This window comes from Enterobacter cloacae complex sp. IR5418 (genome assembly GCF_049238105.1).
Taxonomy (GTDB): Bacteria; Pseudomonadota; Gammaproteobacteria; order Enterobacterales; family Enterobacteriaceae; genus Enterobacter; species Enterobacter hormaechei.
In genome coordinates, this window is the sequence record NZ_JBMKHS010000027.1 from 1 (window position 1) to 56,361 (window position 56,361).

Annotated in this window: 59 protein-coding genes (1 of these 59 only partly in view); 20 read left to right on the top strand and 39 right to left on the bottom strand. The window is 55.0% G+C overall.

What is annotated here, in order from left to right; genetic code table 11:
* Positions 1-171 precede the first annotated feature (171 nt).
* Complete coding sequence (locus ACOTX7_RS18055; RefSeq protein WP_006808923.1) at positions 172-399, bottom strand: hypothetical protein; 228 nt, start codon at positions 397-399, stop codon at positions 172-174.
* Positions 400-550: 151 nt separating this feature from the next.
* Here ACOTX7_RS18055 and ACOTX7_RS18060 point away from each other — a divergent pair, with 151 nt between their 5' ends.
* Positions 551-715: a YnfU family zinc-binding protein gene (locus ACOTX7_RS18060; RefSeq protein ID WP_213078275.1), complete on the top strand. Its 165-nt coding sequence runs from the start codon at positions 551-553 to the stop codon at positions 713-715.
* Between the two features lie 116 nt (positions 716-831).
* Here the strand turns inward: ACOTX7_RS18060 and ACOTX7_RS18065 are convergent, their stop codons facing one another.
* From ACOTX7_RS18065 to rstA, 3 genes are all read right to left on the bottom strand, one after another.
* The gene (locus ACOTX7_RS18065) at positions 832-1,050 is read right to left on the bottom strand and encodes a cold shock domain-containing protein (protein ID WP_006808922.1); all 219 of its coding nucleotides are present in this window, start codon (positions 1,048-1,050) and stop codon (positions 832-834) included.
* 388 nt (positions 1,051-1,438) lie between these two features.
* Positions 1,439-1,858 (bottom strand): anti-adapter protein IraM, encoded by a 420-nt coding sequence (gene iraM / locus ACOTX7_RS18070; RefSeq protein ID WP_052954021.1) that lies wholly within the window; start codon positions 1,856-1,858, stop codon positions 1,439-1,441.
* Between the two features lie 388 nt (positions 1,859-2,246).
* Entirely contained in the window at positions 2,247-2,963 is a 717-nt protein-coding gene (gene rstA / locus ACOTX7_RS18075; protein ID WP_148386578.1) for a two-component system response regulator RstA, read from the bottom strand.
* 127 nt (positions 2,964-3,090) lie between these two features.
* Here rstA and ACOTX7_RS18080 point away from each other — a divergent pair, with 127 nt between their 5' ends.
* The gene (locus ACOTX7_RS18080; RefSeq protein WP_006808919.1) at positions 3,091-3,426 is read left to right on the top strand and encodes a GlpM family protein; all 336 of its coding nucleotides are present in this window, start codon (positions 3,091-3,093) and stop codon (positions 3,424-3,426) included.
* Here ACOTX7_RS18080 and folM read toward each other — a convergent pair.
* The 3 genes from folM to ydgH all read right to left on the bottom strand — a co-directional run bounded on the left by folM (position 3,423) and on the right by ydgH (position 6,697).
* Positions 3,423-4,145 carry a dihydromonapterin reductase gene (gene folM, locus ACOTX7_RS18085; RefSeq protein WP_047353967.1) on the bottom strand — a complete coding sequence of 241 codons (723 nt, stop codon included), beginning with the start codon at positions 4,143-4,145 and terminating at the stop codon, positions 3,423-3,425. The genes ACOTX7_RS18080 and folM overlap by 4 nt on opposite strands.
* A gap of 39 nt (positions 4,146-4,184) precedes the next feature.
* A complete protein-coding gene (locus ACOTX7_RS18090; RefSeq protein WP_205923980.1) occupies positions 4,185-5,567 on the bottom strand; it encodes an amino acid permease in 1,383 nt (460 codons plus the stop codon).
* 185 nt (positions 5,568-5,752) lie between these two features.
* On the bottom strand, positions 5,753-6,697 hold the full coding sequence (ydgH, locus tag ACOTX7_RS18095) for a DUF1471 family protein YdgH (protein WP_000769339.1): 945 nt from the start codon (positions 6,695-6,697) through the stop codon (positions 5,753-5,755).
* 535 nt (positions 6,698-7,232) lie between these two features.
* Here ydgH and pntA point away from each other — a divergent pair.
* From pntA to ACOTX7_RS18110, 3 genes are all read left to right on the top strand, one after another.
* On the top strand, positions 7,233-8,762 hold the full coding sequence (gene pntA, locus ACOTX7_RS18100) for a Re/Si-specific NAD(P)(+) transhydrogenase subunit alpha (RefSeq protein WP_032673495.1): 1,530 nt from the start codon (positions 7,233-7,235) through the stop codon (positions 8,760-8,762).
* A gap of 10 nt (positions 8,763-8,772) precedes the next feature.
* Positions 8,773-10,161, top strand: coding sequence for a Re/Si-specific NAD(P)(+) transhydrogenase subunit beta (pntB, locus tag ACOTX7_RS18105; RefSeq protein ID WP_221255895.1), 1,389 nt, complete (start codon positions 8,773-8,775; stop codon positions 10,159-10,161).
* A gap of 107 nt (positions 10,162-10,268) precedes the next feature.
* Positions 10,269-11,381: a mechanosensitive ion channel family protein gene (locus tag ACOTX7_RS18110; RefSeq protein WP_001211781.1), complete on the top strand. Its 1,113-nt coding sequence runs from the start codon at positions 10,269-10,271 to the stop codon at positions 11,379-11,381.
* Positions 11,382-11,420: 39 nt separating this feature from the next.
* Here the strand turns inward: ACOTX7_RS18110 and uspE are convergent, their stop codons facing one another.
* From uspE to ACOTX7_RS18140, 6 genes are all read right to left on the bottom strand, one after another.
* On the bottom strand, positions 11,421-12,371 hold the full coding sequence (gene uspE, locus ACOTX7_RS18115; RefSeq protein WP_006808916.1) for a universal stress protein UspE: 951 nt from the start codon (positions 12,369-12,371) through the stop codon (positions 11,421-11,423).
* A gap of 136 nt (positions 12,372-12,507) precedes the next feature.
* Positions 12,508-13,260 carry a fumarate/nitrate reduction transcriptional regulator Fnr gene (gene fnr, locus ACOTX7_RS18120; RefSeq protein ID WP_000611906.1) on the bottom strand — a complete coding sequence of 251 codons (753 nt, stop codon included), beginning with the start codon at positions 13,258-13,260 and terminating at the stop codon, positions 12,508-12,510.
* A gap of 183 nt (positions 13,261-13,443) precedes the next feature.
* Complete coding sequence (gene ogt / locus ACOTX7_RS18125) at positions 13,444-13,959, bottom strand: methylated-DNA--[protein]-cysteine S-methyltransferase (protein ID WP_006808915.1); 516 nt, start codon at positions 13,957-13,959, stop codon at positions 13,444-13,446.
* A gap of 9 nt (positions 13,960-13,968) precedes the next feature.
* Complete coding sequence (abgT, locus tag ACOTX7_RS18130) at positions 13,969-15,495, bottom strand: p-aminobenzoyl-glutamate transporter (RefSeq protein ID WP_047353965.1); 1,527 nt, start codon at positions 15,493-15,495, stop codon at positions 13,969-13,971.
* Between the two features lie 44 nt (positions 15,496-15,539).
* Positions 15,540-16,985, bottom strand: coding sequence for a M20 family metallopeptidase (locus tag ACOTX7_RS18135; protein ID WP_221255896.1), 1,446 nt, complete (start codon positions 16,983-16,985; stop codon positions 15,540-15,542).
* Complete coding sequence (locus tag ACOTX7_RS18140; RefSeq protein WP_047353963.1) at positions 16,985-18,295, bottom strand: M20 family metallo-hydrolase; 1,311 nt, start codon at positions 18,293-18,295, stop codon at positions 16,985-16,987. The genes ACOTX7_RS18135 and ACOTX7_RS18140 overlap by 1 nt, the downstream gene beginning before the upstream one ends.
* A 175-nt stretch (positions 18,296-18,470) precedes the next feature.
* Between ACOTX7_RS18140 and ACOTX7_RS18145 the strand changes: the two genes are divergently transcribed.
* Positions 18,471-19,376, top strand: a complete 906-nt coding sequence (locus tag ACOTX7_RS18145) for a LysR family transcriptional regulator (RefSeq protein ID WP_006808911.1) — start codon at positions 18,471-18,473, stop codon at positions 19,374-19,376.
* Between the two features lie 351 nt (positions 19,377-19,727).
* Positions 19,728-20,291: a DNA endonuclease SmrA gene (smrA, locus tag ACOTX7_RS18150; protein WP_205923977.1), complete on the top strand. Its 564-nt coding sequence runs from the start codon at positions 19,728-19,730 to the stop codon at positions 20,289-20,291.
* A 36-nt stretch (positions 20,292-20,327) separates the two neighbouring features.
* Here the strand turns inward: smrA and tcp are convergent, their stop codons facing one another.
* Entirely contained in the window at positions 20,328-21,989 is a 1,662-nt protein-coding gene (gene tcp, locus ACOTX7_RS18155) for a methyl-accepting chemotaxis citrate transducer (protein ID WP_221255897.1), read from the bottom strand.
* A gap of 145 nt (positions 21,990-22,134) precedes the next feature.
* Between tcp and ACOTX7_RS18160 the strand changes: the two genes are divergently transcribed.
* Entirely contained in the window at positions 22,135-23,001 is an 867-nt protein-coding gene (locus ACOTX7_RS18160) for an aldo/keto reductase family oxidoreductase (protein ID WP_221255898.1), read from the top strand.
* Positions 23,002-23,047: 46 nt separating this feature from the next.
* On the opposite strand, the gene ACOTX7_RS18165 is transcribed toward ACOTX7_RS18160, so the two are convergent.
* The gene (locus tag ACOTX7_RS18165; RefSeq protein ID WP_006808907.1) at positions 23,048-23,248 is read right to left on the bottom strand and encodes a hypothetical protein; all 201 of its coding nucleotides are present in this window, start codon (positions 23,246-23,248) and stop codon (positions 23,048-23,050) included.
* Between the two features lie 325 nt (positions 23,249-23,573).
* Here ACOTX7_RS18165 and ACOTX7_RS18170 point away from each other — a divergent pair, with 325 nt between their 5' ends.
* Positions 23,574-23,993: a translesion error-prone DNA polymerase V autoproteolytic subunit gene (locus ACOTX7_RS18170; protein ID WP_032673491.1), complete on the top strand. Its 420-nt coding sequence runs from the start codon at positions 23,574-23,576 to the stop codon at positions 23,991-23,993.
* A gap of 163 nt (positions 23,994-24,156) precedes the next feature.
* Entirely contained in the window at positions 24,157-26,586 is a 2,430-nt protein-coding gene (locus ACOTX7_RS18175) for a glucose/quinate/shikimate family membrane-bound PQQ-dependent dehydrogenase (protein WP_221255899.1), read from the top strand.
* A gap of 85 nt (positions 26,587-26,671) precedes the next feature.
* On the opposite strand, the gene pqqF is transcribed toward ACOTX7_RS18175, so the two are convergent.
* The 9 genes from pqqF to yajD all read right to left on the bottom strand — a co-directional run bounded on the left by pqqF (position 26,672) and on the right by yajD (position 35,288).
* Positions 26,672-28,948: a pyrroloquinoline quinone biosynthesis protein PqqF gene (pqqF, locus tag ACOTX7_RS18180; RefSeq protein ID WP_221813620.1), complete on the bottom strand. Its 2,277-nt coding sequence runs from the start codon at positions 28,946-28,948 to the stop codon at positions 26,672-26,674.
* Positions 28,949-28,953: 5 nt separating this feature from the next.
* Positions 28,954-30,096, bottom strand: a complete 1,143-nt coding sequence (gene pqqE, locus ACOTX7_RS18185) for a pyrroloquinoline quinone biosynthesis protein PqqE (protein ID WP_221255901.1) — start codon at positions 30,094-30,096, stop codon at positions 28,954-28,956.
* Positions 30,083-30,361: a pyrroloquinoline quinone biosynthesis peptide chaperone PqqD gene (pqqD, locus tag ACOTX7_RS18190; protein WP_006808902.1), complete on the bottom strand. Its 279-nt coding sequence runs from the start codon at positions 30,359-30,361 to the stop codon at positions 30,083-30,085. The genes pqqE and pqqD overlap by 14 nt, the downstream gene beginning before the upstream one ends.
* Before the next feature lie 2 nt (positions 30,362-30,363).
* Positions 30,364-31,119, bottom strand: a complete 756-nt coding sequence (pqqC, locus tag ACOTX7_RS18195) for a pyrroloquinoline-quinone synthase PqqC (RefSeq protein WP_221255902.1) — start codon at positions 31,117-31,119, stop codon at positions 30,364-30,366.
* 2 nt (positions 31,120-31,121) lie between these two features.
* Complete coding sequence (gene pqqB / locus ACOTX7_RS18200; protein ID WP_221255903.1) at positions 31,122-32,039, bottom strand: pyrroloquinoline quinone biosynthesis protein PqqB; 918 nt, start codon at positions 32,037-32,039, stop codon at positions 31,122-31,124.
* Between the two features lie 55 nt (positions 32,040-32,094).
* Complete coding sequence (gene pqqA / locus ACOTX7_RS18205; protein WP_002905689.1) at positions 32,095-32,166, bottom strand: pyrroloquinoline quinone precursor peptide PqqA; 72 nt, start codon at positions 32,164-32,166, stop codon at positions 32,095-32,097.
* A gap of 138 nt (positions 32,167-32,304) precedes the next feature.
* A complete protein-coding gene (locus ACOTX7_RS18210; protein ID WP_221255904.1) occupies positions 32,305-33,324 on the bottom strand; it encodes a dipeptidase in 1,020 nt (339 codons plus the stop codon).
* Between the two features lie 103 nt (positions 33,325-33,427).
* Positions 33,428-34,693, bottom strand: coding sequence for a Y-family DNA polymerase (locus ACOTX7_RS18215; protein ID WP_047353955.1), 1,266 nt, complete (start codon positions 34,691-34,693; stop codon positions 33,428-33,430).
* Positions 34,694-34,940: 247 nt separating this feature from the next.
* Positions 34,941-35,288, bottom strand: coding sequence for an HNH nuclease YajD (gene yajD / locus ACOTX7_RS18220; RefSeq protein ID WP_006808895.1), 348 nt, complete (start codon positions 35,286-35,288; stop codon positions 34,941-34,943).
* 206 nt (positions 35,289-35,494) lie between these two features.
* Between yajD and ACOTX7_RS18225 the strand changes: the two genes are divergently transcribed.
* Both ACOTX7_RS18225 and ACOTX7_RS18230 read left to right on the top strand, forming a co-directional pair.
* Positions 35,495-36,529 (top strand): LLM class flavin-dependent oxidoreductase, encoded by a 1,035-nt coding sequence (locus ACOTX7_RS18225; protein WP_221255905.1) that lies wholly within the window; start codon positions 35,495-35,497, stop codon positions 36,527-36,529.
* Entirely contained in the window at positions 36,522-37,469 is a 948-nt protein-coding gene (locus tag ACOTX7_RS18230; RefSeq protein WP_221255906.1) for a zinc-dependent alcohol dehydrogenase family protein, read from the top strand. The genes ACOTX7_RS18225 and ACOTX7_RS18230 overlap by 8 nt, the downstream gene beginning before the upstream one ends.
* Here ACOTX7_RS18230 and ACOTX7_RS18235 read toward each other — a convergent pair.
* Positions 37,466-38,506: an AI-2E family transporter gene (locus ACOTX7_RS18235; protein ID WP_006808892.1), complete on the bottom strand. Its 1,041-nt coding sequence runs from the start codon at positions 38,504-38,506 to the stop codon at positions 37,466-37,468. The genes ACOTX7_RS18230 and ACOTX7_RS18235 overlap by 4 nt on opposite strands.
* A 131-nt stretch (positions 38,507-38,637) precedes the next feature.
* On the opposite strand from ACOTX7_RS18235, the gene ACOTX7_RS18240 reads away from it, so the two are divergent.
* The 3 genes from ACOTX7_RS18240 to mdtI all read left to right on the top strand — a co-directional run bounded on the left by ACOTX7_RS18240 (position 38,638) and on the right by mdtI (position 39,605).
* Entirely contained in the window at positions 38,638-38,808 is a 171-nt protein-coding gene (locus ACOTX7_RS18240) for a hypothetical protein (protein WP_006808891.1), read from the top strand.
* Between the two features lie 118 nt (positions 38,809-38,926).
* Positions 38,927-39,289 (top strand): multidrug/spermidine efflux SMR transporter subunit MdtJ, encoded by a 363-nt coding sequence (gene mdtJ / locus ACOTX7_RS18245; RefSeq protein ID WP_015570633.1) that lies wholly within the window; start codon positions 38,927-38,929, stop codon positions 39,287-39,289.
* Entirely contained in the window at positions 39,276-39,605 is a 330-nt protein-coding gene (mdtI, locus tag ACOTX7_RS18250; RefSeq protein ID WP_205920972.1) for a multidrug/spermidine efflux SMR transporter subunit MdtI, read from the top strand. The genes mdtJ and mdtI overlap by 14 nt, the downstream gene beginning before the upstream one ends.
* Before the next feature lie 5 nt (positions 39,606-39,610).
* On the opposite strand, the gene ACOTX7_RS18255 is transcribed toward mdtI, so the two are convergent.
* From ACOTX7_RS18255 to ACOTX7_RS18290, 8 genes are all read right to left on the bottom strand, one after another.
* Positions 39,611-40,432 carry a trypsin-like serine peptidase gene (locus ACOTX7_RS18255; RefSeq protein WP_006808888.1) on the bottom strand — a complete coding sequence of 274 codons (822 nt, stop codon included), beginning with the start codon at positions 40,430-40,432 and terminating at the stop codon, positions 39,611-39,613.
* A 102-nt stretch (positions 40,433-40,534) separates the two neighbouring features.
* A complete protein-coding gene (locus ACOTX7_RS18260) occupies positions 40,535-40,618 on the bottom strand; it encodes a hypothetical protein (protein WP_057979992.1) in 84 nt (27 codons plus the stop codon).
* A 92-nt stretch (positions 40,619-40,710) separates the two neighbouring features.
* Positions 40,711-41,016, bottom strand: coding sequence for an acid resistance repetitive basic protein Asr (gene asr / locus ACOTX7_RS18265; protein ID WP_003857459.1), 306 nt, complete (start codon positions 41,014-41,016; stop codon positions 40,711-40,713).
* A gap of 149 nt (positions 41,017-41,165) precedes the next feature.
* Complete coding sequence (locus tag ACOTX7_RS18270; RefSeq protein WP_221813619.1) at positions 41,166-42,653, bottom strand: carboxypeptidase M32; 1,488 nt, start codon at positions 42,651-42,653, stop codon at positions 41,166-41,168.
* A 100-nt stretch (positions 42,654-42,753) separates the two neighbouring features.
* On the bottom strand, positions 42,754-43,098 hold the full coding sequence (locus ACOTX7_RS18275) for a DUF1493 family protein (protein WP_205922901.1): 345 nt from the start codon (positions 43,096-43,098) through the stop codon (positions 42,754-42,756).
* On the bottom strand, positions 43,083-43,532 hold the full coding sequence (locus ACOTX7_RS18280) for an STM2901 family protein (protein ID WP_047353949.1): 450 nt from the start codon (positions 43,530-43,532) through the stop codon (positions 43,083-43,085). Before ACOTX7_RS18280 ends, ACOTX7_RS18275 begins: the two co-directional genes overlap by 16 nt.
* A 13-nt stretch (positions 43,533-43,545) precedes the next feature.
* Positions 43,546-44,028: an Hcp family type VI secretion system effector gene (locus tag ACOTX7_RS18285; protein WP_221813618.1), complete on the bottom strand. Its 483-nt coding sequence runs from the start codon at positions 44,026-44,028 to the stop codon at positions 43,546-43,548.
* Positions 44,029-44,199: 171 nt separating this feature from the next.
* Entirely contained in the window at positions 44,200-45,453 is a 1,254-nt protein-coding gene (locus ACOTX7_RS18290) for an MFS transporter (RefSeq protein ID WP_047353947.1), read from the bottom strand.
* Between the two features lie 121 nt (positions 45,454-45,574).
* On the opposite strand from ACOTX7_RS18290, the gene ACOTX7_RS18295 reads away from it, so the two are divergent.
* From ACOTX7_RS18295 to bioD, 3 genes are all read left to right on the top strand, one after another.
* Positions 45,575-46,480: a LysR family transcriptional regulator gene (locus ACOTX7_RS18295; RefSeq protein WP_221255909.1), complete on the top strand. Its 906-nt coding sequence runs from the start codon at positions 45,575-45,577 to the stop codon at positions 46,478-46,480.
* A 121-nt stretch (positions 46,481-46,601) separates the two neighbouring features.
* On the top strand, positions 46,602-47,822 hold the full coding sequence (mlc, locus tag ACOTX7_RS18300; RefSeq protein ID WP_032673489.1) for a sugar metabolism global transcriptional regulator Mlc: 1,221 nt from the start codon (positions 46,602-46,604) through the stop codon (positions 47,820-47,822).
* Positions 47,823-47,954: 132 nt separating this feature from the next.
* Positions 47,955-48,650, top strand: a complete 696-nt coding sequence (bioD, locus tag ACOTX7_RS18305) for a dethiobiotin synthase (RefSeq protein WP_039273683.1) — start codon at positions 47,955-47,957, stop codon at positions 48,648-48,650.
* Here bioD and clcB read toward each other — a convergent pair.
* Positions 48,585-49,895, bottom strand: a complete 1,311-nt coding sequence (gene clcB, locus ACOTX7_RS18310) for a voltage-gated ClC-type chloride channel ClcB (protein WP_221255910.1) — start codon at positions 49,893-49,895, stop codon at positions 48,585-48,587. The genes bioD and clcB overlap by 66 nt on opposite strands.
* 231 nt (positions 49,896-50,126) lie before the next feature.
* Between clcB and ACOTX7_RS18315 the strand changes: the two genes are divergently transcribed.
* Both ACOTX7_RS18315 and ACOTX7_RS18320 read left to right on the top strand, forming a co-directional pair.
* Complete coding sequence (locus tag ACOTX7_RS18315) at positions 50,127-51,803, top strand: S-type pyocin domain-containing protein (protein ID WP_221813617.1); 1,677 nt, start codon at positions 50,127-50,129, stop codon at positions 51,801-51,803.
* Positions 51,800-52,267, top strand: coding sequence for a DUF6392 family protein (locus ACOTX7_RS18320; RefSeq protein WP_221813616.1), 468 nt, complete (start codon positions 51,800-51,802; stop codon positions 52,265-52,267). The genes ACOTX7_RS18315 and ACOTX7_RS18320 overlap by 4 nt, the downstream gene beginning before the upstream one ends.
* A gap of 237 nt (positions 52,268-52,504) precedes the next feature.
* Here ACOTX7_RS18320 and osmV read toward each other — a convergent pair whose 3' ends face one another.
* The 5 genes from osmV to ACOTX7_RS18345 all read right to left on the bottom strand — a co-directional run.
* Positions 52,505-53,653 carry a betaine/proline/choline family ABC transporter ATP-binding protein gene (osmV, locus tag ACOTX7_RS18325; protein WP_205922898.1) on the bottom strand — a complete coding sequence of 383 codons (1,149 nt, stop codon included), beginning with the start codon at positions 53,651-53,653 and terminating at the stop codon, positions 52,505-52,507.
* Positions 53,653-54,300 (bottom strand): ABC transporter permease, encoded by a 648-nt coding sequence (gene osmW / locus ACOTX7_RS18330; protein ID WP_221255911.1) that lies wholly within the window; start codon positions 54,298-54,300, stop codon positions 53,653-53,655. The genes osmV and osmW overlap by 1 nt, the downstream gene beginning before the upstream one ends.
* Before the next feature lie 8 nt (positions 54,301-54,308).
* A complete protein-coding gene (osmX, locus tag ACOTX7_RS18335; RefSeq protein WP_221255912.1) occupies positions 54,309-55,208 on the bottom strand; it encodes a glycine betaine ABC transporter substrate-binding protein in 900 nt (299 codons plus the stop codon).
* Positions 55,209-55,226: 18 nt separating this feature from the next.
* On the bottom strand, positions 55,227-55,937 hold the full coding sequence (osmY, locus tag ACOTX7_RS18340; protein WP_221255913.1) for an ABC transporter permease: 711 nt from the start codon (positions 55,935-55,937) through the stop codon (positions 55,227-55,229).
* Positions 55,938-56,187: 250 nt separating this feature from the next.
* Positions 56,188-56,361, bottom strand: the final stretch of a protein-coding gene (locus ACOTX7_RS18345; RefSeq protein WP_213828726.1) for a YoaK family protein. It continues 576 nt past the right edge of the window; only the last 174 of its 750 coding nucleotides appear in the window; its start codon lies beyond the right edge, outside the window — the gene reads right to left on this strand; its stop codon occupies positions 56,188-56,190.

The window sequence follows — 56,361 nt, forward strand, 5'->3', positions numbered from 1 at the left end:
AAACACAACCCGCTACGGGGGAGACTTACCCGAAATCTGATTTATTCAACAAAGCCGGTAATCTTGTAAAAAAGCCTGCATTAAGCAGGCAATAATAATGATGGAGCGTATTTTTTATCATTCTGAGTGAAATAAATGCTGTGTTATAAACCGGACGCGTGTCAGAAAATATTATAAATATTGTTTGGCAACATCTGATATGTCCTGAGAGGTAAGTTCTCTGTCTGAAGCAACATAGAGAGAATCATGATCGCCGGTCAACGACGGAAAGCTTGCAGTCATGATCTGAAGATTAATTTCTTCGCCATTCGGATAAGTCTGGCGTACGGACGTTATGCCCTTAAGCACGATAATGACTTTGCTGGGATTGGCATTAAAAAAAACGATCACCTTTTTCATATATCACTCTGCGTCTCTTTGTGATTGGGCAAGGTAAGAATGTTCCAGAAGTGAGACTACCTTCCATTTTTTGCGCGCTTTGGAAAATAAAAGCAAGCAATATCCTGCCTTAACGTGTATGGTGGCAATCCTTTTCATTCAGGAGCAGCCTATGTCGGGACGTAAAAACTCGCAATTCCGTCGCAATTATTTAGTCAAATGTTCATGTCCAAACTGCGCTAAAGAGTCAGAGCACAGTTTCACTCGCATACAAAAGGGGGCGCAACTTGTCTGTCCTTACTGTAGCGCTTTGTTTAAATCCTCTCAGCGTCTCTGAAGAAATACGCATACAATAAGTGGAAGAGATGATGCTTTTGAGGTCGTCTGACCTCATAAACAAGGCCCTGTCTGGTCAGGGAAAACCATCATCGTTATCGCGGGTCCTTGTTAATATCATTTATCGCAAAGCGTTACATTCGCAGCAGCAGGGCCTTTATCGCCGCTTACGATGATAAATTCCACTTTCTGTCCTTCAAAAAGTGTTTTGAAATTTTCCCCCTGAAGGGCAGAGAAATGCACGAAAACATCTTTGCTTCCATCTACAGGGGAGATAAAACCAAAACCTTTATCTTCCTTATACCACTTAACCAGACCTAAAATTTTTGATGACATAAAAACTCCATTTGAACATTTTCGAAGTGACAGAAATGCTAATAAAAATATAATGTGAAGGTATGGACTCAAAAGGAGGGGATATCAGCGATAGCGCCTGGTTATGAGAATTGTCATGCAACGTGTTAATCATGTCAGATGAGCAGACTAACGAGACCATTAATGCACGAGCAGGGTTAATTAGCAATTTTTATTTTGGCCTTCCAGATGGCTTTCTAAAAAATGCATGTCAACATTAATTATGTTCAGGAAGCCAGAATTGCCGAACGTGACTACAGCCCTAATGCTCCCGGCGTTGGCATTAGGGCTGTAGTCACGGCGATTTATCCGGGCTAAGGCAGTGCAGCAGAATTATTAATTATCACCCTCTTAATATTCCCGATTTTCGTTAATGTCTGGATTTATCTGTGCTGACAATCAGTGGATTCGTGGTAAACCCATGCGGGCATTTCCGCGCATTGCAATGCACAGCGTATGTGCATATCTCGTCTTCCTGATTTCGATTGTATGGGCAGGCCATTTTGTTTTTAATTTCACTCCACAACATCTCGTTGTAAGGTGATATGTTGTATATCGATATAGGTTTGAAAACACCATTTATGAAGACGCCATTCTTTGTCGGATATATCCTGTCACCGGGGTACAAATAGACATCGCTTTCATACCAAATGATGAGTTTCAAGAACTTGAGTCCCAAGATGCTTGAATAAACGATCCCCGTGTTAGGACAAATTACCGAGCTAATGACTCTCCATGACATCGCTATACCTCTTTCATTAAATAATTGAGAGAGTATAAGGTTTAGCATGAGAATTAGATTTCTGCAAACACGTAAGCTGTTGAAAATGATCGATATTATTTACATAGTTGCCACTATCCCCTTTGTTTTCATAAGGATAAGGAAATTATTAAGTCGACTGTAAAGTTTAGTTTTAGCACAATGTGCATTTAAGTGACGGATTTTTGATCGATGACGGCGCGCGAGCGCCTGAATATATATTGTACACTGGCAATGAAATACATTAGATATACTTTCGTTTAGGCTAAAATGCACGCTGAAATAGAATGGGAGAGAGGGATGAGAACCAGGGGGATTTCATAACTGACGATGCATATAATCGATAGATTTCGACAGCACTGATAACACTATCGATGCATCGTGAGTTATTTTTGAATAATCCTGTGTATTTCCTTTTTCAGGTTTCCCAGGCGTGCGGTGCAAACAGATAGCCCTTATTGCGCACGGTTTTAATGCGGTAGGGTTCTGTGGCGCTATCCAGCAATTTTTTACGCAGACGTGAAATCGCCACATCAACGCTACGATCCATTCCGTCGTAACTTACGCCGCGCAGATTCTTCAGCAATGCATCCCGGTCCATAATTTGTCCTGCATGGGTTGCCAGCTCCCACAGCAAATCAAAATCTGCGGTTGAGAGCGCAATCAGCTCCCCGGACAGCATAACCTGTCGGTTGACCGGGTCGATAGAAAGCGTGCCAAAACGCATCGCTTTATGCGGCGTTAAAGAGGGCGCTGGCGCTTCACGCTCAGCGCTGGCACGCTGACGCAGATGAAGGCGTAAACGGGCAAGCAGAACCGCAGGCGGCGTGGTTTTGAGGATGTAATCATTCGCGCCCATCTCAAGCGACAGAATATGATTCATATCACTGTCCAGGGAGGTCAGCAGTACGATCGGGCCGTCCCATTTCGCGCGTAAATCCCGGCAGAGCGTCATGCCATCTTTCCCGGGCAGCATGATGTCCAGCAACACCAGATCCGGATTTTCGCGGGTGACGACGTCTTCAGCGCGATCGCCACGAGGCTCGACAACCACTTCCATATCATGTTTACCCAGATAAGCGGCAATTAATTGCCCTACCTCGGGTTCATCTTCAACATAAACAATCTTATTCATACAACGTCTGTCATCGCGAAAAACGTCAACATACACCGCGCAACCTTAACCTTCCATTAATCTTTCTAAATTAGCCGGAGTTCCGTTATCCTGCTCGGGAATGTTATTTGAATGTTAAGGGAAAAGTATGGGGCTGGTGATCAAAGCCGCGCTGGGTGCGCTGGTGGTACTGCTGATTGGGGTGCTGGCTAAAACGAAGAACTACTATATTGCCGGGCTGATCCCGCTGTTTCCCACCTTTGCGCTAATTGCGCACTATATTGTGGCCTCTGAGCGGGGTATTGAGGCGCTGCGCGCCACGATTGTGTTCGGGATGTGGTCAATCATTCCGTATTTTATTTATCTGCTGTCGCTGTGGTACTTCACCGGTTTTTTGCGTCTGCCCCTGGCGCTGGGCGGGGCGGTAGTCTGCTGGTGCCTCAGCGCCTGGGTGCTTATCTTCTTCTGGAGCCGCGTCCACTAGCGCAGCGGGCGGCCACCGTCCACGGCAAACGTTCGGCCCGTGACGTAACAGCTGGTCAGCAGATAATCGATCAGGTCGATCACCTCTTTCTCGCCGGGCGCAATTTTCATTAATGACTTGTTGAGCGCCTGCTGACGATACTCGGCATCATCGCCCTCATTAAATAAAATCATTGCCGGAGCAATCGCGTTGACCTTCACCTCGGGGGCCAGCTTGCGCGCGAACGAGCGGGTCATATTATCCAGCGCCGCTTTGCTGGCCGCGTAGGCGATGTGTTTATCGCTTCCTCGCTCAACCACGTAATCGGTGAAATGGATAATGTCGCCTGCGGCATGGCCGTGCCCGCGCAGCAGATCCTGGAGGGCATGGTTGAGCAGATAAGGCGCATTAACGTGGATCTGCATCATACAGGCGAGCGTTTCACTGAGCGAATGTCCTGCTTTTTCAGGAAGCCAGGCACTGGCGTTGTGGATCACCGCCCGCAGCCCGTGGGTGGTCGATTTCACTTTTTCCGCAAAGGCAAGAATACCTTCATCCGTGGAGAAATCCGCCTGAATGCAGACTGCTCCGGCATTTCGTAGCCCTTCAATGGAGGGATATTCCGTGCGGTAACTGACGATAACCGGATGGCGCAGATTGAGAAAGTGATGGGCGAGGGCGAGGCCGATGCGACGGCCTGCGCCAGTAATCAATATTGGGCGTTGCTGCGGGTGTCCCATCGTAATCTCCTTTTCAGTTCAACAATGGGACAGGCGACGCTATCCCATTAACATCCACGTTGCCGGTACGGCAGCGACTAACAGCAAACCTATCAACGCCATTTCGCGGCGCTTAAGGGCATTATCAAGCTGATGCGTACGGCGAGCGTAGATAAACACCAGCAGGCCCGGCGCGTAGAGCACCACGGACAGCAGCAGATGCATCGGTCCGGAAGCATACAACAACCATAGACCGTAAATACAGGCGCCGATGCCTACCGCATAGTGTGCCGGGCGGGTCGCAATTTTTAACAGATATGCGCCCACTAAGAAATAGGGTACCAGAATCATCTCGGAGGCGATGGTCAGCAGCGTGTTATAGTCCGATCCTGTGAGCCAGATCAGCACCAGGCAGACCTGCACGCTGATGTTGGTAAGCCACAGAGAGGCCGATGGCGCACTGTTTTTGTTCTGACGGGCAAACAGGCGCGGGAACGCTTTATGCGTGGCGGCCAGGAACGGGACTTCCGCCGCCATAATGGTCCAGCTCAGATAGGCGCCGCAGACGGAGACAATCAGACCCGCCGCGATAATCACATCCCCCCAGGGACCCAACATTTTCACCATCAGTCCGGCCATGGACGGGTTACGCATTTCCGCCAGTTCAGGGCGGGCCACCACGCCGAGCGACAGCAGCGTCACCAGCAGATAAACGCCCAGCGCCGCCAGTACAGCCAGCAGCGTGGCGCGTCCCACGTCGCGCTTGTTACGCGCGCGGGCAGAGACCACGACGGCACCTTCAACGCCGATGAACACCCACAGGGTGATGAGCATGGTATTTTTCACCTGTTCCCAGACGGGAACGCCCAGCGCAATGCCGCGGAAATCGAGCGTAAAGACATCGAGACGGAAGGCGAGGAAGGCCAGCACGACGAACAGGCCAAGCGGCACCAGCTTGGCCAGCGTCGCCACCAGGTTGATGCTGGCCGCGGTCTGGACGCCGCGCAAAATCAGCCAGTGAACAATCCACAGCAGCACCGAGGCGCCGACGATGGACTGCCAGGTATTGCCGTCACCAAACAGGCGCAGCTCGGGCGTATCGGTAAAGAAACTGAGCGCCGAGAAGACGATAACCAGATAAGAGACGTTGGCGATCACCGCGCACAGCCAGTAACCCCAGGCGGAGCAGAAGCCGATTAGCTCGCCGAAGCCTTCACGGGCGTAAGTGAATATTCCGCCGTCCAGATCCGGTCGGATACGGGTCAGCAGCAGCATGGCGAACGCCAGCAGCAAAATCCCGACACCGGTAATGCCCCAGCCAATCAGTAACGCGGCAGGGCTGGCAACAGCGGCCATATTCTGCGGCAAACTGAATACGCCCGCGCCCAGCATTGAGCTCAATACAAGTGCAGTTAAAGCACTCAGGCCAAGTTTCTTTTCCATTGGCTTCCTGTTATGAAAAGTCCAAACCCAGAATAATTATTTCGCTAAGGCGCATAAAAATGGTGGATCACACTAAGGCGCGGGATTTTACGGAGTGTGACGGAAGCATGCAATGACGTGTGGCAGAAATCAGAAAAAAAGTAACAAAAAAGGCGGCACTGCGCCGCCTTTATGAAACCGTTTTGTTACTTGTAGAGATCGGCACTGATGGTCAGGTTGTTACCACGTTCCTGCCACTGGCGGGTAATGTGGTAATACTTCGCGCCTTTCTTCGCAGCACGCTTCGCCACCTGATAAGAGATTTCCGTCATGTTGCCATAGTTGCCCGTAAACTTGATGCTGTCGAACGGCACCATCTGCGCGGCAGTGGCTTTGTTCAGCTCTTCAATTTTCGTGCCGTCTGGTAACGTAACGGTATAACGACCGCCTTTCGTGGATTGGGTTTCAAAGAAACGGCCCACTTCAGCGCTTGGTGCCGCAGACGTGGCTACGCCCGGGATTTCAACTTTCTTCGCTTCCTCACCGCCTTTTGCTAATGCGGCACGGCCCGCGTCTGAATCCGCAGGAATGGCATCCGGGCTTTGCACTACGCGTTTTTTCGCATCTTGTTTATAGATGAAGGCGGTAATGCGCTGGTTTCCACCCTGGTTGGCATCAACCTGACGCACGATATAGAACGCGTAAGCGCCTTTCTCTCTTGCGGCTTTGGTGATGGCATCGTTGACTTCAGGCTGACTGCGGTAGAAGCCCTGAACGGTCACGGTGTCATACGGTTCCAGCTGAACAGCCTGATCTTTCGGCAGTTCAACAATGCCGTTAATCACGCGGTTTTTTTGTTCATCCGCTTTTGGGGCGTTCTCTTTGTACAGCGCAATCGTCACGCGCTGGTTGCCGCTGTTGCCTTGATCGGACTGGTCAACAACGTAAAACGAGGCAGCGCCGTTTTTATCGGCGGCTTTTGATGCGGCGGCGACGGCATCGCCAATGGAGTTATATCGACCCACAATGACCGTATGGTCAAAAGGTTTTAACGCTGCCGCTTGCTCCGGCGTTAACTCTGTCGCGGCATTCGCAGACAGGGCGGTCGCGGAAAGAAGTGCGGACGCCAGGAGTGTGTTCTTAAGCTTCATAAAAATAATCCTTCGCCTTGCGCAAACCATGTACTGGTGTTGTTGTTAATTTGAGACGGTCCCGATTATGGCATTTAACACCCGTTGCTGTCTGCGGCATTTTTCACAGCCTGTGCTCACCAATGGACCTGATTCGATAACATATTGTGATATGTGGAAAAAACAGGCGTTTGACAAGCAAAACTGATTAAGCATATGACTTTTACAAGTTAATTTAATGTTAATGAGTTGTTCTTTTATGGCGCTATATCATGTTTTTACCGCTTCGCTTGCGCGATTTATCGGTCCTGAAGGCGAATTTAAGGTAAATATCTCTGTCAGTGAGCGCGATCGCTTATTTTTCACAGATAAAGTAAGAAATAGTGTTTTCTGGCGGTAGATCACGGGCGCTATTTTCAGTAGGTTATAGAAAGTTTGTTACTGTTTTATTTTCCGGGGTTAATCATTCTCCGTCGTTATCGCGATGGTGAAAATTGATACAAACCGCGGGCAATTATCGACAAACCATCATCAAAAACCGATGGAAGGGAAAACTATGCGTATTGGGGTACCAAAAGAACGGTTAGCCAATGAAACCCGCGTAGCGGCAACACCAAAAACGGTGGAGCAACTGCTTAAACTGGGTTTTACCGTCGCGATTGAAAGCGGCGCGGGCAAACTGGCAAGTTTCGATGACGAAGCCTTTATTCAGGCTGGCGCGGACGTTGTGGACGGTGCTGAGGTCTGGCAATCACCCATCATTCTGAAGGTCAACGCACCGGAAGAGAGTGAAATTGAACTGCTGAACGCGGGCACGACGCTTGTGAGCTTTGTCTGGCCCGCTCAAAACCCGGAGCTGATGGAGAAGCTGGCGGCACGCGGTGTCACCGTGATGGCGATGGACTCCGTACCGCGTATTTCGCGCGCGCAGTCTCTGGATGCGCTCAGCTCGATGGCGAACATTGCTGGCTATCGCGCTATTGTCGAAGCTGCGCATGAGTTTGGGCGCTTCTTTACCGGTCAAATTACGGCGGCAGGCAAAGTACCACCCGCGAAAGTGATGGTGATTGGTGCCGGTGTGGCAGGTCTTGCCGCTATCGGGGCCGCAAACAGCCTTGGCGCTATTGTTCGTGCGTTTGACACCCGTCCAGAAGTGAAGGAGCAGGTGCAGAGTATGGGCGCCGAGTTCCTTGAGCTGGACTTCAAGGAAGAAGCGGGCAGCGGTGATGGTTACGCGAAGGTCATGTCTGAAGCCTTTATCAAGGCGGAAATGGCGCTTTTTGCGGCGCAGGCAAAAGAGGTGGACATTATTGTCACCACCGCACTTATTCCGGGTAAACCGGCGCCGAAGCTGATCACCCGTGAGATGGTGGATTCCATGCAGCCGGGCAGCGTTATTGTCGATCTGGCGGCGCAAAACGGCGGTAACTGTGAGTATACCGTGCCAAACCAGGTCACGACGACCGCGAACGGCGTGAAGGTGATCGGTTATACCGACCTGCCAGGACGTCTGCCAACCCAGTCCTCTCAGCTGTACGGCACGAACCTTGTTAACCTGCTGAAGCTGCTCTGCAAAGAGAAAGACGGCAACATCACCGTTGATTTTGATGACGTGGTGGTGCGCGGCGTTACCGTGGTGCGTGAAGGTGAAATCACCTGGCCCGCACCGCCAATTCAGGTTTCCGCTCAGCCTCAGGCCGCCCCGAAAGCGGCGCCAGAACCCGTAGAGCCAGCGAAACCTGCGTCACCGTGGCGCAAGTACGCCATTATGGCGCTGGTTATTATCCTGTTCGGCTGGCTGGCAGACGTTGCACCAAAAGAGTTCCTCGGCCATTTCACCGTCTTCGCGCTCTCCTGCGTGGTGGGTTACTACGTGGTGTGGAACGTCTCCCATGCGCTGCATACGCCATTGATGTCGGTCACCAATGCCATCTCCGGGATTATCGTGGTTGGGGCATTGCTGCAAATTGGTCACGGCGGCTGGATCAGCTTCCTGAGCTTCATTGCGGTGCTGATCGCCAGTATCAATATTTTCGGTGGTTTCACCGTGACTCAGCGCATGCTGAAAATGTTTCGTAAAGGCTAAGGGGTAGCATATGTCTGGAGGATTAGTTACAGCCGCATACATTGTTGCTGCAATCCTGTTTATTTTCAGTCTGGCGGGGCTTTCCAAACACGAAACGTCTCAGCAGGGAAATAACTTTGGTATCGCCGGGATGGCGATTGCGCTGATTGCCACTATCTTCGGGCCGGACACCGGCAACGTGGCGTGGATCCTGGTGGCGATGATCATCGGCGGCGCGATTGGTATTCGTCTGGCGAAACGCGTTGAAATGACCGAGATGCCGGAGCTGGTGGCGATTCTGCACAGCTTCGTGGGTCTGGCGGCGGTGCTGGTGGGCTTCAACAGCTACCTGTACCACGAACCGGGCCTGGAGCCGATTCTGGTTAACATCCACCTGACCGAAGTGTTCCTCGGCATCTTCATCGGTGCCGTGACCTTCACCGGGTCGATTGTGGCGTTCGGTAAGCTGCGCGGGAAGATCTCTTCTAAACCGCTGATGCTGCCTAACCGCCACAAGCTGAACCTGGCGGCGCTGGTCGTATCCTTTGTGCTGCTGGTGGTCTTCGTGCGTACCGAAAGCGTAGGCTTGCAGGTGCTGGCGTTACTGGTGATGACCCTCATCGCGCTGGCGTTCGGCTGGCATCTGGTGGCGTCTATCGGCGGGGCAGATATGCCGGTGGTTGTCTCCATGCTCAACTCCTACTCCGGTTGGGCGGCGGCGGCGGCAGGCTTTATGCTCAGCAACGACCTGCTGATTGTCACCGGTGCGCTGGTTGGTTCTTCCGGTGCCATCCTGTCTTACATCATGTGTAAGGCGATGAACCGTTCTTTTATCAGCGTCATCGCGGGTGGCTTCGGTTCGGACGGTTCATCAACCGGCTCTGACGATGAAGTGGGCGAGCACCGTGAAATCAGCGCGGAAGACACCGCAGAGATGCTGAAAAACGCGCATTCCGTCATCATCACCCCAGGCTACGGCATGGCGGTGGCGCAGGCGCAGTATCCGGTGGCGGAAATCACCGAGAAACTGCGCGCGCGCGGTATCAAGGTTCGCTTTGGTATTCACCCGGTGGCGGGGCGTCTGCCAGGCCACATGAACGTGCTGCTGGCGGAAGCGAAGGTGCCTTACGACATCGTGCTGGAAATGGACGAGATCAACGATGATTTCGCCGACACCGACACCGTGCTGGTGATTGGCGCCAACGACACCGTTAACCCGGCGGCGCAGGACGATCCGCGTAGCCCAATTGCGGGAATGCCTGTTCTGGAAGTGTGGAAGGCACAGAACGTCATTGTCTTTAAACGCTCGATGAACACCGGTTATGCTGGCGTACAGAACCCGCTGTTCTTCAAAGAGAACACCCACATGCTGTTTGGCGACGCCAAGGCCAGCGTGGATGCGATCCTGAAAGCGCTATAATTTCGCTTCATCCTGACAAACCGCCCCCAGGGGCGGTTTTCTTATTTCTGCGGCCAGCTTTTCTCCTCTGTCTATACTTTACCCTTTGTGTAATACGAGGAGGTGTAATGCGATTTTTGTCCCGCTTCGACATCATTGAGCTGATGATGACGCCGTCTTTCTGGATCGGCGTCGCCACGGTGGTCTTTGTGACTCTGCTGGTGTACTGGCTGCTGACGCGCCTGATCGCCTTCGTTAAGAAAGGGATCACTACCTGGGGCGACAAGCACCCTACCACCAACCGGATGCGTTTTATCCTGACGGATATGCTTAACCGCACCAGCCGCTTTCTGCTGTTTGTGGTGGCGCTGCTGTTCAGCCTGCGCTTCGTCGACTTACCGGATCATCTCTTTGGTACCGTGAGCCACGCCTGGTTCCTGGTCTTCGCGATCCAGGTGGCGCTGTGGATGGATCAGGGGGTTGTGTCGTGGCTTCGTCACGTCATGCTGGCACCGGGTAGCCATAAAAACCCGGTCACGCTGGTGATCACGGGGCTTATCCTCCGTGCCATTGTCTGGTCAGTGATGCTGCTGTCTATTCTTGCTAACGCGGGCGTCAACATCACTGCTCTGGTTGCCAGCCTTGGGGTAGGGGGTATTGCCATCGCCCTCGCGGTGCAAACGATCCTGAGCGACGTGTTTGCATCGCTCTCTATCGGGTTCGATAAGCCATTCGAAATTGGCGATTTTGTGGTGTTTAACGATGTCGCCGGGACGGTAGAGCACATTGGCCTGAAAACCACCCGTATCCGCAGTCTGAGCGGGGAGCAAATTGTCTGCGGGAACGCCATCCTGCTGCAACAGACGCTGCATAACTATAAGCGGATGCAAACGCGCCGGATCGTCTTTACCTTCGGGGTCGCCAGCGACACGGCGCCGGACAAACTGCGTTCTGTGGGGGAGATGGTCAAACAGATCATTACGGACGTCGGGGAAACGAAGTTTGACCGCGCCCATTTCCTGGGCTTCGATCGCGATCGTCTGACCTTTGAGGTGGTCCATATCGTGAATACGGCAGATTACAACAAGTACATGGATATTCAGCAGGAGATCAATATCCGTATTCTGGAGGGACTGAACCAGCAGGAGATCAAGCTGGCGCTGCCAAGCATGGTTCTGCACGCGCCCTGGATGAATGCCGACGACGAGGCATCTGCGCAACGGTTGAGCGAAGCGCAATAAAAAAAGCCCGCCGTTACCGGCGGGCTTTCATATTGGGGGTCAATCGTCTTCCTCATCGTCCAGTTCAACCGGCGTCTGATACTGATCCGGTTTGATGACCAGAAGGTCGCAGCGCAGATGGTCGATCACCTGTTCGGCGGTATTCCCCAGGAATGCGGCAGAAATACCGGTCCGGCCAATGGTGCCCAGCACCACAATCCCGGCCTGCAAATGCTCCGCCAGATCCGGAATAACCTCTTCAGGTAACCCCTTTTCTACGTGCGTCATGTTCTCATCGATACTGAATTTCTGGCGCAGCGCTTTCATCGCCAGCAGATGCTGGCCGCGAATCGCGTCGTTATAGACGCTCGGGTCAAATTCAGGTAATTCGATGGCGATATTGATGGGCGTAACCGGATACGCTCCCACCAGATGGACTTCGGTGTGGTTAACCTGGTCGGCAAGCTGGATGGTTTCCTTCACCAGCTTCTCGTTCAGCGAATTGTGATAATCCTCTTCGCTGGCCAGATTCACCGCCACGACGGCTTTCCCGCCTTCAGGCCATGGCTGATCTTTCACCATCCACACCGGGCAAGGGCATTTGCGCAGCAGGTGCCAGTCGGTTGGGGTGAAAATCACAGATTCCAGTTTGTCATGCTGGTGCGCCATTTTCAGCAGCAGGTCATGCCCACCGGCCACCACTTCCTGAATAATGGCTTCGAAAGGTCGGTTGTGCCAGACCACTTTGATATCAATCGGTACGCCCGCTTCCAGGTAATATTTCGCCTGCTCGCGGATCCACGCGGTACGCTGGCTGATCACTCCCTGACGCATAGCGGTGCGCTCGTCAGGCGACAGAAGGGTGGTCATCTCGTATGAGAAGTCATAAATCGGCAAAAAGGCTTTAATTTTGCCACCAATCCGTTGATGTAAATACACAGCACGTCGTAATGCCGGCTGATCGTCCTGATTAGGATCGATAGCCACCAGCATGTTTTGATACTTTGCCATACAGGTCTCCTTACTACTGTCACCACAGTCTGTAAGTAAAAGAGTAACCTATATATCTTGAATGAAACAGGGGGGAAGTTTTGCCAGATCAATAATCATGAAAATTTATCGACCTGGCATAGGATATCCGGGAGAGTTATGCCACGTTGCGCGAGTGACCCGCCAGAATGGCCAGCGCTTCACCGTTTTCGATGGTGATGTACTTACCTTTAACCGCCAGCATACCGCTTTTCTGGAAGCGACCCAGCAGACGGCTGATGGTTTCCACGGTCAGGCCCAGATAGTTACCAATATCGCCACGCGTCATGGTCAGGCGGAATTCGCGTGGGGAGAAGCCCCGTTCCGCGAAACGGCGAGAGAGGTTATAGATAAACGCGGCCAGACGCTCTTCGGCATTCTTTTTGGAAAGCAGCAGGATCATATCCTGATCGCCTTTGATCTCACCGCTCATCAGACGCATCATCTGCTGACGCAGGTTCGGCATCTTACCGGACAGATCGTCCAGCGTCTCAAACGGGATTTCGCAGACCATAGAGGTTTCCAGCGCCTGAGCAAAGCTCGGGTGATGGCCACTGCCGATGGCGTCAAAGCCGACTAAATCGCCTGCCAGATGGAAGCCGGTGATCTGCTCGTCGCCCTGTTCGGTAATAGTGTAGCTTTTGATGGTGCCAGAACGGATAGCATAGAGCGATTTCAGTTCGTCTCCCGCCTTAAACAGCGTCTGCCCTTTCTGAATAGGCTTTTTGCGCTCGATGATATTGTCAAGCTGATCGAGTTCATGCTCATTCAGGGTAAACGGGATACAGAGCTGGCTGATGCTGCAATCCTGGCAATGGATAGCACAACCGCCAGACTGAATGCGTCGTATAATTCGCTTTTCCGGGATCATAGGTTTGCTCAAGCCTTAATTGATATTGGTCAATTTTAACATCTTTTTGGTAAGGACGTAAGCCTGGCAAACCCCCAATAAAGACAAGAGACGGCAACGTGCTGCCATCTCCTTGAAATTCCACAGATTGATTAAGGATTATTGGTCTAACAGGAAGAAAATTAAGCACAAAAAGCCTGGGAATTACAGCAGAAAATACCCTTCGTGACGCAGCAGCCACTCTTTGCGCTGTACGCCCCCGGCATAGCCGGTCAGGGTGCCGTTGCGCCCAATCACGCGATGGCAAGGCACCACAATGCTGACGGGGTTAGAGCCATTTGCCGCACCGACCGCGCGCGCCGCACCGGCACGGCCAAGCTGCTCTGCCAGCTGACCGTAGTGCATCACCTGCCCGCAGGGAATATTACGCAGCGCCTGCCACACCTCGCGCTGAAAAGGGGTGCCCGCCGTGGCGGTTGGCAGGGTATTAATAATGCCGAGATCGCCCTCGAAGTAGGCCGTCAGTTTATCGCTCAGCCCGCCAGGATTACGGGCGGTGATGCGCTCGTAACCCTCGGCACGATAATGGATGTTGAGCAGCTCAACCATCCGGTCGCTGTGCTCTTCCCACTCAACAGCGCGCAGATTAAACGCTTCATCCGTGATAACCCACAGCGGCCCCAGGGGTGTCGCAATCTTGTCTTCGAGTAATCTCAGCATCAATACTCCTTAGTTCAGCCTCGGGTAAACACCCGGTCCAATCGGCAGGCCGACAAGATACCACGCCACCAGCATCACCAGCCATACCCCTAAAAAGATAAGCGGATAGGGCAGGACCAGCGAATAGTAGGTACCCAGTTTAGCCTCCGGTCTGTAGCGTTGCAGGAACCCTAAAAACAGCGGAACGAAGGGGGACACAGGCGCCAGCGGGATCACCGAGGAGTCGGCGACACGGAACAGGACCTGGGCGAATGCCGGATGGAAGCCAAGCATCATAAACATGGGGACAAAGATGGGGGCCAGAATCGACCAGATCGCCGACCCGCTGGCAATAAACATGCACAGCAGGGACGACAGCAGCGCCAGCCCGACAAACGCCGGAACGCCGCTCAACCCCGCCGCCTCCAGTGCGTCCGTCAGGCTCACGGCCATAAACTTGCCCATGTTGCTCCAGTTAAACATGGCCACAAATTGTGCCAGCGGGAACACCATCACGATGAAACCCGCCATCTCTTTCATCGGCTCGATCATCAGGTGTGGCAGATCTCCCTGACGACGGATTTTGCCGGTAGCGATGCCGTACGCGAGCGAGACGACGAAGAAGAAAAGAATTATCAGCGGCACAATGCCCTGAATAAACGGCGAGGGCAGGACAGTGTGTTTGATCGGATCGCGCAGCACGCCATTCTCCGGCACCACCATCAGCGCCACCACTGCAATGAACGCCAGCGAGACAATCCCGGCGACGCGCAGGCCGAATTGTTGCTCTTTGCTCAGCGTCTCAAGTTTTTCATCGCTCCGGCCTTCCCATTTACCCAGACGCGGCTCAATGATCTTATCGGTAATCAGCCCCCCGACAATCGTCAGGACAATCACCGAACTGGCCATAAAGTACCAGTTGTCGATCACGCTGACGTGCATCGCCGCATCGATGGTTCTGGCTGCCTCCGTACTGATGCCGGAGAGCAGCACATCGGTGGTCACAATGAGCAGGTTAGCGGTAAACCCGCAGCCAACGCCCGCAATCGCCGACAGCAGGCCCGCAACAGGATGACGACCGACGGCGAGGAAAATCAGCGCCCCCATCGGCGGCATGATCACCAGCGCCGCGTCGGACGAGATATGGCTGAAGAAGGCAATGAACAGCACCATATAGCTGGCATAACGCGCGCTGACGTGCGAAGCCATCTTCACCATCAGCGCGGGCAGCAGGCCCACGCGCTCGGCCAGTCCCGCCCCCAACACCAGGGCGAGAATGGCGCCCAGCGGCGCAAAACCGCTGAAGTTTTTAATGACGTTCGGCAAAAACCAGTGCAACCCTTCAACGCTGAGCAGGTTTTTCACTGCCACCATGCTGCCGTCGGCCGGGCTGCGCACGCTCACCTCAAAGGCGGACAGGACGGCAGTCGCCACCATTAAGATGATAATTAAATAGATAAAAAGCAGGAAAGGGTGCGGCACTTTATTACCGATCCTTTCAACCCAGCCATAGAGCTTACCGGATGGGGAATGCGAAGGTATGGAAGACATACTCATGGGCGTTCCTCGGGACTGTTGTTGTGTTGTTGTGTTGTGTTTTTTTATTTTAAAGGTGACGGTGTCACGCCCTGCGGGATCGGACACGCGTACGGTTTTTCTGTTATGTGTTGTTCGAACTCTTCCCGGCATTTTCGCAGCAGGTCGGCATCCTGAAGCAGATGCAGCGCAGTCGCGCCCATCACTTTTCCGGCCAGCAGCATGCCTTTATGGGCAATGGAGGTACGCCCCTGCGCCACTAATTGCCAGGTATGCAACGGCGTGCCGACGGTAAAGCAGGGGCTAAAGCACTGGGCAACGGGCATCTTCCAGCTGACATCCCCCACGTCGGTGGAGCCTGCCAGCACGTTATCGGTGATGGCATAAGGGGCAACTTCATCCACCAGCAGCGTCTCCTGATGGCGTCGGGCAAAGGCTTTTCCTTCTTCGCCCCCCGTGGCAGCAATGTTTTTCAGGCTGTTTTGCAGGTCGTCTGGCGTGAGCGTGGCGCGGATCTCACGGGCGAACGCGCGTTCTTCTTCCGTCCAGACCGGCGTGCCGTAATGCTGCAATGCGCGGTACATCGCCGCTTCGAGCGTACGGTTCGGCAGATAGCTGGAGCAGGCTTTATCAAAGCGACACTCGACGGTGGTTTCGGTCATCATCGCCGCACCCTGGGCGATTTTCTCGATGCGCGCGTAGATTTGTTGCGCGTCGGCCATCTCCGGGGCGCGGATCAGGTACAGTACCTCGGCCTGGGCCTGCACCACGTTGGGCGAAATCCCGCCGGTATCGGTGATGGCGTAATGTACGCGCGCTTTTTCAATGATGTGTTCGTTGAGGAAGTTTGTGCCGGTGGTCATCAGCGTCACGGCATCCAGCGCGCTGCGTCCCAGATGCGGCGAGTTTGCCGCATGGGCTGCGATCCCCTTAAACCGCCAGGCGGCCTGAATATTGGCCAGCGTGCTGACGTTAAACATGCCAGCGAAGGCTTCCGGGTGCCAGGTCACGGCTGCGTCCACGTCGTCAAATAACCCTTCACGGACCATAAAGGTTTTGCCGGAGCCGCCTTCTTCGCCGGGGCAGCCGTAGAATCGTACCGTTCCGCTGCCGCCGTGCTGTTCCAGCCAGCTTTTCACCGCCACCGCACCGGCAAAGGCCGCTGTGCCTAACAGGTTATGCCCGCAGCCGTGTCCGTTCGCCCCCGGGGTGGCGGATTGCGCCGTCGCGCAGTGTGCCTGCTGGCTTAATCCCGCCAGGGCATCATATTCGCCCAGAAGAGCGATAACGGGCTTGCCGCTGCCGTAGCTGGCAATAAAGGCGTTGGGAATGCCTCCGGCTTCCCGCGTCAGGGTAAAGCCCTCGGCTTCCAGCGCGCTGGCGAGCCGTTCGGCGGACCAGAACTCTTCAAAGCGCGTTTCGGGATGATCCCAGATTTCGTCGGCAATATCGGTAAACGTCTGACATCGCGTGTCGATGGCATCAGCGATAAAAGCGTAGTTCTCCTGCATTACACACCTCGCGTCCACGGGAAATTAAGCGCAGTTCGCGCCAGCGTTTCGATGGCAATGTTCATCACCTGCTCATCAAAATCGAATTTTTCGTTGTGATGTCCGGCGCTCAGTTCCGTGCCGAAGACCATATAAGAGGCCATACCGCCGTTCTGCTGTACGCGGGCCATCATCAGCGTGGCATCTTCGGAGCCCGCAGGCGCTTTGACTTTATCAATGGCATGAGTCACGCCGGGCACCTGGCTTGCCTGTTCGCGCAGATAATCGACCCAGGCCGGGGAAGGGGAACTGGAGGTCGCCGCCCCCATCAGCTTAATCCCGGCTGTTACGCCGTAGAGGGCTGCCGCGCCGGTAATCACCGCCTGTGCGCGATCGAAGACATACTGATTAATCGCCTCGCTTTCCCCGCGGGTTTCAACCTTAAGCAACGCATCAGCTGGCACCACGTTGCGTCCGCTGCCCGCCTGCATGACCCCGACGTTAACCCGGGACGCGCCTTCGCTGTGTGGCGCGATGCCATGCAGCGCGATAGCGGCCTGGGCAGCCGCGAGCAGGGCGTTACGGCCCGCTTCCGGTTTACCGCCAGCATGTGCGGCGACCCCGGTAAAGCGCACGTCAAATTTGGTTGTCGCCATAAAGTTATCGCTGCCGCAGATCACCGTCCCTTCCGGCACGCCGGTGCCAATATGAATGGCGGTAAAGTAGTCCACGCCGTCCAGCGCCCCTGCGGCAACCATGGCGCGCGCACCGCGCGTACCCTCTTCGGCAGGCTGGAAGATCAGTTTGATGGTGCCGTTGAGCTGCGCTTCGTGCTGCTTAAGCACCTGCGCCAGCCCCAGACCAATGGTGGTATGCCCGTCGTGCCCACAGGCGTGCATCATGCCCGGGTTGCAGGAGGCAAAACCGTCGCGGTATGGACGGTGGCTGTCGTCATGCGCTTCGCTCAGATCAAGCGCGTCCATGTCCACGCGAAAGGCCAGCGTCGGGCCGGGTCGACCGGTATTCAGGGTCGCGACAATGCCGGTGAACCCGCCTTCGAACGGCGCGAGCCATTTCTCCGGCGCGCCTTGTTCGCGCGCGCGGGAAAACGCGCTCTCCAGCGCGGCGTGATCAGGCAACCCCATCCGGCTTTCGGCGTCGACCACGTCGCGGCCCATAGCCAGTTCATAACCCAGGTGATCCAGGATCTCCGCCACTTTTGCCGCGGTGCGAAACTCCACCCAGCCGGATTCCGCAAAATGGTGAAAATCGCGACGCCATGCGCTCAGTTGTGGGGCCAATGTCTGGATGTACTGCGCCAGTGAATTCATATCCTTTCCTGTCATCATTAAAATATGTGAACTGCTTCACGCTGTGATAGTTTTTACTTATCACTAAGCGATTTTTCACAGTTTTAACCGTTCAGGAATTACCCTCGCACATCCGTTTCCATTAAAGTAGATGACAGTTTCTTTACTCTGATAAACAACGGTTATCGGTCGCGTTATGTCATTTCAGATTAAATTTCATCAAATCAGGGCGTTTGTCGAAGTGGCCCGCCAGGGCAGTATTCGCGGCGCCAGCCGGACGCTGAATCTTTCGCAGCCCGCGCTGACCAAATCCATCAAAGAGCTGGAAGAGGGCATGGCGGCCCAGCTGTTTGTGCGCCGGAGTAAAGGCGTCGCGCTGACCGAGTGTGGGGAAGGGTTTTACCACCGCGCTAATTTGATTCTTGAGGAGCTACGGGCGGCGCAGGATGACATCCGCCAGCGGCAGGGCGAACTTGCCGGGCAGATCAATATTGGAATGGGGGCCAGCATTTCGCGCAGCCTGATGCCAGCCGTCATTACGCGCTTTCATGCCCAGCATCCTCAGGTCAACGTCCGGATTATGGAGGGCCAGCTGGTGTCGATGATTAATGAATTACGGCAGGGTGAGCTGGACTTTACCATCAACACTTATTATCAGGGGCCGTACGATCACGAATTTACGTTTGAAAAGCTGTTTGAAAAACCTTTTGCCGTATTTTGCCGGGCAGGACATCCGGCGACAGGGGCGACTTCAATTCATGAGCTTCTGCAATATAACTGGACAATGCCTACCCCTCGGGGAAGTTATTATAAGCAGTTACAGGATACCTTTAACCACCGCTCTCTAATACCGCGCATTGGGGTTGTCTGTGAAACCTTTTCCTCCTGTATTAGCCTTGTCGCACAAAGCGATTTCATCAGCATTTTACCGCAGGAGCTGGGGTGCGATCCGCTTCTGGCGCACCGTCTGATAATGTTGCCGGTTGTCGAATCCCTGCCTAAAGCCGCATATTATTTAATTCAGCGACGCGATTCTCGTCAGACACCGCTTGCCGAATCATTAATTACGCAGTTCAGAAGGGAAGCCAGAAAATTAATTTAATAAAAATAATAACAATAAAAAAATAGAATCTGTCCGACATCAGACAGACTCCACAGTACACACAGTTGTGCATCCTTTGGCGGACCCTACATGCATTATCCATTGGGCAGGTTTATTAAGTTATAACAGCTTTTTCTTAAAAGAGAAGGGCGTTGAGTGATTGATTTCACGATTTTTTAACGTAAATTTTTTAATTAATGGTGACTGAAATTTAAGTTAAGGTCGGATGAAATATATAGCGTCCGTGATTAATCTGTTTCCTGGGCTATTATTTGAACCCTTGCCCGAGTGATTGAGACCCGCAGCGGGCGCAGGTATAGTACATCACTCAGATGTAGCCGGAGGATTTCCATGAACCCTGACGACAAATCACTTTTTCTTGACGCCATGGAGGATGTCCAGCCGCTCAAGCGCTGCACGGATATTCACTGGCAGCAGAGCCGTAACACGCGGGCGCGTCAGGAAATCGATACTGAGCAGCTCGATAACTTTCTGACGCTGGGGTTTCTGGAACTGTTGCCCCTTGACGAGCCGCTGATGTTCCAGCGCGATGGGGTACAGCAGGGAGTGTTCGATAAGCTGCGTTCTGGCAAATATTCCCGTCAGGCCAGCTTAACGCTGTTACGCCAGCCTGCGGAGCAATGCCGCCAGCTGGTGTATTCCTTTATTCGCCAGGCCGGACGTGACGGGCTACGCAACCTGATCATCGTCCATGGTAAAGGGCGCGAACAGCAATCACACCCTAACGTGGTGCGCAGCTATCTTGCGCGCTGGCTGACCGAGTTCGACGAAGTACAGGCCTTTTGCGAAGCGCAGCCGTATCACGGCGGCAGCGGAGCATGCTATGTCTCGTTGCGTAAGTCAGATGACGCGAAGCGAGATAACTGGGAGCGCCACGCCAAGCGCAGCCGCTAATCAGGAAGGCGGGCGATATGCTCGCCCGCCTGTCACTCAGAAGGTTTCCCAGTTTGCGTCGGATGCGTTCGCGCCTGCCGCTGACGGGCGCAGCAGCACGGGCGTTTTCACGTTTTCAGGGCGAGCCACCGGCGATCCCTGAGTATTCAGCCGGAATGCCGCCACGGCCTGGCGCAGCTGTTCAGACTGATCTTCCAGCGCCGCCGCCGCCGTTGCCGACTCCTGTACCAGCGCGGCGTTTTGCTGCGTCACGCTGTCCATCTGCGAGACCGCCAGGCTGACCTGTTCAATACCGCGGCTCTGCTCGTCAGACGCCGACGCGATCTCCCCCATAATATCGGTTACGCGCGTCACGGCCGCGACGATCTCTTTCATGGTCGCACCCGCCTCGCTCACCTGTTCCGAGCCGGTATTCACCCGGCTGACGGAGTTTTCAATCAGCCCTTTGATCTCTTTCGCCGCCTGCGCGCTGCGGCTGGCCAGCGTCCGTACTTCACCTGCCACGACCGCAAAGCCGCGACCTTGTTCTCCGGCACGGGCGGCTTCAACCGCCGCGTTGAGCGCCAGAATGTTGGTCTGGAAGGCAATGCTATCGATAACGCCGGTGATATGCGCAATTTGCTGCGAACTGTCGGCAATGTCATTCATGGTACGCACCACGTTATCCACGACCTGTCCGCCACGCGCAGCGGTTTCAGACGCATTTTTCGCCAGCAGCGTCGCCTGTCGGGCGTTATCTGAGTTCTGTTTCACCGTGGCCGTCAGCTCTTCCATGCTGGCGGCGGTCTCTTCCAGCGAGGCTGCCTGCTGCTCGGTGCGGGCGGAGAGGTCGTTACTCCCGGCGGCAATTTCCCCCGCGCCCGTGTAGATGGAATCTGTGCTGCCGCGCACGGCGCTGACGGTGCTCACCAGCGACTGCTGCATCTCGTGCAGACCTGCGGCCAGCTGGCCCATCTCGTTGCGCCCGGACATCGCGACGTTTTGCGTCAGATCGCCGCTCGCGATGGTGCGAATATGGTTCATGATGGCGTTGAGCGGTTTCAGGAGCAGGTGCTGTAAACCCTGCCAGATCACCACCAGCACGGCGATCACGGTCAGGAAGATTGCCGCCAGCGTCCACTGCATCTGGGTAAAGCTGCTCTGGTTCTCTTCGGCGGCGGCTTTCAGCAGAACGTTGTTTTCGGCGCGCCAGCGGGTATAGACTGCCTCCATCTCATCCTGTGCCTGCTGGGCGTCCAGGTCGCCATAGGCCTGATAGTTATCGGCGCGCAGATACTCAATGGACAAGCGCATCACCTCGTGCATTTGCTTCCACGCTTTCTGCATCTCTTCGGTGAGCGCGGCATTCTGGCCCTTCACCTGCGGGATCGCCTGCCAGTTTTTATAATAGTCTTCGGCTTTGGACAGCGAGGCGTTAGCGGTCCCCAGCAGGGTGTTGATCGCTGCGAGGGACGCCGGATCGCGCTGGTTTTTCAGGTAGCGGATCGCCACGCGGGTGACGGTAACGCGCGTTTTCACCAGCGTATTAACGCTGTCGCTCAGGCTCTCCTGTTGGGCATTGAGCACCCCGGAGTTTTGAAAGTTTTGCCGATCGTTGTTAACGGCAGAGTAGAACAACCCTCCCGTGACAACTTGCAGCAGACAGAATATGGTGAGGGCAAAGATAATCCCGGTAATCACGTGCAGATTTTTCAGCATGGCGGTCATCCGTAAGAGAAGAGGCAGGGTTACATCAATACTATCGTCGTAGCGAATTTAAACTTTAATTTTACTATTGCTTAACTAATGGTTTCGTCGCGGAACCTGTTGTAAATCCGGATCATTTTTTATGAGGAAGGTCAGCATGAGCAGCATAGATAAAAGCGGAACGTTCACGCTCGGCACGCGTACGGTTAAACGATTTGGCTATGGCGCGATGCAGCTTGCCGGGCCTGGCGTTTTTGGTTCGCCAAAAGACAAAAATGCGGCGCTGGCGGTGCTGCGCGAAGCGGTGGCGTCGGGCGTGAATCACATTGATACCAGTGATTTTTACGGCCCTCATGTGACCAACCAGCTTATCTGCGAGGCGCTTCATCCGTACCGGGACGATCTCACGATTGTGACCAAGATCGGTGCCCGACGCGGCGAGGACGCCTCCTGGCTACCGGCGTTTTCCGCGCAGGAGCTGACGCAGGCGGTGCATGACAACCTGCGTAACCTGAAACGGGATGTGCTGGACGTGGTTAACCTGCGGATCATGTTCAGCGCCCACGGACCGGCGGAAGGCTCGATTGCCGCGCCGCTGAGCACCCTCGCAGAGCTGCAACAGCAGGGGCTGGTTCGCCATATTGGGCTGAGCAACGTCACCGCTTCGCAGGTCGCTGAAGCGCAGAAGATGGTTTCCGTGGTGTGCGTACAGAACATGTACAACGTTGTGAATCGCGGTGACGATGCGCTGGTCGATTCGCTGGCACAACAGGGGATTGCCTGGGTGCCGTTCTTCCCGCTGGGTGGTTTCACACCTCTGCAATCTTCCGGGCTACAGGCGGTGGCGGATTCACTGGGCGCGACGCCGATGCAGGTAGCGCTGGCATGGCTGCTGCAACGCTCGCCAAATATCCTCTTGATCCCGGGAACATCTTCGGTGGCGCATCTGCGTGAAAACCTGGCGGCTGCCGATCTGGTATTGCCGCCTGAGGCGCTGGAGACGTTAAATTCGCTGGCGGATTAACCCCGACAGCAGCAAAAGCCCGGAGGATTTTTCGGGCTTTTGCTGTTTACGATCCCATCTGACTTCTTTGCCGGTGAAGCGCTAACGCTTCCGCCACGATTTCCTGCTTACTTTTCCGTGTTTCATACGCAGTAATGCGGATGTACTCCATCAGCGCAGGATCGATGCGCGCGCTTAACATCCTGAGTTCGGCCTCCTTTGCTACACCGCGAGCAACACGTTTATCGGGATAATCACGGGCTGGCATGGGAAACGTCCTCCAAAAATTGTCTTGTTAATTTGTGCTGTAAAATATGCGTTAGTCTAAATATAAAGTCAACAGGTAGTGATTATGCAGTGATGTGTATTTATCTTTCGTGCATTCATAAGACAGTGATAAGTGATGGTGTAGTGATGTTTTATGACGCGTTAAGCTTGCCCATGCGTAAAAATTTACAAAGCAAATAATCTTCATTGCAATAGGGGTTTATAAGCGAAGCGGTTAAGCCGTAGCCAGCCGCTTACGCTGACATGGCTTGATCGATACCTCCGTTAAAGCTACTGTATATAAAAACAGTATGGAGGTGTTTATCATGATCTTTTTCAAACCCGCAGAGTTGCGTGAAATCGTTGCTATTCCACTTTTCAGCGACTTAGTACAGTGCGGCTTCCCCAGCCCGGCAGCGGATTATGTAGAGCGGCGTATCGATTTAAACGAGCTATTAGTCGCCCATCCCAGCTCCACTTACTTTGTCAAAGCCGCCGGTGACTCGATGATAGAAGGGGGGATCAATAACGGTGATTTGCTGGTGGTGGACAGTTCCCGCAAGCCTGAGCATGGCGATATCGTGATTGCGGCGGTAGAGGGCGAATTTACCGTGAAGCGCCTCCAGCTGCGTCCCAATATTCAACTCAACCCCATGAACAGCGCCTATTCACCGATTATTGTCGGCAGCGACGATACGCTCGATATCTTTGGGGTGGTGACGTATATCGTGAAATCCGCAAGCTGATCGTGTTTGCGCTCTGTAAGGTGTCTTCCGGCAGAATACATTTTGTCTACATTATAATTTTAATTTATGATTCGCACACGAACAATTAGCGTTATGCAGGGTTTTAGCATCGTGGCGGTCAATAAAACCCTGATTTTATAGAGTAATCAGGAGATTCATTTTTATGTCAGACAATAATCCCCGCCCATCCGGCTGGGTAGGCCTGTGGTGCCTGCTGGTGGGCGTGATACTTCTTGTGACGGGGCTGTTTTTTGCCATCGGCGGTTTCAAACTGGTTTCCCTGGGGGGGAGTTGGTATTTTCTCATTGCCGGGGTTATCACGCTGCTCTCTGCGATCCAGTTCTTCCGCCGCAAGTCCTCTGCCGTGGGGCTGTTTGCCCTGGTGTTTCTTGGCACCCTGATTTGGGCATTTTTCGATGCCGGGCTAGACTTCTGGCCGCTGGTTTCCCGTTTAATGGTACCTGCCGGGCTGATGGTGCTGGCAGCCGCCACCTGGCCTGCATTGCGTAAACGTGAAGGAAAACCATCCTCCACAAAAGGGGCGATGGGGGTCTGCGCGGTCCTTATTGTCGCCATGGGCGTCACCTTTGTTCAGATGTTCCAGCCCCATCCGACCGTGCCGTTTAGCGGTGAAAAACGCCCGCTGATACCGGTAAAAGACGAGGCGAAACAGCAGAACTGGGATCACTACGGTAATACGGCTGGCGGCAGTCGTTTTGTGGCGCTGGACCAGATAACCCGTGACAATGTGAAAAACCTGAAACCGGTCTGGACCTTCCATACCGGTGACGTACCGGAAAGTCCGGACGGCAACGGCGCAGAAGATCAGCAAACGCCGCTACAGGTTGGCGATCGTGTCTTCCTGTGTACGCCGCATAACAACGTGATTGCCGTGGATGCCGACAGCGGGAAAGCGATCTGGAAAGCGGAAATCAACGCTAAGTCTGCAATCTGGATGCGCTGCCGTGGCCTGGCGTACTTTGATGCCACCAAACCGCTGGCACAGCCAACGGTAGCGGGTTCCACGCCGGTTCTGCCTGCGCAGGTCGCACCGGGCGCGGCATGCCAGCGTCGTATCCTGATGAATACCATTGACGGTAAGCTGATCGCGTTAGACGCCGATAACGGCAAATTCTGCCCGGATTTCGGCACTCACGGCAGCGTTGACCTGCATGAAGGGATGGGCGACGCGTCAGATCCAACCTACGTGTTGACGTCGGCCCCGACGCTGGCGGGTACCACGGTTGTTGTTGGCGGTCGCGTTGCGGATAACGTCAGCACCGATATGCCGGGAGGCGTAATTCGTGGTTATGACGTGATCACCGGCCAGCTGCGCTGGGCGTTCGACCCGCGTAATCCGGATCCGAACTATGTTCTGAAACCGGGCGAACACTACAAACGTAGCTCCGCAAACTCCTGGGCCCCTATGTCCTGGGATGCCTCAATGAATACCGTATTTATCCCGATGGGAAGTTCCTCTGTCGACCTGTGGGGCGCGGACCGTATTCCGGAAGATCACAAATACGCCACCTCAATCCTCGCGCTGGATGCGACCACCGGGAAAGAGAAGTGGGTATACCAGACCGTGCATAACGACCTCTGGGATTTCGATATTCCGATGCAGCCGAGCCTGGTTGATTTCCCGACGAAAGAGGGCAACAAGCCCGCGGTAGTGGTGGGCACCAAAGCGGGACAAATTTACGTTCTTGATCGCCTGACGGGTAAACCGCTCACTGAAGTGAAAGAGGTTCCGGTAAAACCAGCGGATATTCCACGTGAACAGTACCCGGCAACGCAGCCGCGCTCTGTGGGGATGCCGCAGATTGGCGCGGAAACCCTGAAAGAATCGGATATGTGGGGGGCAACGCCGTTTGACCAGCTGGCCTGTCGTATCAGCTTCAAATCGATGCGTTATGACGGTCTGTACACGATGCCGGGAACCGACATTTCCCTGAGCTTCCCTGGCTCGCTGGGGGGAATGAACTGGGGCAGCCTGTCCACCGATCCAAACAACCAGTACATCTTCGTCAATGACATGCGTCTGGGTCTGTGGGTCCAGCTGATTAAACAGGATCCGCAAAGCGCGGTGGCAAACACGGGCGGTGAAGCCGTGAACGCCGGGATGGGCGCCGTTCCGATGAAAGGAACGCCGTATTCGGTCAACAAAAACCGTTTCATGTCACCGCTGGGCATTCCGTGCCAGAAACCACCGTTTGGCTCCCTGTCCGCCATTGACCTGAAAACGCAGAAAATCGTCTGGCAGGTGCCGGTCGGGACTGTTCAGGATACCGGCCCGTTTGGGGTAAAAATGCGTATGCCAATGCCTGTCGGTATGCCGACGCTGGGCGGTACGCTGGCCACGCAGGGCGGTCTGGTCTTCATTGCAGGAACCCAGGATTATTACCTGCGCGCCTTTGATTCCTCTACGGGGGAAGAGGTGTGGAAAGCGCGTCTCCCTGTGGGTAGCCAGGGCGGACCTATCAGCTATGTATCACCGAAAACCGGCAAACAGTACATTCTGATCTCTGCTGGCGGTGCTCGCCAGTCGCCGGATCGCGGTGACTACGTGATTGCCTACGCGCTGGATAAGTAACAGCGAAATAAGCCGTCAGGCCCCGTCTTAGAACGGGGCTTTTTTATGGCTTAAATTACGCACAGGAAAAAAGCGGCGATTCCGGTCAGCCCGTGAAAAGCACCCGCCAGCGTCGGCGACGGCGCGTCATCTCGCGCCATAGCGCGATTATCTCGTCAGGTTGCAGGGCATCAATAGCCTGCGGCGTTAACACCGGTAAACCGTAGCGCTGGCGCAGGGCGGCCACTGCCGTGGCGCTGGCATCCATCGGTGAGGGGATCTGCGTCGCCAGCTGCTGTCGCAACACGCTGAACGTCGCTTCATCGCACAGCGTCAGCTCACGCATAAATCGTTTACAGCAACCCAACAGATTCAGGGGAGAACGGTCAGGCGACTGCAACGCCAGCAGCAGGCCATCGCGATCGGCAATACGCTGATAACGACAGCTAACCACGTAGCCAATCTGCTGTTCCACGCGCAGGCGCTGGAAAAATTGTGGTTCGCAGCATAGCGCCAGCAGCCGCAGCGCGGCGAGCGACGCACCCGGCGGCAGGGGAATAAACACCAGCAGCGCCGAATCCGCGCTGGCGTGCGGAATGTGTTCGATCCCGCCGGGACAACCGTTTAGCGGCGTCGGCGTAGCGTTAACCGGCGCCCCGAGCAGGCTAAGCTGCCGGGCTAACCGGTGCGCGTGTCCGGCGCTGCCGCCAGCTAACGCCGCCAGCCAGCCGTCCCGTGGCAGATCGGATGCCAGACGTTCAGGCAATTGCTGAAGCAACTCACGGATGGCAATGCCTTCTGGCGCGGGCGTAATCGCCGGTGTGGGGTGGGCGAGGCGCTCGATAATCGCCCCGATGATGCGTTCCGCCGTCACCACGACGTCAGGAAGCCGCAGGGTCAGCTGCCAGCTGCCGTCAACCGTTTGCCATTCGCCGCTGCCGTCGATATGGCGCAGTTCAGCAAGAAGCGGGCGTAACTGTTTGCCCATCGCCACCCCCTGTGCCCGTTCCACGCGCGAATAAAAAGGCCTGCGCAGGATCAGCGTTGGCGGTTGTGTTTGCGCCGATAAATGCAGCAGCGGAGCGGCTTCTGACGCCGGGGCTGGCGCAGCATACCTGGCAGCCTGTGGGTAGAAGGAAAACGCGATAGGGCTATCATCTGCAACCGGCTGGCGACGCCAGGGGCTAAGCGGCAGGGCAAACCCCTGGCTGGCGATAATTTCAGCGGTTTCCATTTTTTTGCAGGCCAGATACGAGACTGGCGCCGCCAGTAAATCGGCACAGAAGGCGGAAAAACCCGCGGGCGCCGCGCCGGGGGCAAAACCAAACGCCCGCTGGCGCAGCTGCTCGAGCGTCGGCAGGGCGCTGAAACGCCGCTGTGCCAGCCGATAATAATGCCGCTGCTGCTCATCCGTCGTTTGCTGTAGCGCCCGTAGCCAGTGGGTAATATGCGGGTCTATGTCCTCGGGCCGTTCACTGTCAACCGTTAGCGCCAGCCAGCCGTACTCGTCATCCTGATAAAGCCAGTCCAGGGCTACCTCTTCTGCCAGCCCGCGCGTCCGCAGTTCGGCAATCAGGCTTCCGGGGGCGTCGTCCAGTAAAAACTCCCGGAGCAAGGTGACGTTGTCACTTTTGCGGATTAACGGACAGCGCCACAGTGCGGGTCGCTCCGTCACCGCCAGCTGATACTCTGCTTCAGCGCTAAGACGCAACGGGGGAGCGGTTTCAGGTATGCCACCTGACGCAAAACCTGACGCAAACGTACGGGCAAGCTTGGCCAGCGCATCCAGCGTTTGCGGCCCTTGTAGCCACAAATGCAGGTGTCCGGCCACATAATAGCGGCGATGAAAGTCGCGCAACGCGGTTTGCAGCGATAGCGTGTCCTGCCCCAGAGAATCCTTGCTGCCCACCTGAAAATGGCGAAAAACCGCAGGTTCTTCCATCGCATGGCGCGCCGCCGCTTCGCGCCTGGCGGCATCATGTTGCTGAATGAGCCGGTTTTCCGCATCAATGACCGCCACTTCGCGCTGTATGTCATGGCGTGAAAGCAGCGGCGCCTGCAACATATCCCGCAGCCGCGCGACGCCGTCGGACAGGTTATCGGCGGCAACGTCAAAGAAAAAGGCGCTGTGGCGAGCCAGCGTGGTGGCATTGACGCTCCCGCCCTGGCGCTGGACCCAGGCCATGAGTCGATCATCGCCCTGATAGCGCTGGCTACCGCGGAACAGCAGGTGCTCAAGTAAATGCGCAAGACCGGCGAAACGCGGTGGCTCGTGATGGCTTCCGGCGCTCACGCGCGCCAGCGCCGCCGCGCGTGTCGCCTTCGGCTGATGCACCAGCGTTGCGCGTAAACCGCCTGCCAGTTCCACGATGCGGGTGGTCATTGTCGCTACAGTTCCCGGGTTTTATAGATAAGCTGAGAGCGGGTACGGTTGCGGAACTGAAGCTGACCGATCTTCATATCGCTACAGGCTGCTTCACGTCGCGTCTCCAGAATTTTATGATGATGCGGCGATTTGCTGCACACCGGATCGGCGTTATCCGCATTCCCGGTGAGCATAAAGGCCTGGCAGCGGCAGCCGCCGAAGTCCTTCTCCTTTTCATCGCAGGAGCGGCACGGCTCCGGCATCCAGTCAAACCCGCGATAGCGGTTGAAGCCGAAAGAGTCATACCAGATCGATTCCAGACTCTGCTCGAGCACCGACGGGAAATCCACCGGCAACTGGCGCGCGCTATGGCAGGGCAGCGCCGTGCCTTCCGGGGTCACGCTGAGGAAAATCGACCCCCAGCCGCCCATACAGCCTTTTGGCCGCTCTTCGTAATAATCGGGGGTGACGAACAGCAGGTTGGTCAGATTGCCGCTGGCGGCCATTTTTTGCCGATATTCGGCGACCACGCCTTCTGCGCGGGCAATCTGTTCCCGCGTCGGCAGAAGCCCCTGACGGTTAAGGAACGCCCAGCCGTAGAACTGGCAGGTGGCAAGTTCGACGTCGTCGGCGTCCAGTTCGATGCACAGCTCGATGATTTTATCGATCTGATCGATATTATGCCGGTGCAGGACGAAATTCAGCACCATCGGGTAATCGCGCGCTTTGACCGCTTTGGCCATCGCCAGCTTCTGCTGGAAGGCTTTTTTATTCCCCGCCAGCGCAGCGTTAAGCACTTCATCGCTGGCCTGGAAGCTAATCTGGATATGGTCCAGACCGGCCTCGCTGAACGCGTCGAGCTTGCTTTCCGTCAGGCCAATTCCCGAGGTGATCAGGTTGGTATAAAAACCGAGATCGCGGGCGGCGCGGATCAGCTCCGGCAGATCTTTACGCGTCAACGGTTCGCCGCCGGAAAAACCTATCTGCACGCTGCCCATCGCCCGCGCCTGGCGGAAAACCTCAATCCACTGTTCGGTGGTCAGCTCCTGATCCTGCCGGGCAAAGTCCAGCGGGTTAGAGCAGTAAGGGCACTGTAGCGGGCAGCGATAAGTCAGCTCCGCCAGCAGCCACAGCGGTGGATTGACGGCGGGTTTATTCTGGCTCACGGAAAATAATCCACTTCTGTTGATAAGCGATTTGCAGGAATTCAACGACGTCGTCATCCACGCCGCCAGCTTCCGGGAACCGTTCGTTGAGCAGGGCAATGATGGCCGCCGCATCGCGTTGGCCATCGACCAGTTCGAGGATCGCGGCCGCGGTCTCATTGAGTTTAGCCATGCCTTCCGGATAGAGAATGACATGGCTGTCCTGAGCGGCTTCCCATTGCAGGCGATAGCCGCGACGAAAGGCGACGATGGAGTTTTTTTGCATGCTTATACCAGTCGGGTTGTGTGCCAGGCCGCTTTGTCGGTGACCGTGTGATAAGGCGGACGCTGTAGCGCGTAGGCCATGGTCATCGCGTCGAGCATCGACCACAGGATATCGAGTTTGAACTGAAGGATCTCCAGCATCCGATTCTGCTTTTCTGCGCTATCGCAGTAACGCTTCGCCAGCTCCAGACCGTGTTCAACGTCGCGGTTGGCCTGGCTGAGGCGGCTGCGGAAATAAAAGTAGCCTTCCTCTTTGATCCACGGATAGTGTTGCGGCCAGCTGTCGAGACGCGACTGATGGATTTGCGGGGCAAACAGTTCGGTGAGCGAGCTGCATGCCGCCTCCTGCCAGTTGGCGCGGCGGGCGAAGTTAACGTAAGCGTCGACGGCGAAACGGACGCCGGGCAGCACGTGGCGTTCGCTGATTAAGTCGTCGCGGCTCAGCCCCACGGCTTCGCCCAGCTGTAGCCAGGCTTCGATACCGCCGTCATGACCGTTGCTGCCGTCGTGATCGAGGATCCGCTGCACCCATTTACGACGCGTGTGCGGATCCGGGCAGTTCGCCATAATTGCCGCGTCTTTCAGCGGGATCGTCGTCTGGTAGTAAAACCGGTTCGCCACCCAGCCCTGGATCTGCTCGCGGCTGGCCTCGCCGTTATGCATCGCGATATGGTACGGATGGTGAATATGATAGTAGGCGCCTTTCGCCCGAAGGGCGTGCTCAAACTCTTGCGGCGAGAGCGTTTCGCGAATGTGCATAGTTAGTCCTGAAGCGTGATGTTCATCCCGTCCCAGCTCACTTCTATTCCCTGCTGTGCGAGGGCGTGACGCTGCGGCGACTGCTCGTTAAGGATCGGGTTGGTGTTATTAATGTGGATCAGAATCTTGCGCTTTGCCGGCAGCGAGGCCAGCAGCGCCATCATGCCGTGTTCATCGCCGAGCGCCAGATGGCCCATGTCGCGGCCGGTATTGCGCCCGACGCCAGCGGCCTGGAGTTCATCGTCCTGCCAGACGGTGCCGTCAATCAGCAGACAGTCCGCTTTTTTAAGCCACGGCAGGATAGCGTCATCGGGTTCACCGAGACCCGGCGCGTAGAACAGCGTCTGACCGTTGCGGCGGTTTTCGATAAACAGCGCCACGTTATGCCCCGGCAGCGGGCGGTCGCGCCACGGCGAATAGGGCGGCGCGTTACTGGCGATGGGGGCAGCGGTAAACTGCAAATCAGGGCAGGCTTCCACGCTAAAGGCGGTGAGCGGCACGATCGGGTGATGAATCAGGCCGCCGTTCCAGTGCCGGAGCATGGTAAAAATCGGGAATCCGGTAGAAAGATCTTCATGCACCTCCGGCGTACACCATACCTGATGCGGACACCCCTCGCGCAGGCTGAGCAGCCCGGTGGTGTGGTCAATCTGGCTATCGGTGAGAATAATGCCGCCAATATGCGTGCCGCGCAGAACCTCTTTCTTATTCAGTTCTGGCGTATGGGCAATCTGCTGGCTGATATCGGGCGAGGCGTTACACAGCACCCACTCTTTGCCGTTATCGCTGACGATGATCGACGACTGGGTGCGAGGGGTCGCCTGAAGGGTGCCGTTGCGCAAACCCTGACAGTTGGCGCAGTTACAGTTCCACTGGGGGAAACCGCCGCCAGCGGCGGAACCGAGGACTTTTATAAACATGAAGATAGGCCAGGTAGTCGAACAAAAATGCCCGCACGGATGGCGGGCAGAGTGATTAGCGGTTGGAAATGTACAGGGTCACTTCCAGGCCAAGACGTAAATCAATAAAAGCAGGTTTCTTCCACATCGTTTTTTCCTCTTTAAAAATGCAGCACCAACGCCATTGTTTGTGCCAGTTTTGTGATGGTCATCAAATAATGCGTCACAGGAGGGCAAAGCTCAACCCGAAAGATGTAAGGAATTAACGTATTGTTTACAACGTAACCTATTGTTGCCAAACATTTTGTAATACCTTTTGCCAGTTGCCCCACAGCAGCTTATTCAGCACAAATTGATCATAGCCGCTGTCACGTAACGCGCTGATTAGCCGTGGCAAACCACTCACATCGCGTAAATCATCAGGCAACGTAATACCGTCAAAATCGGAGCCCAGCGCGACATGATCGTCACCCATGATGTTAATAAGATAGTCGATATGGCGAACGATCGTGCTCAGCGGGGTGTCGCTATCGCGTTTACCGTCGGCGCGCAGAAACGCGTTGCCGAAATTGACGCCTGCCACACCGCCGCTGTCGCGGATAGCCAGCAGCTGGTGATCGGTCAGATTGCGCGGTTGCGGGCACAGCGTATGGGCGTTGGAATGGGTAGCGACCAGCGGTGAAGAGGAATGACGAGCGGTATCCCAGAACGCCTTTTCATTCATATGCGAAACGTCAATCAGCATGTTCAGGGCGTTAGCGTGTTTAATGAGGGCGATACCCTCGGCGGTGAGTCCTGGGCCACTGTCCGGGCTGCCGGGAAACGCCCCGTTAACGCCGGTGCCGAAACGGTTAGCAATGTTCCAGAAAGGTCCAATGCTGCGCACTCCAGCGGCATAAAAAGCCTGGAGATCGTCTCCCTCGCCGTCAAAACCCCCCGCGCCCTCAATATGCGCCACCATCGCCAGCACTTTATCCTGACGACAGCGTTCGATATCCGCCGCGCTCAGGCACAATCGCGCCCGGCCATCGGAGTGGGCGACAAGCTGCTTAAGGATCGTCAGCTGCTGCCAGAGAATGTCGACAGGCTGCCACGGCTCGCTGGCGTATTGTGGCGCCATGCGGGCGATATACGCCTGCGGTGGCACGAACAGCGCGAACAGACCACCGGAAAATCCGCCTTGCTGCATGCGCGGGTAATCAAGATGGCCGTTTTCAATGCCGGAGAAGAAGGCCGTTACCGGATCCTGGCGATGGTGAAGCCATAAATTAAGCAACAGGTCATTGTGACCATCAAAAATCGCCATAGCGCATCCCACTGTCTTTTATTGCTGAAAAGTTGCCTGGCACGATAACCGATTTGTCCTGCCCGGCAAGGGGAAATTTACAAATTAGCAGCAATTGTTAATATCACTTAACAGTAAGAAGATCAGCGAATCGGGTGGTATAGCGGGGTGAAAGCATTTCCCGTTTCATCTGCCACGGCTGCTGTATACCCTGTCCCGCGAAATAGAGCGTGCCACGGCCATTTTCAGCATTCAGATGGTCTAATACATCCATTAACTTTTGGCTGTTTTTCCTGGGGGCGTTATCGTCGAACAGATTAAGTTGCGCGACGCCCTGGCTATAAAAATCTCCCAGCATCACTCCGGCTTTCTGGTACCGATGACCGTTCTTCCAGACCGCATCCAGACAACGAACAGCTGCGCCGATAATGTCCCGGCTATCCTGGGTTGGGGTGAGCAGTTTTACCGACGCGCTATTGCCATAATACGGTTCGTTAAGGGCGAAGGGTGAGGTTTTAACAAATACGGAGATAAAGCGGCAATGCTGATGCTCATTGCGAAGTTTTTCTGCTGCCCGGGCGGCATAGCTACAGATGGCCTGGCGTACATCTTCATATTCCGTGATGCGTTCGCCAAACGAGCGCGAACAGACGATTTCTTGCTTTACCGGGGCAAACTCTTCCAGTTCAAGACACGGCTCCCCCCGTAATTCACGTACCGTTCTCTCCAGCACGACATTAAAATGTTTTCTGATGAACCGGATATCGGTGTCTGCCAGTTGCAGGACGGTCTTAATCCCCATCATCTCAAGTTTCTTCGCTATGCGACGTCCTACACCCCACACTTCTTCGACGGGAAGCGCCGCCATCAGCTTTCTCTGACGATCCACATTGGACAAATCAACAACGCCTCTCGTCTGGAGTTGCCAGCGTTTTGCTGCGTGATTTGCCAGTTTCGCCAGCGTCTTTGTGGGGGCGATACCCACCCCGACGGTCAGATGGGTGTGTTGCAGAACGGTCGCTCTCATTTCATGCCCAAAATCGGCAAGATCGCGACAATTACGCACCCCGGTAAGATCGCAAAAGATCTCATCAATTGAGTATATTTCGCTACGAGGCGACATCGCTTCAAGCGTGTTCATGACCCGGTTGGACATATCTGCGTAAAGTTCATAATTGCTGCTGAAACAAACCACGCCATGATGCCTGAAGCGATCTTTCTGTTTGAAGTACGGTTCACCCATTTTCACAAAGGGTTTGGCTTCAGCGGAGCGAGAGATGACGCACCCGTCGTTATTGGACAACACCACTACTGGCCGTCCCTTCAGATCCGGGCGAAAAACCGTTTCACAGGACGCATAGAAAGCGTTCACATCACACAGTGCAAACATGGTCAGCTCGCTCTGGTATCGCCAGTTGGTGTGAAAAACTGCATTATGATCACCGTTAATTGATACTGTATTTATATACAGTATTGTATGTTGATAGCAAAGATCAAGGGGGAACGAGGAGGGGGCAGGAGGGAGAGGGTTATGTCCAGAATGGCGGCGAGGCAAAGCTGGCGGAAAGGGTATTTAATGAAATGTTGAAGGAATATAAGTGCCCATACGACAGGTATGGGCAGTGAAGCCGTCGATATTACTTCTTCTTGTTCATCATCGCCTTGAGATCGGCAAAGGGGTTAAACGTGGCGACACCCACGTCTTTTTGCGCATCCTCACCCGCGACAACGGTGGTGCCATACTGATCCGCTTCGGTGTACTTTGAGTGTTCGTGGTCGTGACAAAACAGGCACAACAGCTCCCAGTTACTGCCATCTTCCGGGTTATTGGTGTGATCGTGGTCGATATGGTGAACCGTGAGTTCACGAAGATTTGAATAAACAAACTCACGCGAGCAGCGTCCACAAACCCAGGGGTAAATTTTTAGCGCTTTTTCACGGTAGCCGCTTTCCAGCCGTGCGTAGTTTTTGGGGATCAGAGCCATTGCTGATGTTACCTGTTAAAAAAAGATAACTCACACTATATCCCATTATGAGATGCCAGGAGAATGCCTCCTCTGCGGGAAGGATGTGTGCCATCTGCGTATCTCTGTCAGTTTATTTGAAGCATTCCGTGAAATAATCACCATTTATTCTCATCCGTTAATGCGTAGAGTAGGGATAACGCAATGCTTTATCAGGATACTCCACTATGAAAAAGATCGGATTTTTGTCGTTTGGACACTGGACGCCGTCACCCCAGTCCGGCACGCAAACCGCGGCTGACACGCTGCTACAGTCCATCGATCTGGCGGTCGCCGCCGAAGAGCTGGGCGCGGACGGCGCTTATTTCCGTGTGCATCACTTTGCCCGTCAGCTCAGTTCGCCATTCCCTTTGCTGGCGGCGATAGGCGCAAAAACCAAACGCATCGAAATCGGGACGGGCGTGATCGACATGCGGTATGAAAATCCGCTGTATATGGCGGAAGATGCTGGCGCGGCAGATCTCATCTCCGGCGGGCGATTACAGCTTGGTATCAGCCGGGGTTCCCCGGAGCAGGTGAGTGATGGCTGGCGTTATTTTGGTTACGTGCCGCAGGAAGGGGAAAATGAATCTGATATGGCGCGCCGCCACACTGAGGTACTGCTTGATGTATTACGCGGTGAGGGGTTTGCGAAGCCTAACCCACAGCCGATGTTCCCAAACCCGCCGGGATTGCTACGTCTGGAGCCGCATTCAGAAGGCTTACGCGATCGTATCTGGTGGGGGGCTGGCTCTAATGCAACGGCAGAATGGGCGGCAAAACTGGGGATGAACCTGCAAAGCTCAACGCTGAAAGATGATGAAACCGGCGAGCCGTTCCATATTCAGCAGGCAAAACAGATCCGTGCCTACCGACAGGCCTGGGCTGAGGCCGGGCATACGCGTCAGCCACGCGTTTCGGTCAGCCGCAGTATTTTTGCCCTGATGGACGATCGCGACCGGATGTATTTCGGTTCAAGCCGCAATGAGAGCGACAGCGTGGGCTATCTGGATGAGAAAACGCGGGCCATTTTCGGACGCAGCTACGCCGCAGAGCCAGACAAGCTGATTGAACAGTTGAAAAAGGATGAAGCGATCGCGGAAGCGGATACGCTGTTGCTGACCGTGCCGAATCAACTGGGCGTGGAATACAACGCCCATGTCATTGAGTCCATCCTGAAGCATGTCGCACCGGAAATGGGATGGCGCGATCGCAATGCGTAATCTGGCCCTCTGGTATCGCCGGTTTGGGGAGCCTGAATCGGTGCTGCAAGCGGAAACCACGCCATTGTCGCCGCGACAGCCGGAAGAGATACGTGTGCGCATGCTCTTTTCTCCGGTGAACGCCTCCGATCTCATCCCCATCACCGGGGCGTATCGCCATCGCACGCCGCTGCCTGCGGTAGCCGGTTATGAGGGCGTCGGAATAGTGACCGAAGCGCCCGCCGCTTACCCGGCGCTGCTGGGCAGGCGGGTACTGCCGTTACGGGGGCAGGGAACCTGGCAGCATTATGTCGACTGCCCGGTGGCGTATGCGGTTCCCGTCCCGGACGACGTCGACTCGCTTCTTGCCGCGCGGGCGTATATCAACCCGCTTGCCGCACAGATGATGCTGGACCGCTATCCTCCGGACGGAAAAACGGTGCTGCTCACCGCAGCCGGTTCTGACTGCGCCGTTCTGCTCGGGCAATGGGCACGCCAGGCGGGGGCAGAGGCGGTTTACGGGATCCATCGTTCGCCCGTCCACGCTCAACGTCTGGCTGAACTGGGGATCGTCCCGATTGCGCAACATGATACGGCCGCCGTCAACGCCGCCGCCGCGCGGGCAGAGGTGGTGTACGACGCCACGGGCGGCAGCCTGGCGGAGACGATCCTGAACGTGATGCCTGAAAGCGGCACGTTTGTCTGCTACGGGCTGCTCTCCGGGCAGACGTTCCGGCAGCAGCGGGCCTTGCCGCGGGTGGCGTGGTTTCACATTCGTAACTACCTGGACGCGCTCAGCGCTGAGGCGTGGCAGGCGGAGTTTCGGCGCATCTGGCCTAAACTGCGCGCCAGCCAGTGCAGCGAAGTTACCCTCTACCCGCTGTCGGAATGGCAGCGGGCAGTGGGCAACTATCGCGAAGCGGGAAGAACGGGCAAGCCCATGCTGTCGATGGACAATTAATCGGCCTTATGGCTCATGTCGCTCAGCAGTACAGCGATACTTTGTCCACCGGCGGTCTGCTCCAGGCCGATTTTCACAATAATTGTCAGCGGAACGGAGAGCAGCATGCCGACAGGCCCCAGCAGCCAGCCCCAGAAAATCAGGGACAGGAACACAACAAGGGTAGAAAGCCCCAGCCCGCGTCCCATTATCCGTGGTTCAAGAATGTTCCCGAAAACAAGGTTAATCACCAGATAGCCTGCCAGCAGAATCAGGGCATCATACAAACCGCTGAAAACCAGCACCTGAAGGATAGGGGGGATCGCCGCCAGCACGGAGCCGATGTTAGGGATATAGTTGAGCGCAAAGGCCAGCAGACCCCAGACGAAGGCAAAACGCACATCCAGCGCGGCGAGCATCCCCCAGACCACTAACCCCGTCACCAGACTGATGGCCGTTTTCAGCACCAGATAGCGTGAAACGCTGTCGAGCGCGCGCTGTATGGCGCCCATTCCCTCTACCGGACGCACCATGATGTGCTGGAGCTTTGCAGGCAGTTGAGGAACTTCCAGCAGCATAAACACGACCGTCAGGAACAGCAGGAAAATCGAGGTCATGGCGTTAGAGAGTTGTGCCAGCAGGCTGGTGACAATCGTCATGGCGGCATTCGGATCGACGTATTTAAGCAGCTCCTCAACCGAGACCTCAATACCCGCGCGTTGCAGCCAGGGCTCAATTTGCAGCAGCGGAGTCGCCAGGGAAGAACGGTATGTCGGCAGCGTCCGCGCCAGCTCGTTCAGGGAAGTGCCCAGATAGGCGACTAACAGCACCATCGCGACGATAATAATACTGATAAGCAGGCTAATCGCCAGCACGCGCGGGATGCGCAGCCGCACCATCCGCTGCACCAGTGGATTGAGGATCACCGCGATAAAAAGCGCCAGGATAAAGGGCACGATGATATCGGCCGCAAAACGAACGCCGGTCAAAATGATCACCAGCATCCCCAGCATGATGACAATCTTAAGCCCGTTGAGGGTGATAATGGGTTTAGCCATGGACGTTCCTGAGAAGTTTTTATTTATAATAAAGGGGAAAGCGGATTAAAAAAACTAACCAAAATCAAACAGACTGGGTAAAGAAATGAAAAGGCTTTGAGTAAATTCCTGGCTTATGATACAAATCAGGCGTGTTCAACTACCGAGGACAATTTTCATCCGCAAAGACGAGAAGCAACACCGCGGATAATTGTAATTTTATGGACAATTTGTTCAGGACGTATTTTTCAAACAACTCTGCTCTGTTTTCTACCTCCCTCTGCCTGCTTTCTGGTGAGCAACACTGGCGTTCCGCGCTATAGTCACGTCTTCTGCCTGAGCTGGCGCTATGCGCTTAGCTAACTGATTTAATTCCCAATTTTTTGGGTTTGCTGTTCGCAGCGAGCCTCGATGGATTATATTCTCAAGCAGGAGAAAAACATGTTTTACTGGATTTTATTAGCTCTGGCTATCGTCGCTGAAATTACCGGCACCTTGTCGATGAAATGGGCAAGCGTGAGTGATGGCAGCACCGGATTTATTTTAATGCTGGTCATGATTACGCTTTCCTATATTTTCCTCTCTTTCGCGGTTAAAAAAATCGCGCTGGGCGTGGCATACGCATTGTGGGAAGGTATTGGCATTTTATTGATTACGCTGTTCAGCGTCATGTTATTTGATGAAACCCTGACGACAATGAAAATTGCCGGGCTGACAACCCTGGTCGCAGGTATCGTGCTGATTAAATCGGGTACACGCAAACCGGCAAAACAGCAGAAGGAGCAGACCCATGCAGCAGTTTGAATGGATCCACGCGGCCTGGCTGGCTTTCGCCATCGTTCTGGAAATTATTGCCAACGTCTTTCTGAAGTTCTCCGACGGTTTTCGTCGCAAAGCCTACGGCCTGTTATCGATTGCCGCGGTTCTGGGGGCGTTTAGCGCCCTGTCACAGGCGGTGAAAGGCATCGATCTGTCCGTGGCCTATGCGCTGTGGGGGGGCTTCGGTATTGCCGCCACCCTCGCGGCAGGCTGGATTATGTTCGGGCAGCGTTTAAACAATAAAGGCTGGATAGGGCTGGCATTACTGCTCGCTGGCATGATCATGATTAAACTGGCCTGAGTGACCTACTGTTGCGCCAGGGCTTCCAGCCTGTCGCGAAAACCGGTCACCGATAACGCCCGGTTATCGGCGCGCCAGCGGTCTTTCGCTGCCGGAGCAGAGCTTTGAACGCCAATCAGCTGCCAGCCGTTATCGGTTTTTAACATCAGGGGCGATCCGCTATCACCCGGTAGCGTATCGCACTGATGCGACAGCACGCTGTTTTGCGCCCAGCCCGTCACCACGCAGTCCGTATGGGTGTACAACGAATCAAGGTGATCAACAGGGTAGCCTGACTGCGTCACCTTCCGATCGGCGGCTTTCAGGGCGGCGGTGAGCGCGGCTTTATCGCCATCAAAGAGCGGCAGCGGGGTGATCCCGGACGGCGGATAACGTAAAACGATCAGCCCGAAATCCCAGGATGCCGCCCCGGGCGGCACAATCCAGCCGTCGCCATCCGGTTTTAAGCGTTTACCGAGCGACGGATCTACCCGTCCCTCAATACCGTGAATTTCGTAGCGCCATATCCCTTTTTGCGACACAAAGCGCAGGGCGATCGCTTTATCCGGTTTACCTTCAGGCGGCATTAACAGGCAATGACCCGCCGTCAGCGCAAGGCGTGGCGTAATGAGGGTTGCGGTACATAAGTTGCCGCTGGCGGTTTCCAGTTGCCCGATGGCATCCCAGGGCGAGTCGGTAGGATCGGTGACACGCGTACGATCGTCATGACCAAAAAACAGCGTCTTTACCTCTTTAGCGCTAATGGCGTCATCATCGCCATCATCCGCATGTGAAAAGCCAGCAAAAAGGCTAAACGTTCCAAGTAATAACACAACAGATTTACGCATATCACACTCTGGTGGGGGTAATTATGATTATTAAAAGTGAACCCTATGAAAATACTATAGACGCGACGGCGAGAAAGTGGGAGTAAAATCAGCGTGCTACATTCAGGAAAGATAAAAGTGGCTGGCGATGAGCGCGCATAAAATTAGCAGGATAAGAATGAACTCAAACCGATAGCGCCGCAGCATACGCCCTCCGGATAAAAAAACGGCGCTGACCGCAAACCCGTTCAGCGCCGGTTTACCAACGTGCCCCGAAGGGCACGGTTAAGCTTGTACTCTTACGCTGCTGGCTGTGCAGCAGGTTTAGCCGCTTCGTGTTTTGCCGCTTTTTTGTGATGCTTTTTAGCTGCCTGGGCTTTCTGCTCTACCGCAGGTTTAGCCGCTTTTTTGTGGTGCTTTTTCGCGGCCTGCGCTTTCTGTTCTGCCGCTGGTTTAGCCGCTTTGTGATGTTTTTTATGGTGAACCGTTTTGGCCGGAGCCGCGGTGGATGCCGCAGGCGCTGCGGTGGCGGTAGTTTCAGCCGCGAATGCAGCAGAAGACAGACCCATAGCAGCGGCAACAACCAGAGCTAATACTTTTTTCATTTTCATACCCTCGAATTTGGTTTCTCATTTAACCCCACTGCGGGGCCGTTGAGATGACTATATCCCTGTAAATTCGGGGTTTCCGTGAGTGATTGGTATCGGCGTGTAACCATATGTACAACGCCGGGGCGGCACCCCGGCGCGTTCGGTTACAGGTAGCGGGACGTCAGGTGTTCGCGGAAGTAACGGATGTTAAGATCTTCACCCGTGGCCTGGGTGATTAACTGCGATGTGCTGAAACGGCTGCCGTGCTGCCAGATATTCTGCCGCAGCCAGTCGAACAGCGCCGAGAAATCACCCGCGGCAATGGATGCCTGCAACCCGGGCAGCGCAGTTTTAGCGGCATGGAACAGCTGTGCCGCATACATTGCTCCCAGCGTGTAAGACGGGAAGTAGCCAAAACCGCCGTCGGTCCAGTGGATATCCTGCATACAGCCGTTGCGATAGTTATCTTTGGTGGATAACCCAAGCCATGCCTGCATTTTCTCATCCCATAACGCGGGAATATCATCCACTTCAATTTCGCCATTGATCAGCGCGCGTTCGATCTCATAGCGCAGCACCACGTGTGCCGGGTAGCTCACTTCATCCGCATCAACGCGGATGTATCCCGGCTTAACCCGCTGGTTCCAGGCAATAAAATTCTCTTCACTGAATGCCGCCTGACTGCCGAAACGGGCATGCACCGCCGGAAGCAGATGCTTCAGGAAAGCGTCGCTGCGGCCCAGCTGCATTTCAAAGAACAGACTCTGGGATTCATGGATCGCCGTAGAGCGCGCCAGCGCAACGGGCTGACCGGCCCACGCTCGCGGAAGGTTTTGCTCGTAGCGGGCATGTCCGGTTTCGTGGATCACGCCGAAAAGCGCGCTGAGGAGTTCATCTTCATCGTAACGCGTGGTGATACGCACATCTTCCGGCACGCCGCCGCAGAACGGGTGGGCGCTTACGTCCAGACGACCGCCGTTAAAATCGAAGCCAAGCATTTTCATCGCTTCCAGGCCCAGCTCGCGCTGGGTGGCGGTCGGGAAGGGACCCTGTGGCGGAACGAACGAGCGTTGCGCCTGTTTTTCCACAACCTTTGCCAGTAACTCCGGTAGCCAGGACTTCAGATCGCCAAACAGCCCATCCAGGCGGGCGCTGGTCATGTCGGGTTCGAAAATATCCAGCAGCGCGTCGTAAGGCGTACAGCCTTTGGCCTCGGCGCGCAGGCGGGCTTCTTCACGACTGAGTTTGACCACCTCTTTCAGGTTGGCTGAGAAGCCCTGCCAGTCGTTGGCCGGACGCTGAGTGCGCCAGGCGTGTTCACACTTGCTGCCCGCCAGCGATTTGGCCTCCACCAGCGATTCCGGCAGTAAAGTGGCCTGCTGGTAATGGCGCGTCATTTCACGCAGGTTGGCCTGCTCAACGTCGTTCAGATCTTCGTCTGCCGCCGCCGCCAGCCATTCACCCACTTTTTTATCGGTCAGGATCTGATGTTGCAGAACGCTCATCTCCGCCAGCGCTTCACCGCGCGCGGCGCTGCCGCCGGGCGGCATCATGGTAAACATGTCCCAGCTGGCGATGGAGGAGAGGTGAGAGAAGCGGGAGAGGCGCTGGAAGGTGCGGGTGAGTTGTTGATAAGAAACGTTTTTCTTCATAGTTTTTGTTCTCGTTCGGTTGAAAGTGTCTGGGGAGTGTAACGCGATTTAAAGAGGAACCGTGCACTTTTGATGTCAGGGGCGTGAAGCCCCTATCAATTCAGTCGTAGAGCCATTTTCCAGCTTTTGCGGACTCAGCAAACATTCTTACGGTTAACGGTATGCGGGTTGCTTCCACCTCTTCCCGTTTCAGCTTAAACCAGCGCTGTAGTAATGGTGTGTTCTGCCAGGGGAAATAACGAGACCAGTTAACACCAGATAAGTCCACGTTAAACTCTTTCTCGTACCGGTTTAACGCATCGTGGAGGTCATCGCCGGGTGAACCGAATAAATCAGAATCGAGTTCAAGCGGAACCTCTTTCCAATGGTCATCCAGATAGCCTGGAATTTCATCCCGAAACATAAATAATACGTCGTCTACAATACTCATTAGAACGATGTCCACGCTATGCGATCTTTTGGTCGTGCAATTAAATTGTATTTTTCTTGCGTACGCGTTGAAACTCGATGAAGGGTAAGTGCAAGGGAGGCCCACCCCAACCAGGGAATGTAGCGGCCAATGACTGCCGCAAGTTTGTTAGTTGGCTGCATCCTGACTCCAACGGGTGTGGGGATCTTTATCCCGAAAGGAAGACGTGCGTCCCGTAAAATTATTCGAGCGTACTTTGAAACAACGCTTGTCCCCAGAGTAGCGCCTTTAGGTTTTGCCCGAGTACCTAGCCACGGTTGTCCACCCAAAATAGCCGCACCAGAAACGGCATCTATCCCCAACTCCATACAGAATTCCTCCAGAAAAATAATCTCAAGTAACTCGCCCGGAGTGACGTTTGAATGGCCTCTGTAGAAATAAGTTCCGTTAATCTCTTCCGTTGTATCCATACCTATACCTCAGTTACGCTGTCGCCCGCTCATTCCATGCGTCAGAGAAAATGATATTTCCATCGTTATGTTTCCATGTGATTTTCTCGTAGCGCAATTCAACCGTTTCGAGGTGGTTGTTATTATTGTCGCCCGGCGCGGCCATGGCAGGTGATACTGAAACAATCCGCACGTCCTCGAGAAGAATATTGAAGTACTCCGCTTCCAGACCTGCATCATTAATCTTGTAGAACTTGAGTTCGGCTTTTTGCAGAGCTTGACCAGTGGCGACTGCTTTATAGAGATAGGGTGATGAATAATCGAATTCCTTAACAATCATCATCGGGGAGTGGATGCGCTTACCTGTAGGTTTACCTGTCAGATTATCGGTCGGCGTGAAAAGATTATGGTGAAAACCTTTAAATTCAATGCTGTACTCCCTCTGCTGTACGTCGCAACCGCCTTTGATCAGCGCACCACCGTCATCGTACAACCACATGTTGCCTGGAATAGCCATTTTAAATCCCTCTTTTCATAGAATGGAGTCGATGAGCTTACAGAGAAAGGGAAAGGTGATAAATACACGAAATGGTAATAACACATTGATTATGCTTAATTTTAAATTAAGCATAATTAACGTCAAAAGCAAGCCCCGCACAATTACGTTCATGCGGGGGATAAAGTTAATCTATTTCAGACGTTTATGCAGGCTCGCGCCCACCAGCAACGCCGCGCACAGCATCAGCGCGATAAATCCGCCCACGCCGTTCCAGCCGTAGTGATGCCAGAACACCCCGCCGAGCGTACCGGCAATGCTGGAACCGAGATAGTAACTGAACAGATACAGGGACGAAGCCTGACCTTTAGCGCGGCGCGCGCGCGGGCCAATCCAGCTGCTGGCAACGGAATGCGCGGCAAAGAAGCCAGCAGAGAAGAGTAGCATTCCGGCAAAAATCAGCCACAGAGAAGAGAAAAGCGTCATCAGCAGTCCGAACAGCATCACGGCGGTGGAAACCAGCATCACCGGACCACGGCCGAAGCGCGCGGTCATGGCGCCCGCTTTTGGCGAACTCCATGTCCCGGTGAGATACGCCACAGAGAGCAAACCCACCAAAGCCTGGCTGAGATGCCACGGGGAAAGCATCAGTCGATAGCCAATGTAGTTAAACAGCGTCACGAACGAACCCATCAGCAGGAAGCCGGTCAGGAACAAACGGGGTAGCCCCTGATCGCGCCAGTGCAGGCGAAAGTTGATAAACAACGTCTTCGGACGCAGGGAGGTTGGGCGGAAATGACGCGATTCCGGCAGAATTTTCCAGAACATCAGCGCCGAGGCAAGGGCGAAGCAGCCGATAACGGCCAGCGCAATGCGCCAGTTAAAGAAATCGGTAAACACACCGCTCAGCAGGCGTCCGCTCATCCCGCCGATAGAGTTCCCGCTGATGTACAGCCCCATGGAAAAGGCCACGAAACTCGGGTGGATCTCTTCGCTGAGATAGGTCATCCCGACCGCCGCCACGCCGCTGAGGGATAGCCCAATCAACGCGCGCATGACCAGAATGCCGTGCCAGCTGGTCATCATGGTGGACAGTAAGGTACACACGGAGGCCAGCATGAGCGCCGTTACCATGACCTGCTTACGCCCGATGGCATCCGAAAGTGGCCCGGTGAACAGCAGACCAATCGCCAGCATCCCGGTTGAAATGGAAAGCGAAATACTGCTGCTGGCTGGCGACACGCCAAATTCATGCGACAAAACGGGCAGGATCGGCTGAACGCAGTAGAGCAGGGCGAAAGTGGCGAGACCCGCTGAGAAGAGCGCCAGCGTGACGCGCATAAACTGGGGAGTACCACGTTTTATAAACTGAACCGGCTGCGGTGCTGCGGGTAAATCATCAATGTCGCTGGCCGGTGCGATATCAATAGTTGTTGTACGGCTCACACATAATCCTTGCTTATACATCCCCGTGGTTTCTGGTGACGGGTATGACCACAAGATTAGGGTAGGAAAATGTAAATATTCTGTCTAATATATTAATAATCTCAAATGATACTTTATAAATATGAATATCGAGCTGCGCCATCTGCGCTATTTTGTCGCCGTTGCTGAAGAGCTGCATTTTGGTCGTGCGGCGGCCAGGCTGAATATCTCCCAGCCACCGCTAAGCCAGCAGATCCAGATCCTGGAGCAGCAGGTAGGGGCGCGTCTGCTGGCGCGAACCAACCGCAGCGTGAGCCTGACGGCGGCGGGAAAACAGTTTCTCGCTGATAGTCGGCAGATCCTGAGCATGGTGCAGGACGCCGCCGCCAGAGCGGAACGGCTTTATCTCGGTGAGGCGGGGGAGTTGCGCATCGGGTTTACGTCATCGGCCCCCTTTATCAGCGCCGTTTCAGAAACGCTATCCTCGTTTCGCCGTCACTTTCCGGATGTGCATATTCAGACGCGCGAAATAAATACCCGGGAGCAAATAGCGCCGCTTAACGAAGGAGCGCTCGACCTGGGGCTGATGCGTAACACCCAACTGCCCGATACCCTGGCATGGCAGGTGATCCTGCGCGAACCGCTGATGGCGATGATCCCCCGGGATCATCCGCTCGCCGCGCAGCACAGCGTCACGCTGGCTGAACTGGCGAAAGAGCCGTTTGTCTTTTTTGATCCACAGGTAGGTACCGGGCTGTACGACGATATTCTGGGTCTGATGCGGCGATATGGCCTTGTCCCGACTATCGCGCAGGAGGTGGGGGAAGCCATGACGATCATTGGTCTCGTTGCCGCAGGGCTTGGCGTGTCGATTCTTCCGGCCTCGTTTAAACGGGTGCAACTGCCGGAAATGCGCTGGGTGACGATTGCCGAGCAGGATGCGGTCTCGGAGATGTGGCTGGTGTGGTCTAAACATCATGAGCAGAGCCATGCGGCACAGCGTTTCAAAGAACAGTTAATAACCGCTTCTCACGGGCGTTATTTATAGGGAAAAGCGGGCAAAAATGTGCAGTAAATCACATGGCTAAGTAAAAATTTGACGTCAGCCATTGAAGTGCTTCACCATAGCCCTCAGTTTATTTCGAAGCTCGAAAATAAGGGAGTACGAGGTGGTTGCTGATAGTCAGCCAGGGCATATCGATCAGATCAAGCAGACCAACGCGGGCGCCGTTTATCGCCTGATTGATCAGCTTGGTCCGGTTTCGCGTATCGATCTTTCGCGCCTGGCACAACTGGCACCCGCCAGTATTACCAAGATTGTCCGCGAAATGCTGGAAGCCCATCTGGTCCAGGAGACGGAAATTCAGGAGCCGGGCAGCCGTGGCCGTCCGGCGGTCGGGCTGGTGGTGGAAACGGAAGCCTGGCATTATTTGTCACTGCGCATCAGCCGTGGGGAGATCTTCCTGGCGCTGCGCGACCTCAGCAGCAAGCTGGTGGTGGAAGACCGGCTGGACCTCCCGCTCGATGCAGAGCAACCCCTTCTCGATGCCATTCTGACCCATATCGACCAGTTCTTTATTCGTCATCAGCAGCGCCTTGAACGTTTAACCGCGATTGCGATCACCCTGCCGGGAATTATTGATACCGAAAATGGTATTGTGCACCGCATGCCGTTTTATGAAAACGTCAAAGAGATGCCGCTGGGTGAAGTGCTGGAAAACCACACCGGTGTGCCGGTCTATATTCAGCATGATATCAGCGCCTGGACAATGGCGGAGGCGCTGTTTGGCGCCTCCCGTGGCGCGCGGGACGTGATTCAGGTGGTGATTGACCACAACGTTGGCGCTGGTGTGATCACCGACGGGCGTCTGTTGCATGCTGGCAGCAGTAGCCTGGTGGAGATCGGCCATACGCAGGTCGATCCGTACGGAAAACGCTGCTACTGCGGTAACCATGGCTGTCTGGAGACAATTGCCAGCGTCGAAAGCGTGCTGGAGCTGGCGCAGGTGCGGCTCAGCCAGTCGATGAGCTCCACGCTGCACGGGCAACCGCTGAGCGTCGACGCCCTGTGCACGGCGGCAAGGCAGGGCGATCTGCTGGCGAAGGACATCATTACCGGCGTGGGCAATAATGTCGGGCGCATTCTGGCCATTATGGTGAACCTGTTTAACCCGCAAAAAATATTGATTGGCTCCCCGCTCAGCCAGGCGGCGGATATCCTCTTTCCGGCGATTTCCGCCTGCATCAACCAGCAGGCGCTGCCCGCTTATAGCAAAAATATCGTGGTCGAGAGTACGCAATTTTCCAACCAGGGCACGATGGCCGGTGCCGCGCTGGTAAAAGATGCGATGTACAACGGCTCGTTGCTGATTCGCTTGCTTCAGGGCTAACTCTTTTCCAGAGATGTACGAAAAATTGCGCTATCTCAAGCCGGGTAGCGCATGCTTCCCGTAGACTTTCCCCACTGAATTATTTACCTGGTTTATATTTTTTTGAAGCATACCCAAGAGGTGGAATGAGTCATGCTTAAGCGTTTCTTTATTACTGGTACGGATACGTCTGTCGGGAAGACAGTCGTATCCCGCGCGCTACTTCAGGCCCTGGCGGCAAGCGGTAAACGCGTTGCAGGATACAAGCCGGTTGCAAAAGGCAGTAAAGAGACGCCGGAAGGGCTGCGCAATAAGGACGCCCTGGTTCTGCAAAGCGTCTCGTCTCTGGACCTGCCTTATGATGCCGTCAATCCTATCGCGTTAAGCGAAGAGGAAAGCAGCGTTGCCCATAGTGGGCTTATCAACTACAGCCTGCTTTCTGATGGCCTGGCAAATCTGAGTGAAAAGGTTGACCACGTTGTCGTTGAAGGGACCGGCGGCTGGCGCAGCCTGATGAACGATTTACGTCCCCTTTCCGAGTGGGTGGTGCAGGAGCAATTGCCGGTGATTATGGTTGTGGGCATTCAGGAAGGATGCATCAACCATGCCTTGCTGACGGCACAGGCTATCGCCAATGACGGCCTGCCGCTGATTGGTTGGGTGGCGAACCGTATTAACCCGGGCCTTGCGCACTACGCTGAAATCATCGACGTGCTGAGCAAAAAACTGCCTGGCCCGCTGGTGGGCGAGCTGCCTTATCTGCCTCGCGCCGAGCAGCGCGAACTAGCGCACTACATCGATCTCTCGGCTTTCGGCGGTATGCTGGCCGTAGATCGAGTCGTGGCGTAGCGTTCTCGATAATACCGACGCCACAACACAGGCAACCAGCAAACCGGGAAGTAAAAAATACTGCCCGGTCATTTCACATACCATCAAGGCCGACATGATTGGCGCATGCGTTGTGGCGGCGAGCAGCGTCGCCATTCCCGCCAGCCCAAGCAGGATCGCCGTCTCAGACCCGGGAAACCACAGCGCAACTATCTGTGCAAACAGCATTCCCGTCGCCATACCGACGAACAAGGTCGGCGTGAACACGCCTCCCGGTGCGCCGGATCCGCTGCTTGCCAGCACCGCCAGCAGCTTGCAGATAAAGACCCCGGCAATCACCGACAACAGCGGCGGCGACTGCAAAAACGCCTGAACCACGCTGTAGCCATTCCCCCATACCTTCGGCGTCAGCAGCGACAGCAGTCCGACGATCAGCCCCCCCAGCGCCAGCTGCCACGGCGGTGAAAGTTTGAGACGCAGAAACAGCCTGTGGCTGGCCGCCATGAGCCACATCAACAGCGGGCCGCAAACGCCAGCCAGCAGACCCACGCCAACTATCAGGAAATAATCCACCGCCGTAAGCATCTCGCTGAGATGGACATCATATAGCGTATTCGCGCCGGGACTTAACAGGCGCGTGGTAAGCAGGGCCACCACAGCGGCAATCACCACCGGGCCGAGGGAGGCCAGCATCAGCGTGCCAAACAGGATCTCTGCAATAAACAGGCTGCCCGCCAGCGGCGCATGATAGGCGCTGGCCATCCCGGCGGCAGCACCGCAGGCGATCCACAGTTTCCATTCCGATTTCGGCGTACAACGTTGTGCAAAAAAGGAGGCGGCGAGGGCGGCGAGCAGGATCATGGCGCCTTCACGGCCAATAGCGCTGCCGCTGGCGACCACCAGCAGCGACGCAAGGGATTTCACCAGGCTGGCGCCGTAATCAAACTGCCCGTCCCCCGTCTCCAGCGCTTCCATATAATCGGTGGGGGCGTGTGGACGTTGGGCCGTCATGCGCTGCCATCCCCACAGCAGCATGCCCGCGGCCAGACCACCCAGCGCAGGCGTCAGCGCCCGCCGCCAGGGCGATAACGCGGCTGCGGCGTTCACCAGGCTTCCGCTTTCGTTGCTGAGGAACAGCCACTCCAGCAGATACATGCTGTGGCGGAACACCGCAACGGTCAGCGCCGCCAGCACGCCGGTGACGGTAGCAATCAGGAGACGGCGAAACATCGCGTGGATGTCGGGGTATGCGTGAAGACGTTGCATGAGGTCGTGATTACGTGAGAACAAAACAATATTGTGATGGGAAAACGTGAGGTTAGCAAAAGGTATGCGTGCGGATTTGGAAGGGAATAAACAGGACTGAGGTTAGCTTAATAAATGCAGGATAATCTCAAGAGTGTTTCAATATTTAATCTATTGAAATCAAACGTTTTTACTCTGATGGCGGCGGTGGTAAAATGAGATCCATTTTCCAGGGATAGAGAATATGCGCAAATGGGATACCGTACCGATAATTATGGACGGGGGCAGGCACTCGAAAATGACAGGACAACCACCGGCGCCAGATGTATTGCTTCCATCACGGACAGCACTGAATTTGGCCGCAGAATTCTCAGGGTAGGTGATAAAACCACCCCCTGCCCCAGATGCGGAAAACGGGAAGTGATCGTATCTGGTGAGCCACGCGTAAGTTTTCACGGTGTACCCGTAGCCGTTCATGGGTCAGAAGTGCATTGTGGGTGTCCACCGGGTTCGAACAGGGTGATTGCCCCGGCCGGTCAGTGGCTGGGACGTGGACGTGACCCGGTTGATGTTGCCAGGGAAGAACACGCCGCAAAGCTGGCAGCGAAAAAGCAGGCCGAAGAAAAGCGCAGGGAGGAGGAAAGGGAGCGCAACCGGGTATTCGCAAAATCCTGTCTGCGCGGCGATGGCTGCAATGATGCCGGTGACCAGCGCGAACCCCACACGAATTTTGCCGATATGGCATTTTTTCAGACCATGCCCGCCAGCGACTCCGCAACCGATTCAGATGCTCCGCAGCATGCACAGACTGCTAAAAAGAAAAAGCCGGAAGATATTCCCGGACCGAAGAGGCGCAGCGCTCTCTGGCGCTGGTGGAACGGCAACCATGAGGAAATGGATTACCAGGCCGCCGTTGCCGTCGCGTCTTCTGCTGCACGGGCGCAGACGGCCACGGCAGGCGCAAGCCTGCTGGAGCTGATAAGCGGCAGGGCACTGACCTACGGCACCTGGGCTGTGCGTGGCGCTGTTGCCGGACCCGGTGCACCCGTGGCAGGTCTGCTGGTGGGGATGATGCCCGGCAGGCTGAATGACGGCGAACAGGACTTCATTGACCGTATGCGCCTGGAGCAGATGAACGAAGCCCCGAGCCGTGTTCGCTATACGTGGGAGAACGACAGCAGGGGGAACCCGGTGCCGCATGGATGGCACACACCACCTGGCCGGGACAGTGTGCGCGTCAGAAAAATGGAGTATGACAGCAGACAGCAGGCGTACACCTTCACCACGGAGGAAGAACCACGTATCACCATCGTCTGGACGCCTGACAGAACGGGCGAGGAAAAGCCGTGGAATACCGGCAACCAGGCGCGGCCGGTGCTGCCGAACCCGGTGGTTGTTGACCCTCTGCCGGATAACACCAGAATAACGGCGACCACCAGCCCGGGACCGGAGGAAAAGAGTTTCGCGGATTACATTCTGATCCTGCCGTTCCCTGATCAGTCGCCGATTTATATCTACCTGAGCAAACCGCCGGTGGAGTTTCTGGAGGTCGAGCTATACAGTGACTTTAAACGCCGTTCGCGGCAGGGGAAATATGAGGCGGATCATATGCCGTCAAGAGCTGCCGTTGATGCCTATCTGAGAGCCAATTATCCGTTGCTAGACGATGACGAAATACTTGCGCTGACTGATAAAGTTGCTGCCATCGTAATCCCGAAAAATATGCATCAAAAAATAAGCGAGACATATGGTGGACGTAATACGCCTATACAAATTGAGCTTGACTCGAGGAACCTCAGGGCAGCAGTTGACCGCAATCTGGATGCCATAAAACCGGCATTGAAAGAACATGGAGCGACCGAAATCCAGATCGAAGCAGCAAGGGTAAAAATGCATAAAATAAACACTGAAACGGGGTTATACAAATGACGGTAAACGTTGAAGCGCTGATAAATAGTCTGGGTAAATCTTATCAATTTATGCTTGATAAGGATTTAATTCCGTATAAGTCTCCTCCTAAGGGAGCTTCTGGAACGCCAACCATTAATCTCGAAATGGCTCATGAAGGAATTTTTCTTTCTTTCTGGCGGGAGGGCCGGATACTGAAATCTGTCACACTCAGAATTCAGCACGAACCTGCGTCCAGTTGGACATTTCCTAATGAACTACCAGCACCTTTGCAGGCATCTATGTCACGCACATGGGTTAATGAAAATCTTGGTAAGCCTCTACGAAGTGCGCCGCCTTACGCTGTTATGAATAAGGATTATGGCTGGACAGACCTTTATGAGGTAAAGGATTACGATATTCCTGCCAGTATGCAAATTAATTATGATGTGGCGGATAGCGTGAGGTCTATAACCTTCATGCTAACGTCAGAGCTTCGCTGGTAGGCGTATTCAGTATGTTACAAGTGAACAGGCGAAACGTGTGGTATTGGGGGTTATAATCTAAGTAAAAATCAGGCGCTTCGGTTCGAGTGGTTAGTGGGGAAAAGTTTTGTTTCAGAGGATATTACCTTACAGATCTCTGAAGGAGGAATTTAAGATCTTAACTATTTTTCCTGCTGGAATGATGACGCGGCACGAAGGGCTACTATGTTTTAATAGCCCTCGATTCGGTTCTGGTGCTTAGCTCTCGCTATGAATATTCAACGCCCGGCGCGTACGCCCTGAACTCAAATACTCCGCGATATAATCCTGGGAAATCTCGCCGTTATAGCGCCCGTCCTCGTCCACAATCGGCATCCAGCTGGTGTTGCTCTCATACAGGCGAGAAAGCACCACGCGCAGGTTGTCCTCTGCCTTACCGGTCATGCGGAACGGATGCAGAATATCCCCACAGCTGCCGCTGGCGTTACGCGCTTCTCGGCGCTTCACAAAGCCGAGCGGTTTGCCGTGCTCATCAACCACGGTAATGGCGCGAATATCGTTGTCATCCATGGTGGCGAAGGCCTCCGGTAGCGGCGTTGATTCGCGTACCGTAATAGTCGGTTGCTGGTCGGTGACGTCGCCCGCCGAGACCAGCAGCAGGCGTTTCAGCGTCCGGTCCTGACCAACAAACGAGCCGACAAACTCATTCGCGGGTTTCGCCAGCAGTTCGTCCGGGCTGGCGCACTGCACGATACGACCCTGGCGGAAAACGGCAATACGGTCGCCCAGCTTCAGCGCTTCGTCAATATCGTGGCTTACCAGCATCACGGTCTTTTTCAGCTTGCGCTGCATCTCCAGGAACTGGTTCTGGATCACCTCACGGTTAATCGGGTCGACTGCACCGAAGGGTTCATCCATCAGCAGGACCGGTGGATCCGCCGCCAGCGCGCGGATGACGCCGATACGCTGCTGCTGGCCGCCGGACATTTCGCGCGGATAGCGGTGAAGGAATTTATGCGGATCCATTGCCACCATGTCCATCAGCTCTTCGGCACGGGATTTACAGCGCGCTTTATCCCAGCCCAGCATGCGCGGCACGACGGTAATGTTCTCTTCGATGGTCATGTTCGGGAACAGGCCAATCTGCTGGATCACGTAGCCAATGTTGCGGCGCAGGGTCACGGTGTCCATCCCGCTGGTGTCTTCACCGTTAATCAGGATGTTCCCGCTGCTTGGCGTAATAAGACGGTTAATCATCTTCAGGGTAGTGGTTTTCCCGCAGCCGGACGGGCCGAGCAGCACACACATTTCCCCTTCGGGCACGTTCAGGTTGACGTTGTCGACGGCCTTAAACGTCTGGCCGTGTTTCTGTGAAAATTGTTTGGTGAGGTTTTCCAGTTTTATCATTATCGAATCCCCTTCGGAGTCAGTACCACCTGCAAACGGTGCAGCAACCAGTCGAGCACAATCGCTAAAAGACAAATCATCAGCGCGCCCGCAATCAACATACGAATATCACTCCCGCCAATACCGTTAAGCAGCAGCAGGCCCAGACCGCCCGCGCCAATCACGGCGGCAATCGCCATGACGCCGATGTTCATCACCACGGCGGTGCGGATGCCGCCAAAAATCACCGGCAGCGCCATCGGGATTTCCACCCAGCGCAGACGCTGCCAGAAGGTCATGCCGATGCCGCGTCCTGCTTCACGCAGGCCCGGCGGCAGGCTTTCGAGTGCCGTGTGGGTGTTACGCACAATGGGCAGCAGCGAATAGAGGAATACCGCCGTAATCGCGGGCAGGGCGCCAATGCCCTGACCGATCAGCGAAAAGAGCGGGATCATCAGGCCGAAAAGCGCAATAGACGGGATGGTGAGCACAATGGTGGCAATCCCCAGTACCGGCGTTGCCAGCCATTTATGGCGGACAATTAAAATGCCCAGCGGTACGCCAATAATGATCGCCAGGCCCACGGCGAGTGCCACCAGCCACAGGTGTTGCAGCGTCAGGGTTAAGAGATAGTCCCAGTTGTCGAGAATATAGTGAATCGTCTCCATAGCGCCTCCTACAGCAACTGTTTGCTATGCAGGAAATCACGGGCGACCTGCTGCGGTGACTGATGGTCGATATCCACCTTCTTATTCAGTTCGGTGATAACGTCGTTATTCAGCTGGGCTGAGAGGGTGTTCAGCGCCTCTGCCAGCCCCGGGTTGGCCTCCAGCGTGTCTTTACGTACAACTGGCGTCACGGCGTAACTCGGGAAAAAGCCTTTATCGTCTTCCAGCACTTTCAGATCGAAGCCCTTCACGCGTCCGTCGGTGGTGTAGATCAGTCCCGCATCGACGAACCCGTCACGCACCGCGTTATAGACCAGCCCCGGATCCATCTGGCGGATCTGCGGACGGTCCAGCTCGATGTTGTAGGCCGCCTGCAACGGTTTCATCCCGTCGCTACGCCCGGCAAATTCCAGGTCAAGGCCCAGCAGCCAGTTGTTATCCGGATCGGTTTTACGGATCTGCTCAATCTTTGCCACCATCTCTGACATGGTGTTGATATGTTCAGCCTCGGCGCGCTTGCGCTGCATGGCAAAGGCATAGGTATTGTTCATATCGGCAGGTTTAAGCCACACCAGGCCGTGCTTCGCGTCAAGGCGCTTAACCGTCTCGTATGACTCCTGCGGTGACATGCGTTTATTGATGTGGTTGAAGATGATCAGCGACGTACCGGTGTACTCCCAGGTCATATCAATCTGCTTGTTGATCATGGCGTTACGGGAAATCACCGTCGCAATATTGGTCTGCGGCTGAACCTGAAACCCTTTCTTTTGCAGATATTGCACGGTCATGGCCGAAAGAATGTGCTGCTCGGTAAAGCTCTTGGTCGCCAGGATCAGCGGCGCGGCGAGCGCCTGGCTGGAGAAGAGCGCAGCGGCGCACAGCGCCGTCAGGCCGGAAAACAGTCTCATAGAAGCTCCTTGTTATAATTATCGCGCGAGATGCGGGCTGAGCAGTCGACCCAGTGCCGACAGCAGCGTATCCAGAATCAGAGCGAACAGTGCGGTGGCCGCCGCGCCCAGGATCAGCGTCGGGAAATCATTGAGATAAATACCCGGGAAAATCAGCTCGCCGTAGCTGCTGGCGCCGATCAGGAATGCCAGCGGTGCAGTACCTACATTAATCGCAGTGGCAATGCGGATACCGGAGAGCATTACCGGCCAGGCGTTAGGGAGTTCGACCTGACGCAGGCGCTGCCATTTGGTCATGCCGATGCCGTTGGCCGCTTCCAGCAACGATGCGGGAACAGAGCACAGCCCGGCATAGGTGTTACGCACAATCGGCAGCAGAGAGGCAAGAAAGAGGGCGATAATGGCCGGTTTATCACCGATGCCAATCACCACCATCGCCAGTGCCAGAACGGCCAGCGGCGGCAGGGTGTTGCCTACGTTAAAGATTTGCATAACATATTCGGCGATACCACGCGCGGCCGGACGGCTTAGCAGAATGCCGCTTGGAATGCCCACCAGCAGGGCAAAGAACATTGATGAAAAGACCAGAATGAGGTGCTGTTGCCCAAGGTAGAGCAGGTCAACCTGGCGCGCCTTAATCGTCTCCAGTCCGATTCCCCAGGTGAGGAGAGCGAGAACCACGAGAATTGCGCCGACAAAAAGCAGCGAGCGTTTAACTAATGGGTGCATTGCGGTGTGTCTCCCTGTGCGCATGCGTTATAGCAACCATCGGTTGCCTGTTGTTATGCCATGTTTCGGCAGGGGTACTTCACCTATAGCAAGCGAAACGGAAGGGTTCCAGCGGCGGGGGGAAATCAGTAACCCTATGAAATTAGTGACAACCTGTATGAAGCCTTATGGCATAAGGGCTGTCAGCGGGCAGGCAGAATAGTCTTAAAGAAGCCCGCCTTATGTGACAACGTCACGTTAGGCGGGATGATTACACCTGTCGACTGAGCGCAGCGCGCACCTTTCGCACACGCCACGAGATGCGGACGATAGAGAAGGCGGCGACGAGGACCAGTATCAGGCCCAGCGCCAGCATCGCGTGGAATCCAAACGCTCTGAACAGGATCAGCCCCGCGATCCCGCCGGTAATAAAGGAGAAAAGGGT

Coding starts and splice junctions, on each gene's coding strand:
- clcB (WP_221255910.1), bottom strand. CDS start 49,895: ATGCAACGTCTTCACGCATACCCCGACATCCACGCGATGTTTCGCCGT.
- ogt (WP_006808915.1), bottom strand. CDS start 13,959: ATGCTGAGATTACTCGAAGACAAGATTGCGACACCCCTGGGGCCGCTG.
- tcp (WP_221255897.1), bottom strand. CDS start 21,989: ATGCTGAAAAATCTGCACGTGATTACCGGGATTATCTTTGCCCTCACC.
- ACOTX7_RS18090 (WP_205923980.1), bottom strand. CDS start 5,567: ATGGAAAAGAAACTTGGCCTGAGTGCTTTAACTGCACTTGTATTGAGC.
- ACOTX7_RS18280 (WP_047353949.1), bottom strand. CDS start 43,532: ATGGATACAACGGAAGAGATTAACGGAACTTATTTCTACAGAGGCCAT.
- ACOTX7_RS18110 (WP_001211781.1), top strand. CDS start 10,269: ATGCGATTTTTGTCCCGCTTCGACATCATTGAGCTGATGATGACGCCG.
- ACOTX7_RS18320 (WP_221813616.1), top strand. CDS start 51,800: ATGACGGTAAACGTTGAAGCGCTGATAAATAGTCTGGGTAAATCTTAT.
- ACOTX7_RS18165 (WP_006808907.1), bottom strand. CDS start 23,248: ATGCCAGCCCGTGATTATCCCGATAAACGTGTTGCTCGCGGTGTAGCA.
- uspE (WP_006808916.1), bottom strand. CDS start 12,371: ATGGCAAAGTATCAAAACATGCTGGTGGCTATCGATCCTAATCAGGAC.
- ACOTX7_RS18140 (WP_047353963.1), bottom strand. CDS start 18,295: ATGAATTCACTGGCGCAGTACATCCAGACATTGGCCCCACAACTGAGC.
- pqqD (WP_006808902.1), bottom strand. CDS start 30,361: ATGCAAAAAAACTCCATCGTCGCCTTTCGTCGCGGCTATCGCCTGCAA.
- ACOTX7_RS18215 (WP_047353955.1), bottom strand. CDS start 34,693: ATGTTTGCACTGTGTGATGTGAACGCTTTCTATGCGTCCTGTGAAACG.
- asr (WP_003857459.1), bottom strand. CDS start 41,016: ATGAAAAAAGTATTAGCTCTGGTTGTTGCCGCTGCTATGGGTCTGTCT.
- ACOTX7_RS18230 (WP_221255906.1), top strand. CDS start 36,522: ATGCGTAATCTGGCCCTCTGGTATCGCCGGTTTGGGGAGCCTGAATCG.
- ACOTX7_RS18135 (WP_221255896.1), bottom strand. CDS start 16,985: ATGCAGGAGAACTACGCTTTTATCGCTGATGCCATCGACACGCGATGT.
- osmW (WP_221255911.1), bottom strand. CDS start 54,300: ATGGAGACGATTCACTATATTCTCGACAACTGGGACTATCTCTTAACC.
- yajD (WP_006808895.1), bottom strand. CDS start 35,288: ATGGCTCTGATCCCCAAAAACTACGCACGGCTGGAAAGCGGCTACCGT.
- ACOTX7_RS18235 (WP_006808892.1), bottom strand. CDS start 38,506: ATGGCTAAACCCATTATCACCCTCAACGGGCTTAAGATTGTCATCATG.
- ACOTX7_RS18260 (WP_057979992.1), bottom strand. CDS start 40,618: ATGCTGCGGCGCTATCGGTTTGAGTTCATTCTTATCCTGCTAATTTTA.
- ACOTX7_RS18065 (WP_006808922.1), bottom strand. CDS start 1,050: ATGTCATCAAAAATTTTAGGTCTGGTTAAGTGGTATAAGGAAGATAAA.
- ACOTX7_RS18080 (WP_006808919.1), top strand. CDS start 3,091: ATGGGGCTGGTGATCAAAGCCGCGCTGGGTGCGCTGGTGGTACTGCTG.
- ACOTX7_RS18255 (WP_006808888.1), bottom strand. CDS start 40,432: ATGCGTAAATCTGTTGTGTTATTACTTGGAACGTTTAGCCTTTTTGCT.
- ACOTX7_RS18160 (WP_221255898.1), top strand. CDS start 22,135: ATGAGCAGCATAGATAAAAGCGGAACGTTCACGCTCGGCACGCGTACG.
- ACOTX7_RS18315 (WP_221813617.1), top strand. CDS start 50,127: ATGGGATACCGTACCGATAATTATGGACGGGGGCAGGCACTCGAAAAT.
- folM (WP_047353967.1), bottom strand. CDS start 4,145: ATGGGACACCCGCAGCAACGCCCAATATTGATTACTGGCGCAGGCCGT.
- ACOTX7_RS18145 (WP_006808911.1), top strand. CDS start 18,471: ATGTCATTTCAGATTAAATTTCATCAAATCAGGGCGTTTGTCGAAGTG.
- ACOTX7_RS18055 (WP_006808923.1), bottom strand. CDS start 399: ATGAAAAAGGTGATCGTTTTTTTTAATGCCAATCCCAGCAAAGTCATT.
- ACOTX7_RS18285 (WP_221813618.1), bottom strand. CDS start 44,028: ATGGCTATTCCAGGCAACATGTGGTTGTACGATGACGGTGGTGCGCTG.
- rstA (WP_148386578.1), bottom strand. CDS start 2,963: ATGAATAAGATTGTTTATGTTGAAGATGAACCCGAGGTAGGGCAATTA.
- pntB (WP_221255895.1), top strand. CDS start 8,773: ATGTCTGGAGGATTAGTTACAGCCGCATACATTGTTGCTGCAATCCTG.
- osmV (WP_205922898.1), bottom strand. CDS start 53,653: ATGATAAAACTGGAAAACCTCACCAAACAATTTTCACAGAAACACGGC.
- osmY (WP_221255913.1), bottom strand. CDS start 55,937: ATGCACCCATTAGTTAAACGCTCGCTGCTTTTTGTCGGCGCAATTCTC.
- mdtI (WP_205920972.1), top strand. CDS start 39,276: ATGCAGCAGTTTGAATGGATCCACGCGGCCTGGCTGGCTTTCGCCATC.
- ACOTX7_RS18270 (WP_221813619.1), bottom strand. CDS start 42,653: ATGAAGAAAAACGTTTCTTATCAACAACTCACCCGCACCTTCCAGCGC.
- osmX (WP_221255912.1), bottom strand. CDS start 55,208: ATGAGACTGTTTTCCGGCCTGACGGCGCTGTGCGCCGCTGCGCTCTTC.
- ACOTX7_RS18225 (WP_221255905.1), top strand. CDS start 35,495: ATGAAAAAGATCGGATTTTTGTCGTTTGGACACTGGACGCCGTCACCC.
- smrA (WP_205923977.1), top strand. CDS start 19,728: ATGAACCCTGACGACAAATCACTTTTTCTTGACGCCATGGAGGATGTC.
- pqqF (WP_221813620.1), bottom strand. CDS start 28,948: ATGACCACCCGCATCGTGGAACTGGCAGGCGGTTTACGCGCAACGCTG.
- ACOTX7_RS18295 (WP_221255909.1), top strand. CDS start 45,575: ATGAATATCGAGCTGCGCCATCTGCGCTATTTTGTCGCCGTTGCTGAA.
- ACOTX7_RS18210 (WP_221255904.1), bottom strand. CDS start 33,324: ATGGCGATTTTTGATGGTCACAATGACCTGTTGCTTAATTTATGGCTT.
- ACOTX7_RS18170 (WP_032673491.1), top strand. CDS start 23,574: ATGATCTTTTTCAAACCCGCAGAGTTGCGTGAAATCGTTGCTATTCCA.
- bioD (WP_039273683.1), top strand. CDS start 47,955: ATGCTTAAGCGTTTCTTTATTACTGGTACGGATACGTCTGTCGGGAAG.
- pqqC (WP_221255902.1), bottom strand. CDS start 31,119: ATGCACATTCGCGAAACGCTCTCGCCGCAAGAGTTTGAGCACGCCCTT.
- pqqB (WP_221255903.1), bottom strand. CDS start 32,039: ATGTTTATAAAAGTCCTCGGTTCCGCCGCTGGCGGCGGTTTCCCCCAG.
- ACOTX7_RS18175 (WP_221255899.1), top strand. CDS start 24,157: ATGTCAGACAATAATCCCCGCCCATCCGGCTGGGTAGGCCTGTGGTGC.
- pntA (WP_032673495.1), top strand. CDS start 7,233: ATGCGTATTGGGGTACCAAAAGAACGGTTAGCCAATGAAACCCGCGTA.
- fnr (WP_000611906.1), bottom strand. CDS start 13,260: ATGATCCCGGAAAAGCGAATTATACGACGCATTCAGTCTGGCGGTTGT.
- iraM (WP_052954021.1), bottom strand. CDS start 1,858: ATGCTAAACCTTATACTCTCTCAATTATTTAATGAAAGAGGTATAGCG.
- ydgH (WP_000769339.1), bottom strand. CDS start 6,697: ATGAAGCTTAAGAACACACTCCTGGCGTCCGCACTTCTTTCCGCGACC.
- ACOTX7_RS18060 (WP_213078275.1), top strand. CDS start 551: ATGTCGGGACGTAAAAACTCGCAATTCCGTCGCAATTATTTAGTCAAA.
- abgT (WP_047353965.1), bottom strand. CDS start 15,495: ATGAGTATGTCTTCCATACCTTCGCATTCCCCATCCGGTAAGCTCTAT.
- mdtJ (WP_015570633.1), top strand. CDS start 38,927: ATGTTTTACTGGATTTTATTAGCTCTGGCTATCGTCGCTGAAATTACC.